The sequence below is a fragment of the Bacteroides sp. genome (assembly GCF_028690125.1).
GTDB lineage: Bacteria > Bacteroidota > Bacteroidia > Bacteroidales > Bacteroidaceae > Bacteroides.
The window spans coordinates 173,015-226,273 of the sequence record NZ_JAQVBV010000004.1 but is presented as its reverse complement, the minus strand read 5'-3'; the positions used below and the strand labels follow the sequence as shown (position 1 = coordinate 226,273).

Annotated in this window: 33 protein-coding genes (1 of these 33 running past the window's edge); 14 read left to right on the top strand and 19 right to left on the bottom strand. The window is 38.2% G+C overall.

Annotated elements, in window-relative coordinates:
* The 4 genes from PHO71_RS04530 to PHO71_RS04515 form a co-directional block, all read left to right on the top strand.
* Nucleotides 1–1,340: RHS repeat-associated core domain-containing protein (locus PHO71_RS04530; RefSeq protein ID WP_300199573.1), on the top strand; the 1,340-nt coding region annotated here is incomplete at its 5' end.
* An 8-nt stretch (nt 1,341–1,348) separates the two neighbouring features.
* Entirely contained in the window at nt 1,349–1,858 is a 510-nt protein-coding gene (locus PHO71_RS04525) for a hypothetical protein (RefSeq protein ID WP_300199570.1), read from the top strand.
* 244 nt (nt 1,859–2,102) lie between these two features.
* On the top strand, nt 2,103–4,679 hold the full coding sequence (locus PHO71_RS04520) for an RHS repeat-associated core domain-containing protein (RefSeq protein WP_300199567.1): 2,577 nt from the start codon (nt 2,103–2,105) through the stop codon (nt 4,677–4,679).
* A 56-nt stretch (nt 4,680–4,735) separates the two neighbouring features.
* Nucleotides 4,736–5,338, top strand: coding sequence for a DUF4738 domain-containing protein (locus tag PHO71_RS04515; protein ID WP_300199564.1), 603 nt, complete (start codon nt 4,736–4,738; stop codon nt 5,336–5,338).
* Nucleotides 5,339–5,518: 180 nt separating this feature from the next.
* Here PHO71_RS04515 and PHO71_RS04510 read toward each other — a convergent pair whose 3' ends face one another.
* Complete coding sequence (locus PHO71_RS04510) at nt 5,519–6,241, bottom strand: SGNH/GDSL hydrolase family protein (protein ID WP_300199561.1); 723 nt, start codon at nt 6,239–6,241, stop codon at nt 5,519–5,521.
* Nucleotides 6,242–6,410: 169 nt separating this feature from the next.
* Between PHO71_RS04510 and PHO71_RS04505 the strand changes: the two genes are divergently transcribed.
* On the top strand, nt 6,411–8,639 hold the full coding sequence (locus tag PHO71_RS04505) for a hypothetical protein (RefSeq protein WP_300199558.1): 2,229 nt from the start codon (nt 6,411–6,413) through the stop codon (nt 8,637–8,639).
* Between the two features lie 301 nt (nt 8,640–8,940).
* On the opposite strand, the gene PHO71_RS04500 is transcribed toward PHO71_RS04505, so the two are convergent.
* From PHO71_RS04500 to PHO71_RS04480, 5 genes are all read right to left on the bottom strand, one after another.
* The gene (locus PHO71_RS04500; protein ID WP_300199555.1) at nt 8,941–10,110 is read right to left on the bottom strand and encodes a MalY/PatB family protein; all 1,170 of its coding nucleotides are present in this window, start codon (nt 10,108–10,110) and stop codon (nt 8,941–8,943) included.
* Nucleotides 10,111–10,282: 172 nt separating this feature from the next.
* Nucleotides 10,283–11,632, bottom strand: coding sequence for a sulfatase-like hydrolase/transferase (locus PHO71_RS04495; RefSeq protein WP_300199552.1), 1,350 nt, complete (start codon nt 11,630–11,632; stop codon nt 10,283–10,285).
* 37 nt (nt 11,633–11,669) lie between these two features.
* Nucleotides 11,670–13,052: an arylsulfatase gene (locus PHO71_RS04490; RefSeq protein ID WP_300199549.1), complete on the bottom strand. Its 1,383-nt coding sequence runs from the start codon at nt 13,050–13,052 to the stop codon at nt 11,670–11,672.
* A gap of 52 nt (nt 13,053–13,104) precedes the next feature.
* Nucleotides 13,105–14,478 carry a sulfatase gene (locus PHO71_RS04485; RefSeq protein WP_300199547.1) on the bottom strand — a complete coding sequence of 458 codons (1,374 nt, stop codon included), beginning with the start codon at nt 14,476–14,478 and terminating at the stop codon, nt 13,105–13,107.
* A 670-nt stretch (nt 14,479–15,148) separates the two neighbouring features.
* A complete protein-coding gene (locus tag PHO71_RS04480) occupies nt 15,149–16,222 on the bottom strand; it encodes a nitronate monooxygenase family protein (RefSeq protein WP_300199544.1) in 1,074 nt (357 codons plus the stop codon).
* Between the two features lie 392 nt (nt 16,223–16,614).
* Here PHO71_RS04480 and PHO71_RS04475 point away from each other — a divergent pair, with 392 nt between their 5' ends.
* Nucleotides 16,615–17,550 carry an AraC family transcriptional regulator gene (locus tag PHO71_RS04475; RefSeq protein ID WP_300199541.1) on the top strand — a complete coding sequence of 312 codons (936 nt, stop codon included), beginning with the start codon at nt 16,615–16,617 and terminating at the stop codon, nt 17,548–17,550.
* A gap of 32 nt (nt 17,551–17,582) precedes the next feature.
* Here PHO71_RS04475 and PHO71_RS04470 read toward each other — a convergent pair whose 3' ends face one another.
* The 5 genes from PHO71_RS04470 to PHO71_RS04450 are packed head-to-tail and all read right to left on the bottom strand — an operon-like array spanning nt 17,583 to nt 23,591.
* Nucleotides 17,583–18,650, bottom strand: a complete 1,068-nt coding sequence (locus PHO71_RS04470) for a uroporphyrinogen decarboxylase family protein (protein ID WP_300199538.1) — start codon at nt 18,648–18,650, stop codon at nt 17,583–17,585.
* Nucleotides 18,651–18,662: 12 nt separating this feature from the next.
* Nucleotides 18,663–19,382, bottom strand: coding sequence for a vitamin B12 dependent-methionine synthase activation domain-containing protein (locus PHO71_RS04465; protein ID WP_300199535.1), 720 nt, complete (start codon nt 19,380–19,382; stop codon nt 18,663–18,665).
* Between the two features lie 11 nt (nt 19,383–19,393).
* Nucleotides 19,394–20,395 (bottom strand): uroporphyrinogen decarboxylase family protein, encoded by a 1,002-nt coding sequence (locus tag PHO71_RS04460; protein WP_300199532.1) that lies wholly within the window; start codon nt 20,393–20,395, stop codon nt 19,394–19,396.
* A gap of 11 nt (nt 20,396–20,406) precedes the next feature.
* Complete coding sequence (locus PHO71_RS04455; protein WP_300199529.1) at nt 20,407–21,075, bottom strand: cobalamin-dependent protein; 669 nt, start codon at nt 21,073–21,075, stop codon at nt 20,407–20,409.
* 29 nt (nt 21,076–21,104) lie between these two features.
* On the bottom strand, nt 21,105–23,591 hold the full coding sequence (locus PHO71_RS04450) for a hypothetical protein (protein ID WP_300199526.1): 2,487 nt from the start codon (nt 23,589–23,591) through the stop codon (nt 21,105–21,107).
* Nucleotides 23,592–23,843: 252 nt separating this feature from the next.
* On the opposite strand from PHO71_RS04450, the gene PHO71_RS04445 reads away from it, so the two are divergent.
* From PHO71_RS04445 to PHO71_RS04420, 6 genes are all read left to right on the top strand, one after another.
* The gene (locus PHO71_RS04445; protein ID WP_300199523.1) at nt 23,844–24,632 is read left to right on the top strand and encodes a Cof-type HAD-IIB family hydrolase; all 789 of its coding nucleotides are present in this window, start codon (nt 23,844–23,846) and stop codon (nt 24,630–24,632) included.
* A gap of 21 nt (nt 24,633–24,653) precedes the next feature.
* Nucleotides 24,654–26,651 (top strand): AAA family ATPase, encoded by a 1,998-nt coding sequence (locus PHO71_RS04440; RefSeq protein WP_300199520.1) that lies wholly within the window; start codon nt 24,654–24,656, stop codon nt 26,649–26,651.
* A gap of 87 nt (nt 26,652–26,738) precedes the next feature.
* The gene (locus PHO71_RS04435; protein WP_300199516.1) at nt 26,739–28,550 is read left to right on the top strand and encodes a S8 family serine peptidase; all 1,812 of its coding nucleotides are present in this window, start codon (nt 26,739–26,741) and stop codon (nt 28,548–28,550) included.
* Between the two features lie 20 nt (nt 28,551–28,570).
* Nucleotides 28,571–29,554, top strand: coding sequence for a PorV/PorQ family protein (locus PHO71_RS04430; RefSeq protein WP_300199514.1), 984 nt, complete (start codon nt 28,571–28,573; stop codon nt 29,552–29,554).
* Between the two features lie 39 nt (nt 29,555–29,593).
* Entirely contained in the window at nt 29,594–32,110 is a 2,517-nt protein-coding gene (locus PHO71_RS04425) for an AsmA-like C-terminal region-containing protein (RefSeq protein ID WP_300199511.1), read from the top strand.
* Nucleotides 32,111–32,124: 14 nt separating this feature from the next.
* A complete protein-coding gene (locus PHO71_RS04420) occupies nt 32,125–32,739 on the top strand; it encodes an L-threonylcarbamoyladenylate synthase (RefSeq protein WP_300199509.1) in 615 nt (204 codons plus the stop codon).
* A 243-nt stretch (nt 32,740–32,982) separates the two neighbouring features.
* Here PHO71_RS04420 and nagB read toward each other — a convergent pair whose 3' ends face one another.
* Genes nagB through PHO71_RS04405 form a run of 3 tightly spaced genes read right to left on the bottom strand, consistent with a single transcriptional unit; the run spans nt 32,983 to nt 36,065 of the window.
* Nucleotides 32,983–33,795: a glucosamine-6-phosphate deaminase gene (gene nagB / locus PHO71_RS04415; RefSeq protein ID WP_300199506.1), complete on the bottom strand. Its 813-nt coding sequence runs from the start codon at nt 33,793–33,795 to the stop codon at nt 32,983–32,985.
* A gap of 46 nt (nt 33,796–33,841) precedes the next feature.
* Nucleotides 33,842–35,038, bottom strand: coding sequence for an FprA family A-type flavoprotein (locus PHO71_RS04410; RefSeq protein ID WP_300199504.1), 1,197 nt, complete (start codon nt 35,036–35,038; stop codon nt 33,842–33,844).
* A 55-nt stretch (nt 35,039–35,093) separates the two neighbouring features.
* Nucleotides 35,094–36,065, bottom strand: coding sequence for a TIGR01212 family radical SAM protein (locus tag PHO71_RS04405; protein WP_300199501.1), 972 nt, complete (start codon nt 36,063–36,065; stop codon nt 35,094–35,096).
* A 598-nt stretch (nt 36,066–36,663) separates the two neighbouring features.
* Here PHO71_RS04405 and PHO71_RS04400 point away from each other — a divergent pair.
* Both PHO71_RS04400 and PHO71_RS04395 read left to right on the top strand, forming a co-directional pair.
* The gene (locus PHO71_RS04400; RefSeq protein ID WP_300199498.1) at nt 36,664–38,868 is read left to right on the top strand and encodes a glycoside hydrolase family 3 C-terminal domain-containing protein; all 2,205 of its coding nucleotides are present in this window, start codon (nt 36,664–36,666) and stop codon (nt 38,866–38,868) included.
* Nucleotides 38,869–38,935: 67 nt separating this feature from the next.
* Nucleotides 38,936–39,973, top strand: a complete 1,038-nt coding sequence (locus tag PHO71_RS04395) for a WG repeat-containing protein (RefSeq protein ID WP_300199495.1) — start codon at nt 38,936–38,938, stop codon at nt 39,971–39,973.
* A gap of 386 nt (nt 39,974–40,359) precedes the next feature.
* Here the strand turns inward: PHO71_RS04395 and PHO71_RS04390 are convergent, their stop codons facing one another.
* The 5 genes from PHO71_RS04390 to PHO71_RS04370 all read right to left on the bottom strand — a co-directional run.
* Nucleotides 40,360–41,238, bottom strand: coding sequence for an energy transducer TonB (locus tag PHO71_RS04390; protein WP_300199492.1), 879 nt, complete (start codon nt 41,236–41,238; stop codon nt 40,360–40,362).
* A gap of 318 nt (nt 41,239–41,556) precedes the next feature.
* A complete protein-coding gene (gene meaB / locus PHO71_RS04385; RefSeq protein ID WP_300199490.1) occupies nt 41,557–42,651 on the bottom strand; it encodes a methylmalonyl Co-A mutase-associated GTPase MeaB in 1,095 nt (364 codons plus the stop codon).
* 11 nt (nt 42,652–42,662) lie between these two features.
* Entirely contained in the window at nt 42,663–43,730 is a 1,068-nt protein-coding gene (locus PHO71_RS04380; RefSeq protein WP_300199487.1) for a DUF1573 domain-containing protein, read from the bottom strand.
* 573 nt (nt 43,731–44,303) lie between these two features.
* On the bottom strand, nt 44,304–49,967 hold the full coding sequence (locus PHO71_RS04375; protein WP_300199484.1) for an alpha-2-macroglobulin family protein: 5,664 nt from the start codon (nt 49,965–49,967) through the stop codon (nt 44,304–44,306).
* 497 nt (nt 49,968–50,464) lie between these two features.
* Nucleotides 50,465–53,259: the 3' portion of an alpha-2-macroglobulin family protein gene (locus PHO71_RS04370; protein WP_300199481.1), read on the bottom strand. It continues 2,887 nt past the right edge of the window; only the last 2,795 of its 5,682 coding nucleotides appear in the window; its start codon lies beyond the right edge, outside the window; the stop codon is at nt 50,465–50,467.

Sequence of the window (53,259 nt, the reverse complement as noted above, 5' to 3'; positions counted from 1 at the left end):
ATACGAACCGATTCAATGAGCAGATTACCGCTTATGACAAGATGGGAAATATTCTGGGGTTGAAGCGTTACGGGCAGATGGCTGCAAGTAGCTACGGGCTGATTGATAATCTGACTTTGACGTATAACGGTAACCAGTTGCAGGCGATAAAGGACGTTGCCACAAGTTCGGTTTATGGGAATGGAACTGAATTCAAAGACAATTCCAATCAAACAGTGGAGTATGTTTATGATAAAAATGGTAATCTGACCAAAGATTTAAACAAGAATATTAGTAGTATTAGGTATAATATTTTAAATTTGCCTAATCAGGTAATCTTTGCGGGTGGTAACAGTGTTTTGTATGAATATGCTGCTGACGGAACGAAGCTGCGTACGGTACATAAAACGGGGGCTACTACCTTAACGACGGATTATTGTGGAAATGCGATCTATGAGAACGGGGTGTTGAAGATGTTGCTCAATGAGGCGGGGTATGTTAGCTTTCCGGATAAGAAGAATCATTTCTATATAAAGGATCATCAGGGGAATACTCGTGTGGTAGCGGATAAGGATGGAAATGTGGAGGAGACGAATGCTTATTATCCGTTTGGTGGTACTTTTACATCAACCAATAATGTTCAGCCTTTTAAGTATAATGGTAAGGAACTGGATCAGAAGAATGGACTGAATTGGTATGATTATGGGGCGAGACACTATGATGCGGCGATAGGAAGATTCGTCACATTAGATCCACTAGCAGAAAGTTTCTATTATGCAAATCCTTATACTTATTGTCTAAATAATCCACATAACAGAGTTGATCCTTCGGGAATGGCTTCTCGTTATAATTGGGAAAGACAAAGATATGAAGATGAAAATGGAAATGAGGTTTCGTGGGAAAGTGTGAGGCAAGAATATAGAATTGACGAGGATCCTACTTATGAAATATCGATTCCAGATGATCCTCCATCAAAGATGGAAGTCGATGGCATTACAGGAGCTGCCCGTAAACCAACAGCTATTGAAATCGCAAATTCTAAAAAAGAAGCAACTATAGCCCCCGCAATCCCATGGTGGCTGGTAGGATCAGAAATTATTGGTAGCAGTGTGTCAAGATTCCTCGGACCAATATCTATGATTTTTATATTACAAAGTGACACTGAGCAGTCTAAAGTTTATGTAGATGAGGCTAGTAAAAAGAAAAAAGTATCTTCTGCCGAAGCTGATTATGGAGAGCCATCGGCAGAACATAGACAAGCAAGACCATCTACTAAAGATATCCATCAAAAAGGCCGAAAACGTGTACAACGTGACAGAGGAGGGGAAAAGGGGGATGCACGAAGAACAAGAAATAAATAATAGAAATTATGGAAAAAGGAAAATTTTATTCATTTAAAATGAAAGGATGGAAAGAACCTATTTGTGGAGTAATAGAACGAATAGGCTCTGAATGGATACTTATTAAACATATAGTAGTAGATTATGTATTCGATGGCTATAGTTTAATACAAAGAAAATATATTAAAGATATAATACGCAACAATAATAACATATTTACAGAAAAAGTATTAATTGCGAAAGGAGTTATGGACATTAATGTTCCTTATGATATATCTCTGAATACTCAAACGACACCATTTGAATGGCTTCAAGAACATGATATAACTGCGGAATTCTATACTAAAGATAGGTATATCTGCTATATAGGAAAAGTTATAAAAATTACCAAAAAGTATTTTCATTATACTTCAATAGATACCAAAGGATGTTGGGATAACGATATTTATGAATGTACATTTGCAAATATAAGAGCAATTAGTATCGATACCGACTACACAAACTCACTACTAATCTATAATGAGAAATTTGAGAAGTAGTTTCAGAAGTAGTTAAAGCCACTGTTTTACCCTGATATAGGTTGTCTACTTAAAGATAATTTATATTAGGGTATTTTATGTATGGGAATGTTTATTCTATAAATGTTTACCAACTCTACCTGTTTAATACAGTAAATATTATGTGTAAATATATCTCCTTACCAACCAGACTACTAACAAGGACAGACACATCAGCCTGGAATTCAAGGATCGTGCTACTGAGAAGGTACTCCTTTCACGCGTAATGGACGGGGAAGTACTGCTCGATACCTATTACGTTTATGACAACTACGGGAATCTACGGATGGTATTACCTCCGGCGGCTTCGGACTTACTGACTTCGACCACTACACCCGCTTCATGGATCGAGACCGCGGCAGCCATACAAAAGTATGCTTATATCTACAAGTATGACGGACGGAACCGGTGTATCTACAAGAAACTTCCCGGTTGCGATCCCGTCTATACAGTGTATGATTCTGCCGACCGTCCTATCTTCGTACAGGACGGAATGCAACGTTCCAAAGGGGAATGGTCCTTCAGCATACCCGATGTTTTTGGAAGGATTGTCTTGACGGGAACCTGCAAGAATACGCTGGATTATACAAATGATCCGTTAAAGAACGTAGTGGTAAAAGCTACTCGGTCAAGTCTGGTAAGTCAGACGAATGTTCTGAAAGGGTATGATCTGCCGTCAGGATTCGCTCTGACTACTCCTACGGTGTTGAGTGTGAACTATTATGACCGGTATAGCTTTATCGGGGCAAATGGTATTCCGTCGGGCGCTTCCACTGCTTACGAAAAAGTAGCAGGGTATGATAAACTGAGAACCGAAGGAGTCAAAGGCTTGCTCACAGGAACACTGACGGCTAAGATATCCCCCAATGGAACAGTATCGGGATACCTGTACTCGGTGATGTATTACGATGAGAGGGGACGGATGATACAGCAACGGGGAAACAATTCTCTGGCAGGAGAGGATAAGATATTTACTGCCTACGACTTCCCGGGAAATCCCACGCAAGTCAGGAAAGTACATACTGTCGGGGCGGATACCCGGACGGAAGTCTATGTTCACACGTATGACCCGGCGGAACGTCTGTTAAAGACCACCTATCAATTGGACAATGCCGCGGCGGTGACTCTGGTGAATAACACCTACGATGAAGTGGGACGTTTGAAGTCGGACGGGCGAAACGGGAATGCTAAGCTGAAAACGGAGTATGCTTATAACGTTCGTTCTTGGACAAAAAGTATTACAGGAACGTTGTTCAGTCAAACGCTGAATTATCAGGAGGTAATAACGGGGAATACCCCTTGCTATAATGGCAACATCAGCAGTATGTTGTGGAAGGCTGGAACGGAAACGAGCCAGAGAGGGTATCGTTTCACGTATGACGGGCTTTCCAGGTTGAAGGATGCTCTCTACGGTGAAGGTGCTACGCTTGCTGCTAATACGAACCGATTCAATGAGCAGATTACCGCTTATGACAAGATGGGAAATATTCTGGGGTTGAAGCGTTACGGGCAGATGGCTGCAAGTAGCTACGGGCTGATTGATAATCTGACTTTGACGTATAACGGTAACCAGTTGCAGGCGATAAAGGACGTTGCCACAAGTTCGGTTTATGGGAATGGAACTGAATTCAAAGACAATTCCAATCAAACAGTGGAGTATGTTTATGATAAAAATGGTAATCTGACCAAAGATTTAAACAAGAATATTAGTAGTATTAGGTATAATATTTTAAATTTGCCTAATCAGGTAATCTTTGCGGGTGGTAACAGTGTTTTGTATGAATATGCTGCTGACGGAACGAAGCTGCGTACGGTACATAAAACGGGGGCTACTACCTTAACGACGGATTATTGTGGTAATGCGATCTATGAGAACGGTGTGTTGAAGATGTTGCTCAATGAGGCGGGGTATGTTAGCTTTCCGGATAAGAAGAATCATTTCTATTTGAAGGATCATCAGGGGAATACCCGTGTGGTGGCAGATAAGGATGGGAATGTGGAGGAGACGAATGCGTATTATCCGTTTGGGGGTACGTTTACGTCTGCATTTGGTGTTCAGCCTTACAAGTATAATGGGAAGGAGCTAGATGCGAAAAATGGGCTGAATTGGTATGATTATAGGGCGAGGAATTATGATGCGGCACTGGGAAGATGGCATGTGGGAGATCCGATGACAGAGAAAAATTATAAAGTAAATCCTTATAATTATTGTTTAAATAATCCCATATTATTTATAGATCCAAATGGAAAAAGAGAGTGGCCTGTAAATAACACATATAAAGGATATGGTAAAAGGCATGAAAATAATTTTGGAGCAGCAAGATCTAATAATAGGACTCATAAAGGAGTCGATATTAACCATACCGGTGGAGGTAACTCAGATAAGGGTGCTCCAATTGTGGCAACTCATGATGGAACTGTAACTAGAGTAGCAACAATTGCTGGAGGAGATAAAGATGCCGGGGGAAATAGAGTCGTTATAACATCTTCTGATGGGAGTGTTTCAACCTCATATATGCATTTAGATGGAATTAATAGCAATATTAAAGTTGGAGTCACTATTGCGGAAGGACAACAATTAGGAACGATGGGTGGATCTGGAAAAGGAATAGCTGATGAGTATTCTGCACATTTACATTATGAAATAAATGTAAATGGTATAAAAGTGAATCCGACAACAAGTACTACCAGCTTAATAGATCCACAAAATTTGATAGAGCCAATTGATGGAGGTTCACTACCTGAGGTTGTTGTAAACGGTAGGAAATTAAATCCGCTTATTCCGAAATTCTTAATAGATTAGCTAGCTATTTAATAATGAAAAAGATAAATATTAGTCATTAAAAAAATACTACATTAATGAAAAAAAGTTATTTCTATTTATTGATTTTAGTTGCGATTATAACAGCTTGCAATAATTTGAAAAGTAAATCATCTAATGAAACAGAAGTCTTTACTGCTTCTAGTGATACCTTATTAATTGTTTCTGATGATACATTAGATGCAAAGAGGAAGCTTAAAGAGGAAAAGCTACCAGAAGACATTTATCATTTTGAAACCGAAAAACAAGATACAATAATTGGTGATTATTATATTTCTTACACCATAAAAGATAATGCCGAGATTATTGCAACCTATCCAGTGGTGGCCGATAAAGGCTTAGATACAGCTTATTATGCAGGTCGCGAAGTTGAATTGAACATAAAATGTAAAGACACAACTTTACTTCATAAACAAATTGATAAAAAAACATTTGCTTCATATATACCTATTGAAGAAAGTGAAAAAATGACTATTTATTATTTTCGTTTAGAAAAAGTGAATGATGAAAAAAAAGAAATTACTTTTTCAATTAACATATGTATTCCTGATACAGACATTTGCTATTCATTTGAGATAAATATAATGAATGGAAAAGACATGGAAATTAAAGAAGTAATTTCGGAGGAAGAAGAATGGTAACATTTTAGATAGTTACACTTAAAAATTATTTATTAAGAACAGATCAAAAAAACTAGGATTATATTTGATAGGACTATCCATTAGATTGTGTAAATAAAGGCAGCCAATTCCCAATGAATTAACTGCCTTTTTTATTTGTATTAAACTATTCCGCAAGGAAGATGATTACATTAGCTCTATTTACCAGCAAGAATCTATATTATTAGAGTCCAATGCTTTAGCGCTCTTTGTCATAAAAGTTTTCAGTTGTTCACTAATCTGTGTCATTCCTTTTACAGAAGGATGACCGTTCTTCTTGTCAATATCGTGCAACTCTATGCAAGCTATACCATAATGCTGACAGATTTTCCGGATAGATTCATTAATTTCTTTTTTCAAATCAGTATTTAGTATAAAGTAGATCTCCACATTCTGATAATTGTGAATCACATGATCGAGCATATATGCCATTGCCGGACGAAATTTAGATAAATCATCTTTAGTCCATCCCCCGTATTTATAATCTCCGATAGGAGAATCAGCCCAACTATCATTAGTGCCGCCAAATATTAATATGATATCCGGAAATCCAAGTCCGGGCATACGGGTAATAAAAGAACGGTCACTGAAATCTGCTTTATCATATCCTGTATTGCAAATGGTAGCTCCGGAAAACGAGTTATTGATACAAAGCTGATATCCGTTTTCTTCGATAAATTTATTCCACCAGGTCTGTTTTACAGAAGTTACATCTGTCTCATTCTTAGGGGTTGTAGAATACCATGAACTATTTGTCTTTGGCTGCATATAACCTTCAAACGTTGAATAAGAATCACCCAAAATAGATACAGACTTACGACTCTGAGCGAAACTGACGTTACAAGATATTACAATCAGTATAAATAAATAATAAAACTTTCTCATATCAAATCCTATTTTAGATTACGTTATTATCGATTTTACTTGTGAATAACATCTGCAAATATAATAATTACGCTTCTAATTTGCAATAGAAACGACATAAAGAGAAAACTACTCATAAATTACATATCTTTGCAAACAGAGTTATCCATTCAATTAAAGACTACAATAGATGAAGAAACAGGTTATCATTCAAGCAATTCTGTCTATGTTGTTCACTATGACAGTAATAATCGGATTGCACGCACAAAGCAAAAGTAAACAAAGTTTAAAATTTCCCGGTATTGACAGAATCGAGGAAGTTTCAGACATGAATCAGGTTCCATTCTTTTTAGCCGGCAGAAGTTTATATGAAATAGGATTGATGGATGGTTCGTTTCCTGCACAAGGCAACGAAACAGAAGAACGGGGTGTCTGGTCTCACCCGATCAAACTATTAAATGGATTCACCTTTTCTTTATCCGAAAAGGATCAATATACTTGGTTACTTACCAATGCTAAGGAGTTTGAATCAGAATTTTATAATGCCAGATTTTTATTTTCCCAATACCATCTTTCTGTGATGCGGGAGGATTTAGTGGCTGAAAATGATAAAGCATTATTTATTAGACTGACAATAAAAAATGATTTACCGACAGATAGAATGCTCAAACTGGAATTTTCCGGCAAAGTAGATATTCGGCCTTCATGGCGGACTGAAACTCTTCGAGATGGGAAAGATACTATTTACTACAAAAACGGACAAATATGTGCAGCAGACTCTTCGGGAATTTTAATAATGGGCAGTGCTATTCATCCGTCAGCCAATAATGTCCGTCAAGATACAGCTGCATTAATTTATAATATCTCTTTGCCAGCCGGAGGCAGTATGGAAATTCCTTTTTTAATAACAGGAGAATATAGTACCGTATCTAAGTCGGCTGAAAGCCTTCAAGACCGTTACAACAGACTGATCAGTTGCTATGCAACCGAGAAGGAGAAAAAACGAAATGAATATATCCACTCTATAAATGAAGGAGTCCGTTTTGATTGTTCGCAAAAAGATATAACGGACGCATTTTATTGTGCAAAAGCAAATATACTAATGAATATAAAAGACGAAAGACCTTTTTATCCGGACTCATTCCTCGGAGCGGGTGTTCCTGTCTATCCTCGTTTATTTGGTACAGATTTTTGTTTCTCAATTGCCGGATGTTTATCAGGCGGATTTAAGGATATTGCTAAACGGACATTAAACAATTTACTATATTATACGGAGAAAAATTTACGAGGTCCTCATGAGGTATCAAGTGACGGAATTCTGTTGGGCTGGGATCATATTCAAGTTTCGCCTCAACTAGTAAATGCTGTATGGGAGTATTATTCGTGGACGCAAGACTCGTCTTTTTTAGCCAAAGCGTATCCTTTGTGCAAGCAAATGATGCAAGATATCATAAAAGACTTAAATGAGAAAAAAGGTCTCTATATTCCAGGACATGGACTTATGGAAGAGGCCGAATTCAAAAACAGTTGGGTAGAATTGACCACGGCAGCTTATACGTTCCCGGCTCTTCACTGTCTGTCCAAGATGGCAACCGTAATGCAAGATGGTATAGAGTCAGAAAAGTATTCAACTCTTGCATCAGCCTATCAGAAACGCTTTAATACAGACTGGTGGGATGATTCTCATGCCATATGGGCTAGTGCTTTGTCTGCCAATGGAGAGAAAATACACAGTTATTTCTGGAATGTAGTGTTTCCTCAGAAAACAAAGTTAGCTCAGGGCAGACATGGTCAAGAGGCTTTTAAAAGTATCCGTAAGTACTGGGTAAATGATCTCTGGGGAATGGTGGGCAAATACAATAAAGGGGCAGATATTTCACATGATGGAGTTGGTGTTGTGCATAATAACATATGTGCTACGGCTGCATTTCAATACGGACAGACTGATTTGGGATGGAAATTGATTCAACTTTCAGCGCAGGCTCCGTTATCACTTAAAGATTCTCCTTTAGGGCTATTCCCTGAATGCCAACCTCACGGTTGCTCGAATATATCTCAATTATGGTCGTATGCTACATTTATCGAAAGCATTGTAAAGGGGTTAGTTGGCATACAAATCGAGAATCCGGAATCTCCTGTCGAAATGTATCTGCAAATTCCAGATGACTTGGATTATCTTTCGATTGAAGGGGTAAAAATTGCCAATGATTTATTTTCGTTAAACTGGAGGAAAACAACAGACAAACGTTTGTTAGTCCGGATAGATTGTGATACTGAAAATAAAAAGAAAGAAGTGATAGTAAGAATAAAATCGTCTCTTCCATACGCAGTATCATTGAACGGAACGAAGAAGAAACGTTGGAAAAAAGAGCTTTTTAATGGTGTTGATACCAGAACTTGCGAATTACGTTTACCTTAGATATCTCTTAGAGATAGAAGATCATGAGTATAGGTTATAAAAATATACTCTTTAAGTAAAGAACATCTGTTTTACAAGGTGCTCATCCCAGTATGTACGAGATGAGCATCTCACGCTGTTCCAAATGAGTATTTCGTATTGTATGAGATGAGCACCTTGAACAATATATCTTAATGAGGTTGCCCGAAACAAGACTTCGTGCAAGTACTATGTATCCTGCATTCATTTATTGCCTCTTTATTATCTTCTTTACAGAAACATCCTTACGCTATTTTGGCTATAAAACCTCTGCTTATAATTTTTATTTATGGTTTACTGCTTGTTCCAACTGTTTCAAAGCCTGTTCCAACGTAGTACGCGGGCAGGCAATATTCAACCGCATAAAGCCCTCTCCTTCTTTACCAAATGTAGTTCCATCATTCAGAGCCAAGTGGGCATCCTCTACAAACAAGCGACTCAATTCTTTCTGTGTCAGCCCTAATCCCCGACAGTCGAGGAATATCAGATAAGAAGCCTGTGGACGTATCATTTTAATGGCGGGAATATGCTCCTTCAAATAGTCTTCAGTGAAATCAACATTTCCTTTGATATAAGAGATGACTTGATCCAGCCATTCGGTTCCGTTACTATAAGCAGCTGCCACACTAAGATAAGCAAACAGGTGGCCTTCACAAAATTCACTGGCTTCCATATAGGTATGAAAGTGACGACGTATATCATCATTCTCGATAATAGCAAAAGAGCTTGCCAATCCGGGCATATTGAATGCTTTGCTCGGTGACATGAATACAAGTGAATTCATTCGTGCTTTCTCCGAAATCAAAGCAAAACCAGGATGTTTATATGGAGGTAAAGTAAGGTCAGCATGAATCTCGTCGGAAATAACTAAAGTTCCACTTTCATAACAGATATCGGCAATCTGTGATAATTCTTCCTTTGTCCATACACGCCCTCCGGGGTTGTGAGGATTACTAAGAATAAACAGTTTACATCCTTGAACATTTTTTTTGAATCTATCGAAGTCAATATAATACTGTCCATCTCTCAATACTAACGGGCTGAATACAACTTCACGCTTATTTTTCTGTGAAACGAGAAAGAACGGATGATATACGGGAGGCATTACCATCACTTTATCACCTACCTCTGTAAAGCACTGTATAGCAAATGCCAGACCGCGGACAATTCCCGGTGTAAAAATTAACATCTCTTCCCTGATTGTCCACCCGTGACGTTCTTTTAACCAGTTGATAATGGATTCCGACCATTCTTTACAAGTAAACGTATATCCTAAAACTTCATGTTCCAGTCGCTTCTTCAAAGCCTCAACAACAAAAGGTGCTGTACGGAAATCCATATCCGCCACCCACATCGGGACTAAATCATTTCGTCCCCAACGACCTTCCACACCATCCCATTTTACGGAATTTGTACCCTTACGGTCTATTATTTCATCAAAATTATAGTTCATATGATGCTATGCTTTTATGTTAGATACAACAAAAGTAGCACAAATTTCGAAGTTTACCATATCTCATACAGATGATTGACAAAAGTTTACGATTACTTTTACTCATTTGATATCCATTTATCTATCTGCAATATGATACAAGATTATAATCCTCTATTAAGTCAGTATTTTACTACCGCACTCTCCTTTTAGAATAATACCAGTCAATCACTTTATCACTCAACTGCTTGCATAATTCCGGATATTTATCTGCCATGTTAGTTGTTTCATTAGGATCTTTTTTAATATTGTATAATTCCAATCGACTTCGGTCGGAATTTATCAATAATTTATAATCTCCCCTTCTAATGGCTAAGTGAGGACTTTGATGATGCGACTGAGGCGGACGACCAAAAAACCGGTTCCGACCAAAGTCCCACATCAGATCTTTATGACGACGCTGTTCTTTTACTCCTAACAGGGCTTTACTCATATCTTCACCACTATAATTGAACCCTTTTGGCATTTTTGCACCTGTGATCGCACAAAGTGACGGGAATAAATCAACAGAAGAAACCACCGATTCATCTTCTATTTCTCCACCTTTAATCTTTTTAGGCCAACTAATAATAAAGGGCATTCTTACTCCTCCCTCGTACAAGCTCACTTTTGAACCTCGCAAGCCATTGGTACGTATTTGTTCAAATGTAGGCAAAGCACCATTATCACTTGTAAAAATAATCAATGTATTCTCTAATAACCCCAATTTTTCCAAACCTTCAATAAAACGTCCTATCTGTCTGTCATATTCTTCAAGGACAGCTACAAAATTAGGTTTGCTAGTCCAGCTTTTTTTATTATCGAAAAATGTCGATTGTGGAATCCAGGGGTCATGCATATCATCAGGCCAAAGATTAACAAAGCAAGGTGAACTTTTATGCCGTGACAAAAAATCCAACGCTTTATCTACAAAATATCCCGTACGTTCCCACCTCTTAATACTATCTTGCTTACTCCAAATCCAATTCGACGCTGTTATTAGTTTATCTGGATCGGGACTTTCATACGTTGATACGTATTCATCAAAACCATAGAGAGGTATTTGTGGCGCATCGTCTACATCACGTCCGCCTCCCATATGCCATTTTCCAATATGAGCAGTGGAATAACCCACTTCCTTTAAGGATCTTGCCATAGAAGGAGCAGAAGCATCCAGGTAATCGAGTTGTTCACAATTCGCATTTCCCTTTCTATCGTGTAAGAATGTATTCACTCCCCATTCCGTAGGAAACATTCCTGTAGTCAAAGATACCCGGGAAGGCGAACTAACCGGAGATGCTGTATAGTAATGATTAAACTTAAGGCCATGTGATGCCAAACGATCAATATTTGGAGTCTTTACCCAACCACTATTATAACAAGATAAGTCTCCCAATCCCATATCGTCTGTATAAATTATTACGATATTAGGATTCTCCGCCGCTTGAAGAGAAGTCATAGAAACAGTCCCCAAAAGCCCTAAATACAATTTATTAAAAGTCATAGTAACTAATATTTTAAAGATAAATACCAACGAATAATTAACGTGTCACTTTCCACTCTCTCGGAGCCTTAAATCCTTTTTGTCCTTGATCGAATGGAACTTCAGGAACCGAAGGTGTTATCGTATCATATTTTTCGGTAATCTGATACAGGCGTCTGGCTATTTGTTTGTTATTCATTCTTGCATTTTTTCTCTCAAAGGGGTCTGTGCTATAATCAACCAAAAAATCTTCTGTCAAATTCAGCTTCGGATTACCATCTTTTCTGATAAACTTATAATCCTTATTCACAACAGCCCCACAACCCAGATAAAAATCACGTTCAATACATTTAATATCGCCTTTTAAGACAGGAAGTATACTTATTCCGTCATATGAATGTTTTGGAACATTCCTGTCTCCTATTATTTCTTTCACAGTCGGAACAATATCCACAAATCCTGTCACTTGTGAACTTAAATACTTATAATTACTTTCTGCCTTTTTCCAATAGACAATAGCCGGCACACGAACTCCTCCATCCCATTCCTGAAATTTAGCCCCACGCAGTTTTCCGGACGATGCTCCCGGCACATTACCCTTAGCTGGACCGTTATCGCTGAAAAAGATAAAAAGAGTATTATCCATGATCCCCTTTTTCTTTAAAGTGTCTACAATAGTTCCTATTCCCCTATCCATGCAGGAAACCATCGCACGATAAGTTATCCTTTTCTGCTCCTTCATTGGCAGATTTTCATAATTGTCACAATAGAGTTTAATGTCTTTATCTTGTGCTTGTAAGGGTGTATGAGGTGCATTGTAAGCTACATACAATAAGAAAGGGGAGCTTTTTTCATATGTATCAACACATTTGACAGCTTCCTTCGTTATAAGTTCGGTGGAATAGCCTTCGTCATAACATGATTCCCAGTCATTATGCCAGTCCAATTCCCCTTCACGCATATGATTAAAATAATCTATGGCTCCATTCAGATGACCGTAAAAATGGGTAAAACCTCTGCTCAACGGATGATGTACTTTTCTGGTGTGTCCCAAATGCCATTTACCAATAATAGCTCTGTTTTCATATCCATTACGTTCCAATAAGTCTGCCAAAGTTTCTTCATTCTCGTCCAAACCATCTTCACGCCAAGGAGGAATGACAGCTGTACGAATACCAAACCGATTAGGATAACGTCCTGTCAATAAACCTGCACGGGTAGGCGAACTAACAGGTGCTGTATAAAAGCGATCGAGTACCACTCCTTCTTCCGCCAAAGCATCCAAGCAAGGAGTCTTTATCTCACTTCCATGGAATCCGACATCACCCCATCCTAAATCATCTGCGACAACTATTACGATGTTAGGACGTTCCGACTGCGCATAAATAAACACAGGCAACAGACTCAATCCTCCCAATAAACTAAATAATTTCTTCTTCATTATTTATCTTTTATAAATTACAAGCTCATACTCAACTATCCTTTAGTTTATGTCATTCATCCTTACCCTTCGCCATATGCTCCAAAGCACGCATTTCAGTAAGCTGTCCTTCATCGCCACAGTACTTCATCCATCTCTTCAGTTCTTTATCCAGATGTCTGATCATGCGGGAATATTTATTATCCTCTGCCAGATTATTCATGCAATACGGATCATTTGGCACATCATATAATTCAATTGCCGGACGACGCTGATATTTAGTCGTCACGACTTTAGCATGAATGTCTGTTTCTGCTATTCTTTGCCATTCCTTAAATAAAGGGGATTCAACTTCCGTATTCCGGAAAGTTGCATTCGGAGTCAGATTAACAATATATCTGTATCGTCCGTCACTTACCGAACGAATTCCATAATAAGGTGATCCCTTTATAATTCCTCTTGTCGTTTGAAGAGAGAAAGTGTACTTTTTATGTTTTTTCTTTTTTCCCGTCAATACGCGCTTGAAACTTTTGCCATCTAATCTCATTTGTGGTTTTCCTCCTGCTATATCAATAAAAGTAGGAACCATATCTACATATTCCACTAATGCATCACTCACACTTCCCGGCTTTATTACTTGGGGCCAACGAATTATACAAGCAGAATGTACTCCTGCATCGTAGCAGGTCCACTTAGCAAAAGGCAGACTATTTCCCTGCTCACTCAGATACGTCACCACTGATTTGTCGGCAACTCCTTCTTTATCCAATATAGAAAGTAATTTTCCAAACTCCCAATCCATATAATTGATCTCTGCCAAATATTTTGTGAACTGTTGGCGAGTCTTTGGAATATCAACATACATCGGAGGTAAAGTGATCTTTTTCGGATTGAATAGCGAAGCATCTCCTTTATTCCATGGAGTATGTGGCTGTTTGGAAGCCACGAATAAACAAAACGGCTGACCTTTTTTCCTGCAATCGACAATAAATTCATGAATTGCCCGAAAATTCAGTTCCTGATTGTTATTATCAGGTACATAGAGATCGAAAGGAAACACGGATTTCGGAGCAATATGAGATTTACCAATCAAAGCAACTTTATATCCCAACGGTTGTAAATGATGCACGATACTTATTGTTCCTTCATCAGCACAAGTGTGATTAGGATATGCTCCACTACGAACAGGCCACAATCCCGTATACAGATTATGACGGGTAGGAGAAGACATCGGAACAGCCTGATATGCTTTGGTAAAGCGCATACCTTGACGGGCAAATTCGTCAATATGAGGTGTTTGTGAATCAACATTTCCGTAACATCCTAAATCATAATGCGAACAATCATCTGCGATAAATAAGACAAAGTTTGGTTTGGGGAGGTGTTGCGCATATATGCAGTTTATCATTCCAAAGGCAAAGGATGCACAAACCATTACTTTATTCATTTCATACCTCCTTTTTCTTTATTATCAGAATGATTGGGTAAAACAAAATTAGGTCTTTCCTGTGCGTAACAAAAGGACACCATAAAAAAGGGGTTATCACAATAAAACACTTTCTAATCATAAGCATCAATAGTATTAGATACGATAATTAATTTAGTTTTTAGATATCTCTGCAAATTAATAAAGTAGAGGGATATTTTATAGACCTTTTATTTGGCAAAAGTAAAAAATAAACTTTTTATTTTCAAGTTTATTAACTATAAATAGTGTCTTAAAATTTATATTTCAGAGTCATTGTTACGGAAATTTCTTTATAAGAGAGATGAGACAATCAAGAGTTCATTGCCAGCAAAGAATGAAATCGAATCATTCGCTTTTTCTCTTGTAATACAGCACCAAGGAAGCTTTTTGAATGGTATTGGCATCAATGTAAAAACCAGCCATAGCTGGTTTTGCATTTTATTAAACCCTAAAAATACGTTTTTTAAAAGCATATATAGTAAAGATGACTCATGTATTCCTCAATTAACAGGAGGATATGGTGGTCCATATCCTCGTTGTTATTCAAGCTTAGATAGTTTTCTAGAGACTAATCTTCACATAAAGAAAAAGTCTTAAAAAGAAAAAATATTGATATCAAATTTACATAGAATAAATATAAAACAGATAATTATACCAACTTATGAGTTGCTAAGAAGAACTCACATTCAAGCTTATTTATGACCTCCTTTACACTACTTATTTTTTCAGCAAGAAAGGCATTACTACCTGCAAATGCATATCCTTTCTTCATATTCCCTTTAGCTGCATTATATAGAGCTTTAATTATACAATAGGGGCTTTGGGTATAATCACATGTTTTGAGACAGTGGTATGAGCATGTTTTGGGTCTCTCCATACCGTTATTTACACTTTGAATAAAAGCTCCGTCAATAGCTCTGCCCGGCATTCCGACAGGACTTTCAATTATAAGTACATCTTTGGATTTGGAATGAATATATACTTCTTTGAAAGTTACTGAAGCATCACACTCCCAAGTTGTTACAAAAATACTTCCCATTTGCACCCCGGAAGCCCCCAGCCCAATAAAACGTGCAATGTCTCCACCTGTGGAAATTCCACCGGCAGCAATTACCGGAATCTGTTTCTTTTCCTTATAGTTGGATGCAATCGCCACCACTTCGGGAATTAATACTTCCAATGCATAATTCTGATCTTGCAACTGCTCTCTTTTAAATCCTAAATGTCCACCAGCTTTAGGCCCTTCTACTACAATAGCATCGGGCAGATAATTATAATTCTTCTCCCATTTGTCACAGATGATTTTAGCCGCTCTTGAAGAAGATACAATGGGGACTAATTTAGTGGTACTTCCGGGAGTTAAGTATGAAGGCAGATCAAGCGGAAGCCCTGCGCCAGAAAATATAACATCAATTTTTTCATTAATTGCGGTACGTACCATATCCGCATAATCTGATAAGGCAACCATAATGTTCACACCAATAACGCCCTTCGTTTTCTTACGTGCCTTTTGAATCTCTTCTTTCAGTCCTTCAATACATTTTTCAGCATAAGTACCTTTTTCTCTAGGATAAAGCAATCCTAATCCTGCGCATGAAATGACGCCTATTCCACCTTCATTTGCTACCGCCGATGCTAAACCGGACAATGAAACTCCTACGCCCATACCACCTTGTATAACAGGTGTCTTTATTTCAATATTGCCTATAAAAAATGATTTCATATGTTTCTATACCTTTCAAGAGTAATGTAAATATTCTATTTTGTTATTTACCAATAATTATTAATTCGGAGTGAGGAGGATAATTAAAGAAGAATGCCACTTACTAATAATATATTAAAAGAAGAATTATGCGATAATGGATCATTGCCAGACTCTGGCACAAAAGTAGTGCTATAATATTAAAAAATACAGGTTTGTTATTTATATTTTAAGATAAAAGAGATTATTATCATTTATTAATCAATGAGGAGATATCACTCTATCTTTCACGTACACTTATATGTCTACAAACAAAATGAAATGGTCCACTATATTTGTCTCTGGCAATGGTGAATATCTTGCCATTGTAATATGATTTACATATATTTGTGCGAAATTCATTGCATCAGAATATGAAAAACAAAAATCTTTTCAAATATCTCGTCAGTAGTGAAAAGGATTTACTCTGGGGATTAATCGTTGATAATGTAGGTCAAGCTGAAATTAGTAAAGACTATAAAATTTACCCACCTCAGGTAGGACATCCTACAGATTATTATTTTACTCTCCAATACGGACGTATACTGGATAATTATCAACTTATTTACATATCCAAAGGAAACGGTACCTACTTCACCTCCCCTAATGAAAGCATTTCAATAACAACTGGTGATATGCTGATCATACCACCCTATACATGGCACAGCTACTACCCTGACAAAAAAACCGGGTGGCAAGAATACTGGATAGGTATGCGCGGTCCCCATCTGGATGCAAAGTTTAAAAACGGTTTTTTTGGAATAAACCGATTGGTTTATAAAGTGGGGTTACGTGAAGACATTATTCAGTTATTCAATCAGGCTATGGATTTAGCTTTAGCGGAACAAGCAACTTACCAACAAACATTAGCAGGAATTGGCAATCTAATCCTGGGAATGGCTATTTATTATGACAGTAATCAATATTTTAAAAATAATGCAATCATAGAACAAATTAATCAGGCCCGTATAATTATGAGAGAAAACTCTCTGGCAGGAATATCACCAGAAGAAGTTGCTCAACAGATTAATATGGGATATTCGCGGTTCAGGAAACTTTTCAAAGAATACACAAATGTTTCACCGGCACACTTTATCCTAGAACTGAGAATACAAAAGGCAAAAAGTTTATTACTCAATTCCTCTCTGAGTGTAAAAGAGATTTCTTATATGGTCGGATACGAAGATTCGACCTATTTTACATCACTTTTTAAGAAGCTTACAGAGTTTACACCTGTAACTTACAGGAAACAATTTTCCTCCAATAAGAAACAGAACACGTCCGATTTACAAGACAATATAAATATATAAAAACCGGTACTGTGTTTCTTTGTTATATCTCATCATGGTTTGTATAACTTCACTGTATCTATCATTGCCAATATATTTTCTACCGGTGTTCCAGCTTGTATGTTATGGCACGAGCAGCAAATATAACCTCCATTCTTTCCGAGCGTGTCCAAACACATTGCGGTTTCTTCGATCACCTCACTGACTGTTCCCATCGGCAGAATCCGTTGATTCTCCACTCCTCCGTGAAAAACAAGGTCATTCCCATATTGTTGCTTCAAATTTACCGTGTCCATACCCGGGCAAACATGCTGTATCGGATTCAGAATATCTATTCCACATTCTATCAATCCGGGGATTAAAGGAAGAACGGCCCCGTCGGTATGATACAACACCTTCTTTCCATAACTATGAATGAGATCACACCAATTCTTCAGTCTGTATTTGAAATGTGTTTCCCACGATTCTAACGAAATCAACATACTGTCCTGCATACCCATGTCATCGCTTATAAATACGATGTCAAGATCATCGTTCAGTTCAGTCAGCATCCGTTCCAGCATCACTGTTTGAATGGCATCAATGCGTTCTACCGTCGCGTCCAGAAATTCGGGATTTGCCAAAGTATCCATGAATGCATTTTCCAGTCCGCGCATCTGGCAGTATATTTCAAAATGGGATATCCAGGGGCCGATAGTTGCGAAATTCCAGGAACGGGCTGCTTTTGCCAATGCTTTTGCACCTGTATAATCAAATCTATCCGGATCAGGCCAGGAATGATAACCAAGCAACTCTGAGATATCCATATAATCTGCAATCGGAGGATCAATATATTCCTGATATGTAGCCAAACCTGCTTTTATCATCCGGGTAGGAACCCCCCACATGGTTATCTCACCACTATCGTTCGGATCAAAAAAGCGTCCCCCATAACCTGGAAATATCCAAACAATTTTATCTATTCCCAACTGGTGATAAACTGCCAGTTCGTCTTGTAATGAAGTGTATTCACGTAGTGAATCAAGAACTTCGGGCGTACACCAGAGATCTATCGGTGGGCGATCGATGGGCTGACGGTTTATTGTTGCCCAAATACGTTCTTTAGGGGTCATAATATCCATATTATTAATAAATTACGAATTATTTGTTCTATATTGATTATTTTTCAACTTCCGGTAAATACATGTAAAATTGTTACAAATATCACAAGAGTAACTACTTTTCTTTACCTTCTTACCAATCCCTATAATACCGCTCACCGATTTTATAGGAATCATCAGACAACTATCCGAAAGTAAAATATTGCATTTATTGAAAGGTAGTAATGAAAAAAGCTGTTTCTGATCATCTATGGGCCAGTTACAATAACCGGGACTATAGCGATTAGTAATATTCATCCCATTTTTTTGCATCTGCCTTTCGAACTCCGACTGAATGAAATCCATTGACTTTTCGACCAAAACACTTCCCAATGTATCCACAACATATCCTTTCAGATAGTCGCCTTCCTTATTATATTTTCGAGCATAATCTGAGAATCCTTGTCCTGCAGTACAGATAAAAACAGCCATCATTTCTGCTCCTTCCATCAATTTACAGATTTTATGTGACGTTTTTATCACCCAGTCTTCTATTCTTATCTCTCCTATTTCTGGATACCTTTCAATATTCTCAAAAATAACGTATCCTCCTTGTATGTCAGAAATTTCATGTAATTTCGCATAGATGTCCATTACCTCACTCACTACCGGATTGTCCAATGAATGATCATCTTCATGAAGCATATCCAAAACATCTTCAGGGAGAATACCCGTTTCCGAGATTGCCGGACTATAATGAATAAATGTAGCCATCAAAAAGTGATCTATATTCTACTATTAAAAACTGAGAGTGCATTATAATATGCCTGAATATTTTCAGCCGGAACACAAGGGGGGACATCACAACCGGTCGATAATACAAAATTCGGAGACTCCGCAGTCTGTTCCAATAATGAAAGCACTTCCTTTTCAATTTGCTCCGGTGACATCATACGGAGTACCGCCACAGGATTTATATTGCCCATTACCAAGACATCAGCAGGACTCTGTTTCAAGGCCTCTATCATCGATATCGCATTGCCAAAATGGTAGGCCTTAGCTCCTGTATACAACATAGCATCTGTACATTGACCAATATTGCCACAATTATGTAAAGTTACCATAAACGATTCATCCTGCACATGATCAATAACGCTTTTTATATATACGGAAGAAAATTGCAAACAATCTTCATTCGATAATAATCCGGCTGCCGGTTCGGCAATGATCACCCCGGAACAGCCGGTTCGTTTCAGTTCCATACAATACATTTCTATAAAGCGGGAACACTTTTCGAGTAACAAAGCAATAGTATCCGGTTCCAAATAGCAAGCTACCATAATCTCAGACATTCCATATAATCTTCCGGCAAGAGAGAATGGACCTATGACTCCGGCAAAAACAGGTTTATCTGTTATCATTTCCACAGCCATCTTATTTGCTGTTATATATTCGGATATTCTACCGGAAGACAAAGAAGGAATTTGCAGTCCCTGTATCCCAGCAGAATCTACCAGACTTCCTAAAATATGTGGCATATCATTTTCGGGGAATGCAATAGCACTTCCAAAAGCTTCCGCCTCCACCGTCAAATCCATGATTACCGTAGCAGCTTTCGATGGATATTTATTACTCAGCTCATTAATTGCCTGTGCATGTATCTTTCCGTTTTGAACAGCGTCTTTAACGGTAGCACCTATCATCTCAATCCCGGGATGTGTCATAATGGGTATGGTACAACGTTCACGGGTAGTAATAATATCATTTATCCATTTATCAATATTCATATTATTCTATTTTATGCGATCAACTTATCCAAAATCTCCACCAATTCCTGAGGCTCATTTGTATAGTAATCAGCCCCAATCTTTTTTGCAAACTCATTATTCAATGGAGCACCACCGACACAAGTTATTATCTCAGGAAATTCCGATTTAATCATCTTATTTATTTTTTCCATATTAACCATCGTCGTCGTAAGTAAGGCAGACATTCCGACAAATGCTCCGGGGTTCATTTTTATAGCATCAATAAATTGATCGGCAGAAACATCTACACCTAAATCTATGACCTCATAACCATTCCCTTCGGCAATCATACTCACCAGATTCTTTCCTATATCATGCAAATCCCCCTCTACTGTTCCAATGATCAACTTTCCCTTTCTTTTCACGGAGCCATCCATAAAAAACGGTTTCAGATGTGCCATAGCTCCGTTCATAGCTTTGGCACTCATCAACACTTGCGGTACAAAAACCTTATTCTCACGAAATTTCACTCCAATACGTCCCATACCCACAATCAACCCTTTTGAGAGAACGTCAGAAGGAAAAACGCCCTCTTCCAATGCCTGTAAAGTGAGTTCATCTGCACCCGGCTGCCCTTTCATACTAGGCGGATAAGGAGAGTTTTGATTAATTTTTCCATTCTCCACACATAATGCGATTTGTTCTAAAATATCGTTCATAATTTGATACTGTTATAATATTAGTAACTTTACTTGCCGTATAATCTAAATTTTACCGGTGTCTTACAGCTATAAGTAAAGGAGGTCTTACCATTTTTTTCTACCTTCACATCTGTTGTCTTATTCTGTATAACCAATTTATATTTCAATGCCGGATTTAAACCTTGAATAACAAACCGGTAATCATCTGTAGAATTCACTTCCCATGAAATATCATTCTCGAAACATGGCTTCAATGTTATATCAATTGGTAAAGTAGACTCTCCGAAAACTTTCAAGAGTGTTTTTTCTTTATTATGCGGATACGCTATCAATCCTCCTTCTTGGGAAGAAACACCAAAAGCCTCCCGACATTTTACCGAAAATTTATCTGTTTGGATCTCATAATCATCGACATTCAACCTAATACGATAATCGATATCCCGTAACGTATAATTAAATTCTGTTCCATTAAGCATTTCAGACATATTCGGTTCCAATCCCATTCGGTTCCATCTTGGACGTATTCCATAAATATCTCTGTAAAGAGCTGTTACGCTGGTACAAATTCCCGCCAAAATATCTGAGCCCTGTCCTTCTTGTGTCTTACGGCTATATCTTTGAGACGAAAGTCCGTCTTTTTTATACTGTGCCAGAATATTGCGGATATATTTTAAAGCAATATGCTTGTCATATCCTACATAAGCTCTAACTCCCAGATATCCCCATGTAGGAAAAATATCTCCATTCTCATAGGTTGGAAAAGGCCAGTTACCATCTGAAACTTCCTCTCTCTTGAAAGAGTCAAAGCAAAGGGGCCAATGAAAAAGATTCTCTGCAGTAGTTCTTTTCTCAATCTGCTGAAGTATTTGGGAAATCCGCTTCTTATCGTCACATAAGCCAAATGCGATTACCGCAAAATTGACCGGAGTCACCAGATTATCTCCATGTACAGAGCCATCTTTATCCCTCCAATAAACATACTGTTTTTTCTCCGGTGACCAGAAACCTCCCTCGTAAATCGCTTTATTGAAGTTCTCTTTTAACTTCAATGCTACTTTAGTATAATAATCTGACTTGATTTTATCTCCTAAGACACGTTCGCAACCTGCCCACAGATTCAGAGCTTCATACATCTGGGCATTAACAAATGCGTTCTCAAAACTTGCCCAAACAATATCTAACCAATCGCTTGCCTTCTCTTCCTTTATAGAATTATTCATCATTTCGAAAATTCCATTGCCATTCGAATCTCTTTTTATCAACCAATCCAAGGCTTTTTCGCAACTAACTTTATGAGACTGAAGCCACTGAATATCACCACACAGATCAAATTGTTCCGCGGCATTGATCACATAACCTGTCTGAGAATCTATTGTATAGCCCCACCTTGCTTCATAATATCCGGTTTTATAATTAAATGTTCCCGGAATCTGATCGTCACCCGCATTATGCCACCGTGATAAAACACGTCCATCCTCCTTCATTGCATAATCTCTTTCGCGGTCCAATGTCGATGACATATTTCGTATGTAATTACCATCATTCAAAGCCATTCCAATCTGAGAGAAGAAAGGTTCATGTAAACACTTCCAATTGGTAGTCCATCCGTTAGCTCCTACAATAGCATTATCTACTACTCCATATCTCCCTGTAGTATTCATCAGTTCACGAACAACTTCTGCATCTATACCTGGAAGAGTTCCTCTTGAATATTCGGCAGCATAATCTACATATTTCATTTCAAGCGTCATGCTTACTGCTCCTTTCCGAACATCAAATGGACTAAATACATCCGCTTTCTGATGAACAAACCGACTCAATTCATATCGGGGTTCAAGTTCTTCATCTGTTACGAAATGGGTACAAACAAATTCATTTTTATCACTTTGCGAATATTTCGCTGCAATATGTTTACCTTCTGATATTGCCTTGATACGTAATGCATTTCCTGTATCAGGATTCCAAAAAGTCACTCCTCCGGTATGTACTCCATAAGTATCATTCACATTACTCAAATACTTGCACCAAACCATTCCTCCATTATCCAGAATTCCTCCTTTCCATATAGAAAGATCTGCAAAATTCCATTGAGGTAAAGCTGTTTCCTCAAACTTTGCAAGGTTACTATATTCACGATTAATATTCCAGAGTATTTTATCATCAACCAATTCAAAACTCCATGATTCATTCACCTTGACCGACTGATCTCCATAAACGATGTTTTTTATAAGGATCTTATTGGGTAATTTCTCAACCTTTACTTCTTCTGAACCGCCATAGGAAGTAAACACACCACCTTTTGTCGTGAAACCAGTATAAACACCTGACTCAGACAACACATTTTTACCCTTTACTTTTAACTGTGTTATCTTGCAACCATTTGAATAGACAAGCTGCAAAACTAGTTTTTGATCAGGATCAGCGATAGTCATTTTCTTTGATACCGGGTCGTGAGACATTTCATTATTCAGAGCATAACATTTTAGAGTAAACAAAGATATTACTAAAAAAGAAAAGGTTATTAGTTGTCTCATATTCATGTATTAAATAAATTAAGTTAGTAAGGAAAATACTGATATAATAATTTGGGAACAAAGGTCAGCATATTTTTTTCTTTGGAACATGAGAATTTGTTTTTTATACATGATATTATGATACAATCATCCAATATCACCAATATACTAAAATAAAATCATGACTAGGATTATACGACTAAAACAATTATCTTTGCTAGCTGTTTATTGAGACTTACAAGTATATAAATATACTCAATTCAAAAGAAATTTATGACAAGAGCTTTATTTTTTGATATAGACGGGACATTAGTCAGTTTTAAAACGCATCGTATTCCGGCATCTACTGTTGAGGCATTGGAAGTAGCTCATGCAAAAGGTATCAAAATATTTATTGCTACCGGACGTCCCAAAGTTATTATCAACAATCTTACTGAGTTGCAAGACAGAAATCTGATCGATGGATACATCACCATGAATGGTGCCTATTGCTTTGTTGGAGATGAAGTTATTTATAAAAGTGTAATTCCACAAGAAGAAGTAGATGCAATGGCAGTATTCTGCAAAAAAGAAGATGTTCCATGTATCTTTGTAGAAGAACATAATATTTCTGTTTGCCAACCTAATGATTTGGTAAAACAAATTTTTTATGATTTTCTACACGTGAATACCTTTCCTACTGTCTCTTTCGAAGAAGCAACAAGCAAGGAAATCATTCAAATGACACCTTTTATCACAGAAGAACAAGAGAAGGAAGTGCGTCCGTCTATTCCTACTTGCGAAATAGGACGTTGGTATCCCGCATTTGCTGACGTGACTGCCAAAGGTGTTACCAAGCAAAAGGGCATTGACGAGATAATCCGCTTTTTTAGCATGAAACTGGAAGATACGATGGCATTCGGAGATGGTGGAAATGATATCAGTATGCTTCGCCACGCGGCTATCGGAGTAGCCATGGGACAAGCTAAAGAAGATGTAAAAGCCGCCGCAGATTATATCACGACTTCGGTTGATGAAGACGGAATCAGGAATGCAATGAAACACTTCGGAATTATTGATTAATTGATTAGTGGCTTCAAAAAAATGAATGTAGACACTAGCAACACAGCCTTTCAGGATGCTCTCAATCTGATTCAATATACCCGCCAGTCGGTTTTTCTGACAGGTAAAGCGGGAACCGGAAAATCCACTTTTCTGCGCTATGTCTGCGAACATACCAAAAAGAAACATGTTGTACTCGCACCAACCGGTATTGCCGCGATCAATGCCGGAGGGAGTACCATGCACAGTTTTTTTAAACTGCCTTTTTATCCTTTATTACCGGATGATCCCAATTTAAGCTTGCAACGCGGACGTATCCATGAATTCTTCAAGTATACCAAACCACATCGCAAGTTGCTGGAACAGATTGAACTGGTAATTATCGACGAAATTTCAATGGTACGGGCTGATATCATCGATGCGATTGATCGTATTTTACGTGTCTATTCTCATAATTTACGCGAACCATTCGGAGGGAAGCAGTTATTATTAGTAGGAGATGTATTCCAATTGGAACCTGTCGTGAAAAACGATGAGCGGGATATATTAAACCGCTCCTATCCTACCCCTTATTTTTTCTCAGCACGTGTATTCAACCAGATTGACCTGGTATCCATCGAACTTCAAAAAGTATATCGTCAGACTGACCAAGTGTTTGTGAATGTCCTTGATCATATTCGTACCAATACAGCTGGAGCTGCCGACTTACAACTTTTGAATACTCGTTATGGAACCCAGATTGAAGAATCGGAAGCCGATATGTATATTACATTGGCTACCCGAAGAGATACGGTTGATTCAATCAACGACAAGAAGTTAGCCGAACTTCCGGGAGAACCCATTACTGTTGAAGGGAGTATCGAAGGCGACTTTCCTGAAAGTAGTCTGCCAACCTCACAAGAACTCGTAATAAAACCGGGTGCACAAGTCATTTTCATCAAGAACGATTTCGACCGCCGATGGGTAAATGGAACTATTGGCGTAATAGCCGGCATTGATGATGAAGAAGAGACAATCTATGTTATTACTGACAATGGGAAAGAATGTGACGTAAAGCGGGAAACGTGGAGAAATATCCGTTATCACTACAACGAGAAAACAAAAGAGATCGAAGAAGAAGTGCTAGGTAGTTTTACACAGTATCCTATTCGGCTGGCATGGGCTATCACTGTGCATAAAAGTCAGGGACTTACCTTTAGCCGGGTAGTAATAGATTTTACAGGAGGTGTGTTTGCAGGAGGACAAGCATATGTTGCCCTCAGCCGGTGCACATCACTGGATGGTATTCAACTGAGGAAGCCAATCAATCGCACAGATATCTTTGTTCGTCCTGAAATAATAAATTTTGCAGGACGCTTCAATGACCGTCAGGCGATTGATAAAGCGTTAAAGCAGGCACAAGCCGATGTACAATATGCTGCTGCCTCGCGGGCTTTTGATAAAGGAGAGATGGAAGAATGTCTGGAGCAATTCTTCCTTGCCATACATTCACGGTATGACATTGAAAAGCCCGTCGCCCGCCGTTTAATTCGCCGTAAACTCGGGGTTATCAATACATTAAAAGAGCAAAACAGAAACCTTAAAGAACAAATGAGGGAGCAACAGGAAAAGTTACGCCAATATGCACATGAATATGTATTGATGGGGAATGAATGCGTCACCCAGGCACATGATTCCCGTGCAGCCCTTGCCAACTATGACAAAGCTCTCAGCCTCGATCCCGACTACCTGGAAGCTTGGATTCGAAAAGGAATTACCCTTTTCAATCAAAAAGAATATTTTGATGCCGAAAATTGTTTTAATACAGCAGTCAGCCTGAGACCGACTGAATTCAAAGCTGTTTATAACCGGGGGAAACTCCGTCTGAAGTTAGGCAATGCGGAAGGTGCTATTGCCGATTTGGATAAAGCAACCTCATTAAAGCCTGAACATGCAGGTGCTCATGAACTCTTTGGAGATGCTTTGTTGAAATCCGGAAAAGAAGAGGAAGCCGCCTTACAATGGCGCATTGCTGAAGAAATCAGAAAGAAGAAATCCTAAAATCATTTGGTTTTTACAATTGAAAACGTAACTTTGTGCAACTCTTCATTGTTTAATAGCTGATTAGATAGATTTAATATTTGTTATATGAAGAAATTTATTTTATTTTTTCTTTCCATCTGCTGGCTGAGTGCTTGCAACGATGATGTCGATCTCAATATTTCCTCTACAGAGGAAACTATTATAGATAATTCAACATCTAACTTCTCAGAAGAAGATGTTGTCAAAGGTTTAATGAGGATCAAATTAAAAGAGGAACCGAAAGGACAGGTCGCGGTCAGAAGTGTTAACGGTAAAGTTTCTACCGGAATAAAGGCTTTGGATGGTTCAGCGTCAATTCTGAAAATCACTCGGATGGAACGTACCTTTCCTTACACTGAGAAATATGAGGAACGTACCCGTAGGGAAGGATTAAATCTTTGGTATGATGTATGGTACTCGGAAGAAGTGGCTACCACCCGTGCAGTTAATGAAATCGAAATACTGGATGGGATTGAAATAGCTTGCCCTGTTCATAAGGTTTCAACCAGAGCGGTAACACTACCTTGGAATGATCCTTATCTTGACAAGCAGTGGAACTTTTATAATTCAGGAACAGAAAACTGGCAAGTTGCAGGTGCAGATATTCGGTTAGCTGATATATGGGAACAATACAACGGAAATCCCAATGTTATCGTAGCAGTAGTAGATGAAGGTGTCGATGTGGAGCACCCGGATTTACGTGGCAATTTATGGAAAAACCCCAATGAGATTCCCGGAAACGGTATAGATGATGATAAAAACGGTTATATAGATGATGTATATGGATATAACTTTGTATCTAACAATTCTAATATCACCCCTGATAACCACGCTACACACGTAGCTGGAATCATAGGAGCTGTTAATAATAACGGAGAAGGAGTCTGTGGAATCGCAGGCGGAAACGGCAACCCTAATAGTGGTGCAAAAATTATGTGTTGCCAAATGCTTGATGGTTATCGTGACTCCCAAGGTGCTGCAGCCATCAAATACGCTGCAGATAACGGAGCGGTAATTTGCCAGAACAGTTGGGGATACAATAATAACAGCACAATTGATCCTGTTGATAAAGAGGCAATAGACTATTTTATTAAATATGCTGGTTGTGATAATGATGGTAATCAGTTACCTGATAGTCCTATGAAAGGAGGAATCGTCCTTTTTGCTACCAACAATAACAATAGTTCCAACCCTAAAAATGCAACTCCGGCTGACTATGAAAAAGTGATAGGAGTGGCTGCCATCCGATCTGATTATAAAAAAGGTTCTTACTCCAATTATGGTGATTATATTGATATCTGTGCCCCGGGAGGAGAAAATAAGAAAATAGACCCCAATAATACTGTGCTTGGAAAAGAGATATATAGTACATTCCCATTTGGTTCATACAATTATTTATATGGAGTTTCTATGGCATGTCCTCATGTAGCCGGTGTAGCAGCTCTTGTCGTAGAAAAGTATGGAGTAGGAAAAAAGGGATTTACAGCTGAACAATTAAAAGAAATCCTGTTAAGCACTGCTTATGACGTTAATGGTTACAATCCCAATTACATAGGACAATTAGGCAATGGATGTGTAAATGCAACCGCCGCCCTGCAAGCAGAACTTCCCAATGTAAATACCAGTAGTAAAAACTTTCTTTTAAGATCGAACCCAATTACTAATGGGACGTTATTATTCCGTGTCAATTACGAATTAGGAGGAAACGCAACTGTTACAATTTATAACAGCTTGGGTAACAAAGTCTTCCGTAAAAACATTACTGTTAAACAATATGTCACTACTTCGTTGGATATTAACAAATTAGCAGGAGGTTATTACACCATCGAATACGAATGTAATGGTAAAAAGATAAAAGATAGATTCATCAAATATTAATTTAAACCGAATATATACTTATGAAAAAAATATTGTTTAGTATCTTTATCCTTACTTTTGCATGGAATGTAAAAGCGCAAGATGATTTAGCTCCTATCAATACCGGAGCAGTCAATTTCCTTACTATTACTCCAGATGCACGTAGCGCGGGGATGGGAGGTGTAAGTGTCGCTTTGCCCGGGAATAACAATGCTGTTTTTTATAATGGAGCAACATCGATTATTAGTCCTCAAAACGGAGGGGTTACCTATACGTATGCTCCATTAATGCGCGATTACGAATCCGGACATTCTTTAAACAGTCTCGGTGGTTTTTACAAGATTAACGAACGTAATGTTATTTTAGGTGGATTTCGTTACTATAATTATCCATCGACGGGCATAATCAATGGTAATGAAGAAATGTACGAAAGCATAAACCCCAAAGAATGGGTCATCGATCTGGGGTATGCCCGCGAAATAATTCCAAATTTAGCTGTATCGGCAACAGCAAAACTTATACATTCTGATATGGGAAAAATTGGCGGAGCCCAAAGTGCTAATGCGTTTGCAGTGGACTTAGGTGCTGTTTATCAAAGAAGTTTCAAATTCATGGATAAAGCAAGTTGGACAGCCGGAGTACAAGTCAGCAATCTCGGATCAAAAATCAAATATCTGAAAAATAAAGAAAGTTTGCCGGCTTTTATTAAAGCTGGTGGTTCTGTAGATTTATCTTTTAATCCAATTCATCGTTTGATAGTGGCCGCCGATTTAGGATACAGAATGGTTCCTTCGGACGTACGAGCTCTTGGAATCAGCGCAGGAGCCGAATATACCTTAGTAGAACATTTTCTGTTTCGCGGAGGATATCATTATGGAGACAAAAAGAAAGGAGATGCAAACTATGCCACAGCAGGTTTAGGCATACACTACCTCGGAGCTCAAGTAGACTTTTCATGGCTATTTGCCGAAAAGAACACCCCCATGAGAAACTCGTATTGGTTATCTTTTGGTTATACTTTTTAATAGGATTTATTATTCATTCAACAATAAAAAAACCGTTTTATGAAAAAAGGTTTGAAAATCGCAGCTATCACAGTAGGAGTAATTATTATACTTATGCTCCTTCTTCCCTTTGCCTTCGAGGGTAAAATAGCAGGGATTGTGAAAACAGAAGGTAATAAAATGCTTAATGCACAATTTGATTTCAAGGATCTCAGTATTAGCTTATTCCGGGACTTTCCACAGGCTTCCGTCACTTTAGAAGATTTCTGGCTGAAAGGTACGGGCAATTTTGCTAGTGACACTCTTGTACAAGCAGGAAAAGTAACTGCCGCCATCAATTTATTTTCTCTCTTTGGAGATAGCGGATACGATATTTCTAAGATTTTCATTGAAGATACCCGCCTTCATGCTATTGTTCTACCCGACGGAAGAGCCAATTGGGATATTATGAAACCGGATTCAACAGCAAAAGTAGAAACACCGGATACTGAAGCGGAAGCCTCTTCTCCCTTCAAAGTCAAAATGCAACGTTTCGTCATCAAAAACATGGATTTGACTTATGATGATCAGCAAGCCAAAATATATGCTGATATTCATAATTTCAATGCTCTTTGTGCCGGCGATCTAGGAAGTGATCACACTACATTGAAACTGGAAGCAGAAACGGAAGCACTAACCTACAAAATGAATGGTATTCCTTTTCTGGCTAATGCAAAGATTTCCACCAAAATGGATGTAGATGCCGATCTTGTTAATAATAAATATATCCTTAAAGACAATACCTTTCAACTTAATGCCATTCAAGCAGGTATCGACGGTTGGTTTGCCTTGAAGGGTCCGGCTATAGACATGGATTTCAAACTCATTACTAATGATATAGGATTTAAAGAGATTCTGTCTTTAATTCCATCCATCTATGCAACTGAGTTTTCGAGTTTAAAGACAGATGGAACTGCTACCCTTACAGCATCCGCTAAAGGTATTCTGCAAGGAGACACTGTCCCCACTTTTAATCTTGATATGCAAGTAAAGAACGCCATGTTCCGCTATCCTGCTTTGCCAGCGGGTGTAGACCAAATCAATATCAGCGCCAAAATAGAGAATCCGGGAGGAAATATCGATCTGACCACTATCAGCATCAATCCTTTCAGCTTTAATCTGGCTGGAAATCCATTCAAACTGATAGCTGATATAAAAACTCCTGTCAGTGATCCGGACTTCAAAGCCGAAGCTAAAGGAATGCTTAACTTAGGAATGATCAAGCAAGTTTATCCAATGGATGATCTCGCATTAAATGGAACAATCAATGCTGATATGCAAATGTCCGGACGACTTTCTTATATAGAAAAAGAGCAATATGACAACTTTAAAGCATCCGGCACAATTGGTCTGACAGATATGAAACTCAAAATGAAAGATATGCCGGATGTAGAAATAAAGAAATCACTCTTTACGTTTACTCCCCAATTTCTGCAACTGAGCGAAACGACTGTAAATATGGGCAAAAATGATATTACTGCAGACAGCCGTTTCGAAAACTATATCGGTTATGTACTGAAAGGAACTACCCTGAAAGGCAGTTTGAACGTTCGTTCCAATTATCTTAACCTGAATGATTTTATGACTGCTTCTACAGATAGTACTTCTACTGCATCTACTTCACCCCAGACCTCCACTACCGATTCCATATCTGTAACCGGCATTGTTGAAGTACCCCGCAATCTCGACTTGCAAATGGATGCAAACTTAAAACAGGTATTGCTTGATAAGATGTCATTCAATAATGTGAACGGTAAACTTATTGTAAAGGACGGAAAAGTAGACATGAAGAATCTCTCTATGAATACTATGGGTGGCAATGTCGTGATGAATGGCTACTACTCTAGTATGAATGTGAAAAAGCCGGAAGTAAAAGCCGGATTTAAGCTTACTGATATCAGCTTTACACAAGCTTATAAAGAACTGGATATGGTGCAAAAGCTTGCTCCTATTTTTGAAAATTTGAAAGGTAATTTCTCAGGTGGTATCGACATACTGACTGAGCTGGATGCAACGATGACTCCGGTACTTAATACAATGCAGGGAGATGGTAGTCTATCTGTTCGTGATCTCAGTCTTAGTGGAGTAAAATCTATCGATCAGATTGCTGATGCTATCAAACAGCCGAGCTTAAAAGACGTGAAAGTGAAAGACATGAAAATTGATTTCACCATTAAAGACGGTAGGGTGAACACTAAACCTTTCGACATCAAAATGGGAGATTACACACTAAACCTCTCCGGTAGTACAGGGCTGGATCAGACTATCGACTACATCGGTAAAATTAAACTTCCCGCCTCCGGCAGTTTCTCCAAACTATCAACGGTAGATTTGAAAATTGGTGGTTCTTTTACTTCTCCCAAAGTAAGTGTAGATATGAAAAGTATGGCGAATCAAGCTGTTGAAGCCGCAGCTGAAGAGGCGATCGACAAACTAGGCAAAAAATTAGGTCTGGATTCCGGTTCTACTTCGAATAAAGATTCCCTCAAACAGAAAGCAGCGGAAAAGGCATTGGATTTACTGAAAAAATTGAAATAGATAAAAAGTTAATTATGCTTTTAAAACTATATGATAAAAACAACAATCCGCAAGACTTACAACGGGTTATTGATATTTTAAACGATGGCGGACTTATCATCTATCCAACCGATACGATGTACGCTATTGGTTGCCACGGACTAAAAGAACGTGCCATCGAACGAATTTGCCGCATCAAAGAGATAGACCCGCGCAAAAACAATTTATCTATTATCTGTTATGACCTCAGTAGTATCAGTGAATATGCCAAAGTAGACAATAACGTATTCAAGCTGATGAAACATAATCTTCCAGGTCCATTCACTTTTATCCTGAACGGAACAAACCGGTTACCTAAAATCTTCCGCAATCGTAAAGAAGTAGGTATCCGTATGCCGGATAATAACATTATACGTGAAATTGCCCGTTTATTGAATGGACCTATCATGACAACAACGTTACCCTACCAAGAGCATGAAGACTTGGAATATATGACTGATCCGGAATTAATAGACGAGAAATTCGGAGATAAGGTAGATTTGGTAATTGATGGAGGTATCGGAGGCATAGAACCTTCAACAATAATAAAATGTACAGAAGACGAACCAGAAGTTATCCGACAGGGAAAAGGCTGGTTGGAAAAGACCTAAAATTCAAACAATTATGATAAGAAGAAACCATCATCATAGTCTTCCTCAAATATTAATGTGCCAAAAGTCTATAAACAGTATCTTTTTAGAAGCAAACGCGGATAAACGCGGATCTTAGAACATAAAATCCGCATTATCCGCGTCAAAAAAATTACATATCGATAGGCTATTTTACTTTTGGCACATTCTCAAATGCTTTAAAACGAGACATTTCAAATAGCTTATTTTTATATCAAATGTCGATCATCTAATCAAAGATTCAGGGTCCAGATGACCTGCTTCAATATCTTTAAAATAACGATAAGTACCTACTCTCAGTTCTTCGGTAGCAGCATCATCACAAACAATGATTCCTTTTTCGTGCATCTGCAATGCACTGATTGTCCACATCTGAGTGATAGCACCCTCTACAGCATGATATAAAGCACGGGCTTTATTATGTCCGTTCACGATAATCATCACTTCCTTAGCAGAAAGGACAGTACCTACACCAACAGTCAGAGCAGTCTTAGGAACTTTATTAATGTCATTATCAAAGAAACGGGAATTAGCAATAATCGTATCCGTAGTCAGAGTTTTCTGACGAGTACGTGAAGATAAAGAAGATCCCGGCTCGTTGAAAGCAATATGTCCATCCGGTCCGATACCACCCATAAAGAGATCAATACCGCCATAAGACTTAATCTTTTCTTCGTAACGCGCACATTCCGCATCCAGATCAGGAGCATTGCCGTTCAGAATATTTGTATTCTCCGGTTTAATGTCGATGTGACTAAAGAAATTGTTCCACATGAATGAATAGTAACTTTCAGGATGTTCTTTCGGTAAGCCTACATACTCATCCATATTAAATGTTACAACATTCTGGAAAGAAACGATCCCTTTTTTATTCAGATCAATCAAAGCTTTATACATCCCCAAAGGAGAAGATCCGGTAGGGCAACCCAATACAAACGGTTCATCGGGAGTTGGATTAGCAGCTTTTATTTTTGCTGCAACATAATGTGCAGCCCACAGAGATACGGACTGATAGTCCGGCTGAATAATAAGTCTCATAAGTCGATTATTTTATAGGTTAGTCAATAAATTTATCTTATCACGATTAACGATCTTTCTTCAAACGGTCCGCCATCGCACGAGCCAGATTCTCACATTGAGTATAAGTAATATCTTTCATCGCCTGTTTCATTTCCACCGGATCGCCTACCAACTCAAATTTGCTCTTTTCCGCAAATTCTGCCATACGCTTCACGGCAGCACCTGCCCATGTGAAAGAACCAAACGTTCCCAAATAACGTCCCTTTAGTTCACGTACCAAAATCTTGGATAAAAGAGATTCTATTTCAGGAAAAATTTGATTGCTATAAGTAGGAGAACCAATAATCAATCCCTTATACCGGAAAATATCCGCTATAATATAAGAAGGGTGGGTCTTAGTCACATTGTGCATCACAATATTCTTGATACCTTGTGCCGAAAGTTCTTCGGCTATCGCTTCAGCCATTTGTTCCGTGTTTCCATACATACTGCCATAGGCTATCACTACTCCTTCGTCAGCATCATAACGACTCAAACGGTCATAGATACCAATTACCTTAGCTATATTTTCCGTCCAGACAGGTCCGTGTGTAGAACAAATTGTAGATATAGGAAGCCCTCCCAATTTCTGCAAAGCTTTCTGTACCGGACTACCATATTTACCTACAATATTGGAGTAATAACGAACCATCTCCCCCCAATATCTATCCAGATTCATACGAGTATCCAGAAAGCCACCATCCAACGTACCGAAACACCCAAATCCGTCGCCAGAGAAAAGAATGCCCTCCGTTTCATCAAATGTCATCATTGTTTCCGGCCAGTGTACCATAGGAGTCATATAAAAACGAAGTTTATGACGGCCTAATGCTAGGAAATCTCCGTCTTTCACTAAATACTGTTCACCTGTTACTCCATAGAAACCCTCGATCATACCGAACGTTTGCTTATTACCTACAATGATAATATTCGGATAGTGTTGCTTAATCAACCGGATAGATCCTGAATGGTCCGGTTCCATATGGTTTATAATCAAATAATCGATAGGACGCTCGCCGATCACTTGTTTGATTTTCCGCAGATATACCTCAAAATAACAGATATCTACTGTATCAATTAAGGCAATCATTTCATCATCAATTAGATAAGAGTTATACGAAACTCCGTAGGGTAAAGGCCACATCGCCTCAAAACGGTGTTTGCTACGGTCATTTACTCCCACATAGTGGACATTTCCTTTAATTCTTGTTTTCTCTTCCATTCTTCAACTTTATTAATTTCCCCTCACCACTTTGATATCTGTCAAAGGCCAATATCTATTCAGTGGTAAATTTATCTCCCGCAAAAATAACTCTTTTTTCCGAATCCATAAGCCTCTTACCTTGATAAGCCCCTCTTTCTTTCATTCTTTTTTGCAAACGGGTTACAAATTCATAATTTTTTAATCCCCAATCCGGAGCAATCAGTAGCTCTTTAGGAGACTGAGAAACAAAACGCTCTAATACCAAATCAGGTCTTAAATGTTCCACATAATCAATTACCAGATCAATATATTCATCAACTTCCGTAAACAAATGAAAATCAGAAGGATTCTCCATATATTCGTGTGCCATACGAGTTCCGCGAATCAACTGCAATTGATGTATTTTTAAAGTTGAGACAGGCAATTTAGAAAGTACTTCAGCTTGTGCCACCATCCTATCATGAGTTTCTCCGGGAAGTCCCAGAATGATATGCCCTCCTGTCAGAATGCCACAAGCAGCAGTCCGCTGAACCGCTTCAACTGTATCTGCATAAGTATGCCCCCTGTTGATACGCCGCAAGGTTTCATCACAAGTGCTTTCCATGCCATATTCTACCATCAGAAAAGTTTGCCGGTTCAGTTTTTCCAGATAACGAAGTAAATCCTCCGGCATACAGTCCGGACGAGTACCAATAACTAAACCAACCACTCCATCTACTTCGAGAGCCTCTTCATATTTACGCTTCAATCCTTCTAATTCCGCATATGTATTTGTATACGCCTGAAAATATGCCAGATATTTCATTTCGGGATATTTATGGGCAAAGAAACGTTTTCCTTCTTCCAATTGAATTGCAATAGATTTTTCAGTCCGGCAATAATCTGGATTGAAAGTCTGATTGTTGCAGTAAGTACAGCCTCCCCACCCTTTAGTACCATCACGATTGGGGCACGTAAAACCGGCGTTCACCGATATTTTTTGTACCTTATAAGAAAAATATTTTTTCAGAAAAGTAGAAAAATCATTATATAGATGTTCAGCCATTTTCTTTTTATATTACTATTTTGTTTATTCCACAAAGGTAGTAAAAACCAATGAGTCCTAAAAGTCATACCAACATATATTCAATATATCAAAATATTCATAAAGTTTATAAGTTTTTTTAATCTTTGCATAGATTCCGAAAGATTTTAATTAATTTTGCGTAGATTTTAGGCAATGCCGAGAGGACACTTGCGAAAGTATTGTGCAATTTATTCCCCAATTATGATTTCATCTCACCATACCCCATGCAACTCTCGTCAATAAAATTTCCTCTTTATATTCTGAATAAGGACGTAAAGAGGATTTTTTATATTTCAACCGATAATGAACTTTCTCCTCTGATATCAATTCGTTATTAAAATAGTAAATCGCAAGAAAGAAAAAATAAGTAAATATATATATATTTTATTCAAACATTTATTAAAACTTTCAATTCTGTATTATTTTATATATATTTGTTCTAATATTCAAGCAATTACTATGAAACTATTTATTCTTATTCTTTCTCCACTATCGACTAATGGGATAAAAATAAACTTTCATCCCCAATATTCGGAATGACTTGAAATCGTAGAACGGAATCTAAAACAATAAAACCATGATGAAACAATGGATAGCAGCTTGTATAGCAGTAACTTTTGCATTTCAAATACAGGCACAGAATAATGTACAGAACCAGTATCCTTATCAAGATACCAAACTCTCTCCCGAAGAACGCGCAGATGACTTGCTTCAACGTTTGACATTAAAAGAAAAAGTCTCCTTGATGCAAAATGCCTCTCCTGCAATTCCACGCCTAGGTATCAAACCTTACGAATGGTGGAGTGAAGCTCTTCACGGAATAGCACGCGCGGGACGGGCTACAGTTTTTCCACAATCTATCGGTATGGCAGCCTCTTTCGATGATACTTTGCTTTACGAAGTTTTCAATGCTGTTTCAGATGAAGCACGAGCAAAAAATCGTGATTTTAATGACAAAGGACAATATAATCGTTATCAAGGTTTGACAGTATGGACTCCTAATATCAACATCTTTCGTGATCCACGTTGGGGACGTGGTCAGGAGACTTATGGAGAAGATCCTTATCTGACAGGGCGTATGGGAATGGCAGTAGTCAGAGGCTTACAAGGACCGGAAGACGCCGACTATAATAAGCTTCATGCATGTGCCAAACACTTTGCCGTACACTCCGGTCCTGAATGGAGCCGCCATCATTTCAATGCTGAGAATATAAATACCAGAGATTTATGGGAAACTTATCTTCCGGCATTTAAAGACCTGGTACAGAAAGCAGGAGTAAAAGAAGTGATGTGTGCTTACAACAGATTTGAAGGAGACCCTTGTTGTGGTAGTAAACGTTTGCTCACTCAAATTCTTCGCAATGAATGGGGATATAAAGGTATTGTAGTCTCTGATTGTGGAGCTATCGGTGATTTCTTTCAACCTCATAATCATGAAACTCATCCGGATGCTGCACATGCTTCAGCTGATGCCGTACTAAGCGGAACTGATCTGGAATGCGGCGATCACTACAAAAGTATAACAGAAGCTGTGGAAAAAGGATTGATTCCGGAAGAAAAAGTCAATACTTCTGTCAGAAGGTTGTTAAAAGCTCGTTTCGAATTGGGAGAGATGAATTCTACTCATCCATGGTCAGAGATCCCTTACTCGGTGGTCGATTGTTCCAAACATAGAAAACTGGCCCTAAAAATGGCACATGAGAGTCTGGTATTGCTTCAGAACAAAGATCACTTGCTTCCACTAAATCGTCAGATGAAAGTAGCAGTAATTGGTCCGAATGCAAATGATTCTGTGATGCAATGGGGAAATTACAACGGTTTCCCGTCACACACTATCACTTTATTGGAAGCAATTCGGACTAAACTTACTCAGGATCAAGTAATTTACGAACCGGTATGTGGGCTGACAGATGATGGCAATTCAAAAAACAATACTACACAGAAAATCGATCTGAGCGCACCAAAACTTATGGACAAACTGAAAGAGGCAGATGTTATTATTTTCGCCGGAGGTATCTCTCCACAGTTAGAAGGAGAAGAGATGGAAGTATCAAGTCCCGGATTTAAAGGAGGTGACCGCATAGATATCGAATTACCCGGAGTACAACGTGAGATTCTTGCCTTATTGAAAGATTACAGAAAGAAAGTAGTATTCGTCAATTTCTCCGGTTCTGCCATAGCACTAGTGCCTGAGACACAAAACTGTGACGCTATCTTGCAAGCCTGGTATCCCGGTCAGGCAGGTGGAACGGCAATTGCCGACGTACTTTTTGGAGATTATAATCCAGCAGGACGTTTACCTATTACATTTTATAAAAGTTTGCAACAATTACCGGATTACGAAAATTACTCCATGAAAGGACGTACCTATCGCTACATGACGGAGGAACCTCTTTACCCATTCGGCTACGGATTAAGTTACACATATTTCTCTTATGGAAAAGCTAAGTTGAATCAATCGAAATTAAGCAAAGGTGAGAAAGCTATTCTCACGATTCCTGTAAGTAACATCGGGCAACGAGACGGAGAAGAAGTTGTACAAGTATATATTAGCCGTCCGGACGATAAGGAAGGACCGCAAAAAACACTTCGGGCCTTTCAACGAGTAAATATAGCTAAAGGAAAAAAACAGAATATAAGCATCGAACTTTCTTACGATTCATTCGAGTGGTTTGATATGACGACAAATACAATGAGACCTATTCATGGCACATATAAAATATTATATGGGAATAGTTCTAGAGCTAAAGATTTACGATCTGTCAATATTCAGATTCAATAGATAATTAACCTTAGTCCGGTCATATGCACTAATTTAATTCCGTCAATAAAAGAAATACATAAGTAATATGAGAAACAAGCTGTTCTTAATTAGCATGATTATGCTATTTGTCTATCCTTCGTTCTTGAAAGCTCAAAAAATAGATGTTTATTCAGAAAAGGGGAAATATGGTCTTATCGTTGATCAAAAGAAGGTTACCGAACCTATTTACGACGTGATTTATCAATTTAAAGATAATATAGCCAAAGTAGCTCAACACGGTAAATGGAGAAAAATAGGAAATAGAAGTGATTCTATGATTTTTCCTCTGATCAGCCGGGAACATAAAAAAGAGCAATATGATGGAGGAAAATACGGAGCAATAGACATAAATGGAAAAATTGTTATTCCTCTCGAGTATACTTTTATTGGGAATTTTGAAAACAACCGTGCCCGCGCATATAAAGGGAATATGCAAGGCATAATCGACTCGGAGGGTAAGGTTATTGTACCAATTAAATATACACATATCGGGAGTTTTGAAAACAACCGTGCCCGCTCATATAAAGGGAATATGCAAGGCATAATCGACTCAGAGGGTAAGGTAATTGTACCAATTGAATATACACATATCGGGAGTTTTGAAAACAACCGCGCCCGTGCATATAAAGGAAATATGCAAGGCATAATCAATTCAGAGGGAAAGGTTATTGTACCGATTGAATATACACATATCGGGAGTTTTGAAAACAACCGCGCCCGCGCATATAAAGGGAATATGCAAGGCATAATCGACTCAAAGGGTAAGGTAATTGTACCAATTGAATATACACATATCGGGAGTTTTGAAAATAACCGCGCCCGTGCATATAAAGGAAATATGCAAGGCATAATCAATTCAGAGGGAAAGGTTATTGTACCGATTGAATATACACATATCGGAAGTTTTGAAAACGACCGTGCCCATGTGTATAAAGGAAATATGCAAGGCATAATCAATTCAGAGGGAAAGGTTATTGTACCTATTAAATATACCTACATCGGAAAGTTTGAGAAGGGTAGAGCGAAAGCGCAAATAGGAAATAAAATAACATTTATCGACGAAAAAGGTAGTGAAGTTAAATGAATAATTCGGATTAATTATATGGAATGAAGGACGTATTTTTTGTGTCCTTCATTCCATATGCAATTATTCAAATTTATAAAGAAAAATATATCCGCACTCCTGCAATTTATGGAAAGAAACAAGAGTTCAGAATAAAATATAATTAGAAGTTCTACCAATTATAAAACTATAGAGGCTGTAATTTAAACTGTGTCAGCAAAGTTAATACTTTATTTGTTTGCTGACACAGTTTAAATTACAGCCTCTGTTTCAGTTCCATCGTCTCTAAGATTAATGATTGAGGTTCAAAGATACATCTTTTCCCAATGCCTCTACAGGCTTTTCTGTTGATTTACGGTCGATAAACCGATGAATACCAGATAAAAAGCAGTGAATAAGGGATGCTATTACTTAATATAAAAGGAACTGTTATTTTTAAAAATAACATAGGCAATACCATCTTTTACTTCTTTTATTGCAATAAAATCTTTCTCCTCATTGTATTCGTTCTTTGATATAATGGCAGAAGCATCAGGAGAAAATTCTTTTTCATCAAAACAATACACAATCGGGGTCTTCTTGCTAAAGCCTCTATCTTTCAACAGTCCAACAACCTTCTCACCAACAGTTTTTGCCTTCAACTCCTTCGGTGATTTTAGCGTTATCAAGATAACTCCATTTTGTCCCTTTTCCCCGTAACGATCTAAAGCCTCTTTACCTTTCAAAATTTTAAAATTTTTAATGAGTTCCACATTTAAATAACTTAGTAAGAAATTAGTTCCAACCTCCACTCCATCGATAATCAACCATGCATTCTCACTTGTTTCACCTCCTGTTTTCTCATATTGTTTATTCTTCTCCTGTTCTTCTAGTTTTAAACTAGATTCTAATATAGTAAATACAGGCACCGTCATACGTACCCTAACTTTTCGTTCATTTTGTATACCAGGAATCCACGTAGGCATTTTCTCTATCAGTTTCAATGCTACACTATCTAATTGGGGATCAACAGACCGGACAACTTTAGAATTAGAAATATTACCATCCTTCTCTACTACAAATTGAATAACAGGACATCCTTGTGTACCATTTTCCAAAAGTAATGCATCAGAAACAGGAACCTTTAAATATTCCATCATTTTAGAAACACCACCAGGAAATTGAGGCATAACCTCTGCAGAGTCAAGAACTTGTTGTTCTGTTTTCTGAGCAAATGAATATGAAGTTGTGAATAACAAAAACAGTAAAAACAACCTTTTAAAACCATTAAGACATTGTTTATTCATAATATTACCTTTTTGATATTATGCAATAATACAAAAAAACTGTAAAAAGAGTACTACTTATCTCTAAGATTTTGCTTTATAATCATATATTTTATATCGGTCTGGATTCACATATATTGGCTCCTTCAGTTTCATAGTTAGAAATGGCTACAGCCAATATTTTCAAAGTATGAAAAACTATTTTTCTTTATTCTTTGGTGATACTGTATACCATAAGTTATTACTATCTTATGATAATCAATGATATTAAAATAAAGATCAGAACATTAATTTTATTATTTACTTATATGTTTACATAAAATTATTTATAATGTAAAGCTACTTCTTTAATTCACCGAAATAAGTATCCAATAATCTCTTAGCAGCCACAAAAGAAGTCAGATTTCCACTCAACACCTGCAGTTCCTTCTCTCGAAGCATCGCTTCAATCTTCGGATTATGATAGAAACTGTCACGCAGTTGCTCATTGATACTTTCGTACATCCAATATTTACTCTGTTCATTACGACGATATTCAAAATAACCGTTGTTTTTCACAAAGTTAATGTATTCATAAACCATATCCCAGACTTCCCTTACCCCTATATTGTAGAAACCGGAATAAGTCAGGACTTGCGGAGTCCATCCGGAATCAGGAGCAGGAAAAAGATGCAACGCATTACGGAATTGTGCAGCAGCCAATTTGGCCCTTTCAAGGTTATCCCCATCCGCCTTATTGATAATGATACCATCCGCCATCTCCATAATGCCACGTTTGATACCTTGCAATTCATCTCCCGTACCAGCTAACTGAATCAGCAGAAAGAAGTCTACCATCGAGTGAACAGCCGTTTCACTCTGCCCCACTCCCACCGTTTCTACGAAAATCTTATCAAATCCGGCAGCTTCGCAAAGGATAATCGTCTCACGTGTTTTACGTGCAACGCCACCCAAAGAACCTGCCGACGGACTAGGGCGAATAAAAGAATTAGGATGTACAGAAAGTTGCTCCATTCGGGTTTTATCTCCCAAGATACTTCCCTTGCTACGTTCACTACTCGGGTCGATGGCCAATACTGCCAATTTACCTCCCTTTTCGAGTACGTGTAGTCCGAATACATCAATCGAAGTACTCTTACCCGCACCAGGAACTCCACTGACACCTATACGGATTGAATTACCGGAAAATGGCAGACACTTTTCGATTACTTCTTGTGCTATCACTTGATGTTCAAGCTTCACACTTTCTACCAACGTCACTGCCTGACTCAGAATAGTGACATCGCCTTTTACAATTCCTTCTACAAACTCTGCCACAGAGAGCTGGCGTTTTTTCGGTTTGCGTTTCAAATAAGGATTCACGGATGAAGGTTGCTCGATGCCTTTATTGACAACCAGTCCCTTATATTCTTCACTATTTTCCGGATGTTCCATAGCAGTGGTTATTAACGTTTGATATTTATTTCAACTTTCGGACGTAACGGGTCATTGGTTATCATCAAAATACGCAAATGATGTTTTTTATTACCTACATCCCGTTTATGAATGGTTACTTTCAACTTCGTGGTTGCCCCCGGCTGAACTACCGCTTTTTTCAAGCTTACTCCTACAGAAGAATTGAACACTTGCAATTTACTGATGACCAAGGGTGTTTTTCCCGTATTGGTTATCACGATGTTGTGACTTGCTTTCTTCTTTTTCAATAACGTTTCACTGAGATCAATGTTCGTTTCGGAAAGATGTATAACAGGAGCATTCAACGAATCCTGAGCCGTCATTTGTGAGAAGTTAGGCAGCAATACTGCTGAAACAGGAATTTCATTGTCTTCACTCACTTTATCACCTGCAAAACGAGAGAGATACACGGAAGACTGTGTCAGTCCGAAGTCTTGCAAAAGACCGGTATCCAATGTCAGCTTGATTGTACCTTTCTTGCCCTTTAACAATATGCCGGGTTCCTTCTCCATCTTCAGATAAGGAGGTAAGTGCATCAATACGGGTTCGTAGGGCCGATCGGACAAATTAACAACTCCAATGGTGAGAGTCGGATTTTCTCCACGATAAGAATCAGAGAAAGCTATTTCGTCTTTATCAATGCGGATATCTCCAATTTTAAAAGGATGAGTTTTAGTAAAGTCTTTTACTTCCCGTACCACTTCACCAGCAAATTTCAGATAGACTAGATGAGGATCGGCATTGCTGTAAATTGCTACTGACTTTTCAAAATGTCCCAATGCTTTTGCATCAAAAGACGCTCTTACCGTCCCCTTTGCTCCCGGAGCAATAGGTTCTTTTGTCCAATCGGCAACCGAACAGGCGCAAGAAGTAGTGACATTAGTAAGCACCAACGGTTCATTTCCGGTATTTGTAATGGTATACTCTACTGTTACCGGACTCTTCCATTCTATCTGCCCAAAGTTATGAATCTCTTTATTGGAAGAGATACGGGGTTGGGCAATAGCCGCCACAGTAACAGTAATCAGGGAAAATATAGATAGCAAACGACGTTTCATATAATATATTTTGTTTGATGCACAAATGTAGAAGTTTTATTTGATACATTGTATATCAAAGATTTACAGAGTTCTTTTTAAATAATTATGTTTAAACCATTAATTTAACCAATGCAAAGATATAAATTTCTAGTGAACAATCTTCTTAGGGATAAAGGAAAAAAGCAATGACTTGGAGAAGAGATGGGTATTAACTGGTAGAAATTAGTAGAATCCCTGGTATTGTATTTGTTCTATGTCTATTGTTTACAGAAGAAATATAAAGCATTTACACATTTTGCAATAAGAAAAAAACAGAATAAGAACCGTTACTTTATACACAGTGAGGGCCAATGGTGCTGCCACTCTGCCACCATAGTTGCTCTAATTGTTGCAACTATGATGAACAAAGGGATTGAAGTAGTAAATGAAAGCGTGAGAGCAAACGTTGATACAAAATCTCTTAGCGGCCTTGCGTAAAATTAAATTCTCACAGTTTGAGTTTTGACAAACCGGTTTTTCAGCCTGATGATTGGCATAGTTGTCATTCAAACTAAGATTTGATCTAAGTATATGGCTTTGGACACTGTAGGATTACTTAGTGACTTCCACCGTCATTGAACCAGAATATGAAGCATACTCCGGTGCATAAGCGCATTGTAGAGTAGCCATTCCTGTTTCATAAGTTCCTTCACGACTCACGCGATAACTGTATTCCAAGATATAGTCTCCTTTTACCAAACGATCGAAGAAAAAATTAGTGCTGACATCTTTTATATCGATATAATAACCAAGTCCGTTATTCCAATGATAGCCGGAGAGATTACCAATAGGTTCGAAGCAAACGCCACGCTGATCTCTCAACTGAACAAAGTCCATGGAGCGATCTACACGAATACTCAAACGGGAAATGACTTTATCGCCTACACGAAGAAGTGTTTTGTCAGTGATAGGTTCCAATTGAGGGGTATTAGTTGCTGCCATTCGCTCCACATATAACTTTTTCTGGACATTCAGTTTTTCACCTTGTTGCTTCACATTACGAATCGGTGAATCGTATTCGGCATAAACAGCTCCCCAGGCCATTCCCGGACTTTTTTTCTCCACTTTAATGGTGCGGGCATCAACTATATCCTGTTGAGTAAACGTACGTTTAATATATCCCAATCCGGGAATAGTAGTCTTGTCCGGAGAGTTAGTTTGGAATGTTTCGTTGGCTATTGAGATTTGCAGATTCTCTTGGTTATTGAGAAGATTAGTACCTTTCATCAATAAAGCATATATAGCATCCACACTGGCTAACGGAGAGCGCCATTGCTGAGTTTGCTTCTGTTTTAGTAGCCAAAGTTTCATTTCTTCCAAAGTTGCATCATTGCCACCAACCAGAGTTAATGCTTCCATTACGGTAACATGTGTCCGGAGTTTCATACCACTCCAAGTATATGGATTGTCATTGAAGTCAAAGAACATACCTTGTTCATCTGTCTTCGTCAGATGTTCTTTCAAAGAAGCAATAAACTTTTGCGCTTCTTCAACTTTTCCAGCTTTAGTCAATATAATGGCAGCGAAAGCTTTCGCATCCTCGGAAGAAGAGGAAAGTAATTCGCTGACTTTGGATAAGTAATAAGTATAGGCTTCTTTATTGGCAGCAGGAACTTTCTCACCTGAAATAGCAATCAGATATAAATAGTTTAAGATACTTCCTGAAATACCTATAAATTTCTTTTCCTTTTTCTGGACATCAAGAATTTCCTTATATTCCTTCAAAGCAGATTTATGGAGATAGTTAAAAGCTGCTTTCTGCATCACTGATATAGGATCGGCTGGTGCTGTATGGGTGAGCATAGTCAGGCGGGCATTCATTCCTAAGATAAAGGCAGTAACATAGGGGCTACTATCCATTCCCATATACCATGACCAACCACCGTCAGGATTTTGCAAGTTTTTTAACATCATCAATGCAGCAGAGTTATTGTTAAAGATATTATTTAAATCGAATAGAGTCGCTATCCGTTCTTTTTGCTGTTCTTCCGTTTGAGCTTCAAGTACCCAAGGAGATTCGGAAAGAATAATATTCTTAACCTCCTGGTTCTTTTGCAGATTACTTACAAAAGTTTCTTTCGTCCCGCCTTGCAGTTTCCAACTGTCAAATACACTCTTTATACGGGGCTGATTGTTTAGGATGTATGTAGCCAATGTATTTGCATAATAAGCAGTAGCCCACGAAAATGCATCAGCATTGGTAGGAAGTGCCAGTGAAGGCAATGCCTGAACAGCATACCAAGATGGATTGCCGGCAAACTCAACTGTTAGTTTACGACTGGTAGCTGTTGTGCTGTGGCGATTGAACAGAGTATCGAGTGAGAAAGTACGTGTCTCTTCTCCACGAATTGGCATCGGAAGAGTTTCAACCAAATGTTCTTTATTACTTAATACCGAAAGTAGTTGCTGTTCGCCATCGCTAAATATTTCGCTATCAGCTATCATGCGGCAACCTAGAATCTCATATTCATCAGTGGCAGTAAACAGGAAGTTCACACCGATTGTCTTACCTGCTTTTACTGTAAAGTCCTGTTTTTGTGTACTGATTACTTTATCCGTCATCGGATCAAAAAGAATCATACTTACAATTCCCGATTGCATTTTGCCTGTACTATTGGAAATGGAAGCGGCAATAGAAGTCTTGTCTCCCACACGTACAAAACGAGGAAGATTCGGAGTTAGCATAAACTCCTTGCTTGTGGTAGCTTCGCCGTTCAATGTACCCAGCATCATGTTTTTTGTATGTGAATATGCACGAAAGTTCCAACGTGTGAGGTTTTCGGGCACAGTGAAAGAGAAAGAGACTTCTCCCTGTTTGTTCGTACGAAGTTGCGGATAAAAGAACGCTGTTTCGAGAAGGTTGGTACGAATATCAGCAGCTACTGCAAGGTATGGTTTCTCCGGCAATACTATACTACCTGTGAGGGCATTTGGATTCGCTGATGTCCTCGCTTTAAATTGTTTGAATAGATTTTCATCGCTTATCTTTCGTCCGGCAATTCCTATGACTTTTTCATCTGTAGTAAAACCCTCCTCTAATTTTATATCATTATCTGGTGATGATTGCTTTGCAAACCTATCATACTCCAATGAAGGAGTCTTCAGATAGTCAATATTCCAATAATTAAACTCGTATCTCAGAATTCCTCCAGTCCTCCAACGAATGAATGGAAGCATTCTCCGTTTTTGTGGCAAAAAATACATAGGTTGGTCAAGAGATATCTTATCCAATGATGCGTCGTACATCATTGCTAACATCTCGGCATCGGCAGCCTCCCCCTGAGGAGCTTTAATCGTCAATTTCCATTCTTCTTTCTGGCCGGGATACAACTTATCACGAAATACCTCCCATTTCATTGACAACTTATCTTCAGGAACTCGTTTTTCCAGACGTAATTCATCCTGATACCACTTGCCATTCTTTGCCATACAGAGATTAACAGTAATGCCATCTCCATAAGTCTCCTTATAAGGATATTCAAAACGTACAATCGAATCGGATAAAATCAAGACTTTACTCTCTACCAACTCTGTCTGATTGAATACATTTACCATTACATACGCATCTTTCTCCGACGTACCGTAATAGAATACGGCGGGATGCGTTGCATCAAACTGAAGATTATCTTTATAGAACCAGACCGGAGTTTCAACAGGCGGACGTGTATCGTTGATAGAAAAGAGAGCAACATCGGTAACTGCTTCCACTTCTTTATCTTGATTATCTTTAACCGACATCTTTAGCATATACACACCCGAAGGAATATTTTTCCAATCAAGCTTCATGGCTTTATTGGTAATAAATGTTCCGGTTACAGCCGGCACTTCTTCCAGTTCTTTCATCAATTTATCTTTGATGCGGAACAAACGATAGGTACCTTGCATCTCCATCGGCTGCATACTCAAATTCTGTACTTTGAACATTACCGATGTAGAATCCTCCTTATTTATTTTCCTTTCACAAATCACTTGTAAGTTTAGTGAGTGGTTGCCGGCAGTGATAAGATCGCAAGACGTTTGTGTTTCACCCGCAGCATTTGTAACAGTAGCCTGTATCTGATAGTGATAATATATCTTATCATCATTCGTGTAACGTTGATCTTCGTCCAGATATACCGGTATTGAAAATTCTCCTTTACCATCTACCATTACCTCACCCGAAGAAATCTGCACATTTTGCATAGTATGCCCAAGTCTATAAGCCAAGCGCTCTATCGTATATTTTGCAGAAAGATTCTGTAACTGTACACCGCTATAAGATTGCACTTTACCTTTTACCTGTACCTCATCTCCCAGTTGATAACTCCCTTGTTGTTTTTCAAAGGTAATATCAAAGGTGGGGCGTTTATAATTTTCTACCAGGATATTGCATTCTCCATACGGAGTCTCCAGTCTGAACTTACCATTCAGGCAAGTGTAAGGCAAGGCAAAGTCAGTTGTGAATGAACCAAAATCATTGGTACGCAGCGTTTTATTTCCTACTTCCTGTTTATTTGCATCCATCAAAGAAAGTGTATATTCTTCATCCGGAATTACATAAGTCGAATCTTTCTCCATCTTATAGGCTATTCCTTTCACATATACAGTTTGTCCGGGACGATATAAGGCTTTGTCTGTCAGCAGTATTACTCTCTCTAATACTCTATTATCATCAAAACGTCCGACTCCTCCCCCATTATTAAATTGTTTCAACATAGCCGTGTCGTCACCTTTCGTAGCCACCAAATAATTGTAGTTAAACCGAAGAATATCCGCCTTCCCATCTTCTCCTGTGTCGAGAAACCTTTGCAATCCATTCTCACCTTCGTAAAAAGTAACTCGTGTATTCGGAATAGGATATCCTGTTTGCGCATCCAGTGTGAAAATGGCTAAGTGATTCTGTGGCAAGGGACAAGTCAATACCTTAATACGAGTCACAGCAAATTCTTTCTCGATGACCTTTTCAGTTGGATTATCAGGTACGACACGCATCATATAGGCTCCTAGCTTTTCCGGGGCATTGTATGTGAAAACAGTATCTTGCAATTGATATTCTTCTGAACGAGTCAATGAATAATGTTGCTCCGATATCAGATTCTTTGACTGATAAAGTTGAATAGTAAATCCATCCAAGTTTTTGTGATTTGCTTTTAAATCGATCTTCTCGCCCGGATAGGCAGTGGAAGATATATCTACTGATAAAGAAGTGCATAGAATATTCTTTCGAATATTCTTCAAGATATTGATTCTGTAATAATCAGGATACAGACGAATGGCCTCATCACATAGTTGCAAAGCTGTCACCCACTGTTCTCTCCAAAGAATATAATATACTTTTGCCCGATACACTTCCGCACATACTTCCAAAGATTGATAGTCAGTAATCAGCTCATTCAATCCGGCTATATAAAAGTTTTCGGATAAGTCAATTCCTGTTTCTTGTCCTTTTACAGGTACGTTTTTTTTGTCATATCTCGTAGTATTCTGCCATCTGAGGTAATCTAAAGAAGCTAACAAGATTCCTTCCTTATCTTCTTTCTTTCGATAAGTGGAAATCATATTTTTATAGAGTGTAGCAATTTCTGGCTTCATATTTTTACCCTGGCTCAAATCAAATTTGTCTATTTTCGTTAAAGCTTCAATGCTGCGAGAAGCCAGCAAATGATACATATCATGATGATAATACTCACTTGCTTCGCCTAATTCGACAAACGGCATATAGGTACGAGAAGAAGTTTTCAGTAACAGTACAGAATCTTTCAATGCTTCGCGGGTATGCATCTGTATTTTCTCTATAAACAGATTGGCGGTCCATTCTTTTATATCACTAGGTATTTTACCTACTATTTGCTTCTGACTCTGAAGTTTCCACCTGTTTTGAAGAGCATAGTCTGTATAAATTCCGGCAATCAGCGAATGTAAAATGGCACGGTCCATGGGTACTTTTGTTTGTTGCACCCATTGCTCCAGCCCTTCCAGGTTAATATAAAAGCTATCGGGAGCAATCGTTTCACGATATTTCATTCGCCACATATAGGCTTTCAGCATTTGAGGAGAGTCCTTTTTCTTCTCTGCCTTCCGGTAAATTTTATCCGTTAGGTCTACTAAGGTTCGGGGCAATTTGTTCTTTTCGGCTTGCTCTACCTGCTTCCATAATTCGTCAAAAGATTGTGCTTGTATACCCGGAATACTTGCCAGACATAACAGCATGACTATGCCAACCAACTTTATATTCATAACTTCTTCATTTTTAATTCAAGAATCACCTTACTATAAATAATTATATTCAAAAACTTGTACTTTTCAGTCTAAATCATGAATAGCGTATTATCCTCCCTGAATATAATAATTCTGTTCATCATTATGAGATTCGCATTTCCTCAGAAAGGCAACTAACATTGGTTGTATACCTATAATTGCTTTAAATGATTTTATTTTCATGGCTTCTATATCTATTTTATTAATATCATTTTTTATTAGTGTTAATATATAGATGCAGAACTCACGCTAATTCCACAAACAGCTTCTACTTTTTTATTTTTTATTTTGCCAGGCTCCCTTCCATAAACGAAAACTCTCAAGTCAGCAGTAAAATAATGTGTTTATATTTGCTATTTGGGCTCATCCAAACTAAAAAAGCTACGATATATTTCAGTCCCCATATTATTAAAGGCAACAATTCCAAATGTTAAAATCATACAGTTTGAATAGAATTTGCAGTATTTCATTACGACTTACTTTGTCAAAGAGGAATATACTTCCACTATTGTCGAAGCAGAACGAGATACATATTCCGGTGCATAAGCACACTGTATGGTAGCTAAACCTGTTTCATAGATACCTTCACGACTCACGCGATAACTATGCTCTAGTACATAGACTCCTTTTACTAAATGATCGAAGAAGAAGTTGGTGGAAGCGTCTTTGAAATCAATATAATAACCAAATCCATTTTTCCAATTATAGCCGGAAATATTGTCAATGGGTTCAAAACACGCACCACGCTGATCTTTCAACTGAATAAAGTCCATTGAACGACTGACATGAATACTCAAACGGGAAACGACTCTATCACCCACTTCAAGAATCGTATTCTTAGTAATTGGCTGCAACTGAATCGTATCATTTACGATACGCTCTACATACAGCTGTTTACGTACATTCAAGTCTCCACCTTGTTGTTTTACATCACGAATAGGTGATTCATATTCGGCGTAAACAGCTCCCCAGGCTATACCCGCGTTTTTCTTTTCCACCTGAATGGTACGGGCATCAACTACATTCTTTTGAGTAAACGAATGCTTGATATATCCTAATCCCGGAACAGAGGTTTTATTGGGAGAATTTGTTTCCAAAACGTTATCAGCTATTGTAATCCGCGTATCTCCCTGATTATCGAGTAAATTAGTACCCTTCATCAATAAAGCATAAACAGCTTCAGCACTTGCTATTGAAGAATCCCATTGCTGAATTTGTTTCTGTTTCAACAGCCAGAGTTTCATTTCTTCCACAATTGCATCGTTGCCACCAGCCAACGACAAGGCTTCCATTACATCAACATGTGCCTGAATTTTCACACTACCCCAAGCATACGAACTTTCATTGAAAGCAAAGAACATACCCTGTTCATCGGTTCTCGTGAGATGTTCTTTCAGTGAAGCAATAAACTCCTGCGCTTCATTCATTCGCCCTGCCTTCATCAATATGATTGCGGCAATAGCTTTACTATCCATCGAAGAAGATGAAAGTAGTTCACCTACTTTCGACAAATAATGAGCATACGCAGCTCTATTGGCAACTGGGACTTCCTCTCCTGAGATAGCGATCAGATAAAGATAATCCAGGATATTTCTTGAAAGGCCTGTAGAGTTCACTCCGTTTTTCCGATCCTTAAGAAAGCTTTTATATTCTTCCAAAACAGATTCATGGAGATAGGAGAAAGCTGTTTGTTGCATTTGCAATGCAGTATCAGGCAGTTTCTCACCGGTGAGCATAGCCAGACGGGAATTTAATTTTATTATATAAGTAGAGAGATAACGACTACCTTCCATACCCTTATACCACGACCAATAGCCATACTCTTGCAGCTCCTTTAATCTCGACAAAGCTACACTATTATTACTACGAATATTATTCAAATCAAACAAAGTAGCTATCCGTTCTTTCTGTTGCTCTTCCGTTTGAGCTTCGAACATCCAGGGAGATTCAGAGAGAAGAATGTTTTTTACCTCCTGATTCTTTTGCAAGTTACTCAGGAAGGTTTGTTTTGTTCCACCCTGCAGTTTCCAACTATCGAATACAGCCTTTATACGTGGCTGACTATTCACAATATAGGCAGCCAATGTATTCGAGTAATAAGCAGTAGCCCAGGAAATAGCGTTATCATTCGTAGGAAGTGCCAGTGAAGGTAATGTCTGAACAGCATACCAAGACGGATTACCTGTAAATTCAATCGTTAGTTTACGATCGGTAGCTGTGGCACTGTGATGATTAAACAAACTATCAAGTGAGAAAGTACGTGTTTCTTCTCCACGAACAGGTATTGGAAGAGCCTCAACCAGATGTTCTGTATTGCTTAGCACCGGAAGTAGTTGTTGTTCGCCATCACTAAATGTTCCGCTATCAGCTATCATCCGACAACCTAAAACTTGGCATTTATCACTTACCGTAAATAAGAAGTTCACACCAATTATCTTTCCTGCCTCTATAGTAAAATTCTGTTTCTGCGTATTTATTACTTTATCCGTTACCGGATCAAAAAGAATCATGCTCACTGTTCCCGATTGAACCTTACCCGTCATATTAGAAATAGAAGCAGCAATGGAAGTCTTGTCTCCCACACGTACAAAACGCGGGAGATTCGGAATCAGCATAAACTCTTTGCTTGTAGTAGCCACACTATCTAATGTGCCCAGTATCATCTCTTTGGTATGAGAATAACCACGGAAATTCCAACGCGTCAGGCTTTGGGGCATTGTGAATGAGAATGAAATTTCTCCCCGATCATTGGTACGAAGTTGCGGATAGAAGAAAGCAGTTTCGGAAAGATTGGTACGAATGTCAGTTGTTGCTTCAGGTAGTATTCCTGCCCCGGGAAGATTACTATCACTCTTTGATCGTGCTGATATGAGATTTTCAATATCTAAAGTTGATGTCGCCCCTGTCATAGATAGCATTTTCCGTTTTTCATAGGGTGCATAATTTATTTCATATATCATATATTCTTCAAAAGGATCATCCAAAAAATCATAGGACGGCTGGTTCGCAAAATGATCATAAACTATCCCCGGAACTTTAAGATAATTAGTATGCTCCATATAGTGAAATAAGTTATAATCAGCATTATATTGGTCCCAATAAATATTTGTCAGATTCCTTTCATAGTACAAACTAAAGTTCATTCCCCTCCTCGATATTTTATCTAATGAAATATCATACATAGTTGCTAACATTTCTGCATTAGCAGCTTTTCCCTGTGGAGTTTTAATTGTTAATTTCCACTCTTCCTTTTCTCCGGGACGTAACCTAT

Bases quoted from the DNA above. Each gene is read 5' to 3' on its own strand.
- PHO71_RS04390 (WP_300199492.1), bottom strand. From the start codon at position 41,238: ATGAATAAACAATGTCTTAATGGTTTTAAAAGGTTGTTTTTACTGTTT.
- PHO71_RS04525 (WP_300199570.1), top strand. From the start codon at position 1,349: ATGGAAAAAGGAAAATTTTATTCATTTAAAATGAAAGGATGGAAAGAA.
- PHO71_RS04490 (WP_300199549.1), bottom strand. From the start codon at position 13,052: ATGAAGAAGAAATTATTTAGTTTATTGGGAGGATTGAGTCTGTTGCCT.
- PHO71_RS04470 (WP_300199538.1), bottom strand. From the start codon at position 18,650: ATGGATATTATGACCCCTAAAGAACGTATTTGGGCAACAATAAACCGT.
- PHO71_RS04510 (WP_300199561.1), bottom strand. From the start codon at position 6,241: ATGAGAAAGTTTTATTATTTATTTATACTGATTGTAATATCTTGTAAC.
- nagB (WP_300199506.1), bottom strand. From the start codon at position 33,795: ATGAGACTTATTATTCAGCCGGACTATCAGTCCGTATCTCTGTGGGCT.
- PHO71_RS04440 (WP_300199520.1), top strand. From the start codon at position 24,654: ATGAATGTAGACACTAGCAACACAGCCTTTCAGGATGCTCTCAATCTG.
- PHO71_RS04400 (WP_300199498.1), top strand. From the start codon at position 36,664: ATGATGAAACAATGGATAGCAGCTTGTATAGCAGTAACTTTTGCATTT.
- PHO71_RS04500 (WP_300199555.1), bottom strand. From the start codon at position 10,110: ATGAACTATAATTTTGATGAAATAATAGACCGTAAGGGTACAAATTCC.
- PHO71_RS04430 (WP_300199514.1), top strand. From the start codon at position 28,571: ATGAAAAAAATATTGTTTAGTATCTTTATCCTTACTTTTGCATGGAAT.
- meaB (WP_300199490.1), bottom strand. From the start codon at position 42,651: ATGGAACATCCGGAAAATAGTGAAGAATATAAGGGACTGGTTGTCAAT.
- PHO71_RS04485 (WP_300199547.1), bottom strand. From the start codon at position 14,478: ATGAATAAAGTAATGGTTTGTGCATCCTTTGCCTTTGGAATGATAAAC.
- PHO71_RS04410 (WP_300199504.1), bottom strand. From the start codon at position 35,038: ATGGAAGAGAAAACAAGAATTAAAGGAAATGTCCACTATGTGGGAGTA.
- PHO71_RS04465 (WP_300199535.1), bottom strand. From the start codon at position 19,382: ATGGCTACATTTATTCATTATAGTCCGGCAATCTCGGAAACGGGTATT.
- PHO71_RS04420 (WP_300199509.1), top strand. From the start codon at position 32,125: ATGCTTTTAAAACTATATGATAAAAACAACAATCCGCAAGACTTACAA.
- PHO71_RS04375 (WP_300199484.1), bottom strand. From the start codon at position 49,967: ATGAATATAAAGTTGGTTGGCATAGTCATGCTGTTATGTCTGGCAAGT.
- PHO71_RS04520 (WP_300199567.1), top strand. From the start codon at position 2,103: ATGGACGGGGAAGTACTGCTCGATACCTATTACGTTTATGACAACTAC.
- PHO71_RS04475 (WP_300199541.1), top strand. From the start codon at position 16,615: ATGAAAAACAAAAATCTTTTCAAATATCTCGTCAGTAGTGAAAAGGAT.
- PHO71_RS04395 (WP_300199495.1), top strand. From the start codon at position 38,936: ATGAGAAACAAGCTGTTCTTAATTAGCATGATTATGCTATTTGTCTAT.
- PHO71_RS04445 (WP_300199523.1), top strand. From the start codon at position 23,844: ATGACAAGAGCTTTATTTTTTGATATAGACGGGACATTAGTCAGTTTT.
- PHO71_RS04380 (WP_300199487.1), bottom strand. From the start codon at position 43,730: ATGAAACGTCGTTTGCTATCTATATTTTCCCTGATTACTGTTACTGTG.
- PHO71_RS04505 (WP_300199558.1), top strand. From the start codon at position 6,411: ATGAAGAAACAGGTTATCATTCAAGCAATTCTGTCTATGTTGTTCACT.
- PHO71_RS04515 (WP_300199564.1), top strand. From the start codon at position 4,736: ATGAAAAAAAGTTATTTCTATTTATTGATTTTAGTTGCGATTATAACA.
- PHO71_RS04480 (WP_300199544.1), bottom strand. From the start codon at position 16,222: ATGAAATCATTTTTTATAGGCAATATTGAAATAAAGACACCTGTTATA.
- PHO71_RS04450 (WP_300199526.1), bottom strand. From the start codon at position 23,591: ATGAGACAACTAATAACCTTTTCTTTTTTAGTAATATCTTTGTTTACT.
- PHO71_RS04435 (WP_300199516.1), top strand. From the start codon at position 26,739: ATGAAGAAATTTATTTTATTTTTTCTTTCCATCTGCTGGCTGAGTGCT.
- PHO71_RS04495 (WP_300199552.1), bottom strand. From the start codon at position 11,632: ATGACTTTTAATAAATTGTATTTAGGGCTTTTGGGGACTGTTTCTATG.
- PHO71_RS04460 (WP_300199532.1), bottom strand. From the start codon at position 20,395: ATGAATATTGATAAATGGATAAATGATATTATTACTACCCGTGAACGT.
- PHO71_RS04425 (WP_300199511.1), top strand. From the start codon at position 29,594: ATGAAAAAAGGTTTGAAAATCGCAGCTATCACAGTAGGAGTAATTATT.
- PHO71_RS04405 (WP_300199501.1), bottom strand. From the start codon at position 36,065: ATGGCTGAACATCTATATAATGATTTTTCTACTTTTCTGAAAAAATAT.
- PHO71_RS04455 (WP_300199529.1), bottom strand. From the start codon at position 21,075: ATGAACGATATTTTAGAACAAATCGCATTATGTGTGGAGAATGGAAAA.